This is a genomic window from Parabacteroides sp. AM17-47 (assembly GCF_003434625.1).
GTDB lineage: Bacteria > Bacteroidota > Bacteroidia > Bacteroidales > Tannerellaceae > Parabacteroides > Parabacteroides distasonis.
This window is the reverse complement of record NZ_QTLI01000011.1, coordinates 1-57,671: the sequence shown is the minus strand read 5'-3', so window position 1 is coordinate 57,671 and position 57,671 is coordinate 1. Positions and strand designations below refer to the sequence as shown.

The 57,671-nt window shown below is 44.9% G+C and carries 37 protein-coding genes (1 of these 37 running past the window's edge); 16 read left to right on the top strand and 21 right to left on the bottom strand.

All coding sequences use genetic code 11. The features are described from left to right. Both dnaE and trxA read left to right on the top strand, forming a co-directional pair. A protein-coding gene (gene dnaE / locus DW205_RS10460; RefSeq protein ID WP_008777863.1) for a DNA polymerase III subunit alpha crosses the window boundary here: on the top strand, window positions 1–3,375 show its 3' portion. Its footprint begins 429 nt before the window's first position; the window shows 3,375 of its 3,804 coding nt (coding positions 430–3,804); its start codon lies off the left edge, out of view; the stop codon is at window positions 3,373–3,375. An 87-nt stretch (window positions 3,376–3,462) separates the two neighbouring features. After that, window positions 3,463–3,780 (top strand): thioredoxin, encoded by a 318-nt coding sequence (gene trxA / locus DW205_RS10455; protein ID WP_005867529.1) that lies wholly within the window; start codon window positions 3,463–3,465, stop codon window positions 3,778–3,780. A gap of 60 nt (window positions 3,781–3,840) precedes the next feature. Here trxA and mnmD read toward each other — a convergent pair whose 3' ends face one another. After that, on the bottom strand, window positions 3,841–4,503 hold the full coding sequence (gene mnmD, locus DW205_RS10450) for a tRNA (5-methylaminomethyl-2-thiouridine)(34)-methyltransferase MnmD (RefSeq protein WP_005867528.1): 663 nt from the start codon (window positions 4,501–4,503) through the stop codon (window positions 3,841–3,843). A 70-nt stretch (window positions 4,504–4,573) separates the two neighbouring features. Between mnmD and DW205_RS10445 the strand changes: the two genes are divergently transcribed. After that, the gene (locus DW205_RS10445) at window positions 4,574–6,967 is read left to right on the top strand and encodes a TonB-dependent receptor (protein ID WP_005867527.1); all 2,394 of its coding nucleotides are present in this window, start codon (window positions 4,574–4,576) and stop codon (window positions 6,965–6,967) included. A 132-nt stretch (window positions 6,968–7,099) separates the two neighbouring features. Next, window positions 7,100–9,748, top strand: a complete 2,649-nt coding sequence (locus DW205_RS10440) for an ATP-binding protein (protein WP_005867525.1) — start codon at window positions 7,100–7,102, stop codon at window positions 9,746–9,748. Here DW205_RS10440 and DW205_RS10435 read toward each other — a convergent pair. After that, window positions 9,743–10,750, bottom strand: coding sequence for a PAS domain-containing sensor histidine kinase (locus DW205_RS10435; RefSeq protein ID WP_005867524.1), 1,008 nt, complete (start codon window positions 10,748–10,750; stop codon window positions 9,743–9,745). The two genes, DW205_RS10440 and DW205_RS10435, sit on opposite strands and share 6 nt — an antisense overlap. Further along, window positions 10,747–12,111, bottom strand: a complete 1,365-nt coding sequence (locus tag DW205_RS10430; RefSeq protein ID WP_005867523.1) for a sigma-54 dependent transcriptional regulator — start codon at window positions 12,109–12,111, stop codon at window positions 10,747–10,749. The genes DW205_RS10435 and DW205_RS10430 overlap by 4 nt, the downstream gene beginning before the upstream one ends. Before the next feature lie 216 nt (window positions 12,112–12,327). Between DW205_RS10430 and DW205_RS10425 the strand changes: the two genes are divergently transcribed. Continuing rightward, complete coding sequence (locus tag DW205_RS10425; protein WP_005867522.1) at window positions 12,328–12,933, top strand: DUF4858 domain-containing protein; 606 nt, start codon at window positions 12,328–12,330, stop codon at window positions 12,931–12,933. Here DW205_RS10425 and nudC read toward each other — a convergent pair. After that, complete coding sequence (nudC, locus tag DW205_RS10420; RefSeq protein WP_005867521.1) at window positions 12,904–13,677, bottom strand: NAD(+) diphosphatase; 774 nt, start codon at window positions 13,675–13,677, stop codon at window positions 12,904–12,906. The genes DW205_RS10425 and nudC overlap by 30 nt on opposite strands. A 213-nt stretch (window positions 13,678–13,890) precedes the next feature. Here nudC and DW205_RS10415 point away from each other — a divergent pair, with 213 nt between their 5' ends. Next, the gene (locus DW205_RS10415) at window positions 13,891–16,278 is read left to right on the top strand and encodes an ABC transporter permease (RefSeq protein WP_005867520.1); all 2,388 of its coding nucleotides are present in this window, start codon (window positions 13,891–13,893) and stop codon (window positions 16,276–16,278) included. On the opposite strand, the gene DW205_RS10410 is transcribed toward DW205_RS10415, so the two are convergent. Continuing rightward, window positions 16,217–20,326: a hybrid sensor histidine kinase/response regulator transcription factor gene (locus tag DW205_RS10410; protein ID WP_005867519.1), complete on the bottom strand. Its 4,110-nt coding sequence runs from the start codon at window positions 20,324–20,326 to the stop codon at window positions 16,217–16,219. The two genes, DW205_RS10415 and DW205_RS10410, sit on opposite strands and share 62 nt — an antisense overlap. Before the next feature lie 162 nt (window positions 20,327–20,488). On the opposite strand from DW205_RS10410, the gene DW205_RS10405 reads away from it, so the two are divergent. The 3 genes from DW205_RS10405 (at window position 20,489) to DW205_RS10395 (ending at window position 24,701) form a co-directional block, all read left to right on the top strand. Beyond that, window positions 20,489–22,885, top strand: coding sequence for a TonB-dependent receptor (locus tag DW205_RS10405; protein ID WP_005867517.1), 2,397 nt, complete (start codon window positions 20,489–20,491; stop codon window positions 22,883–22,885). Between the two features lie 234 nt (window positions 22,886–23,119). Beyond that, window positions 23,120–24,157, top strand: a complete 1,038-nt coding sequence (locus tag DW205_RS10400; RefSeq protein WP_005867516.1) for an ATP/GTP-binding protein — start codon at window positions 23,120–23,122, stop codon at window positions 24,155–24,157. Further along, window positions 24,150–24,701 carry a hypothetical protein gene (locus DW205_RS10395; RefSeq protein ID WP_005867515.1) on the top strand — a complete coding sequence of 184 codons (552 nt, stop codon included), beginning with the start codon at window positions 24,150–24,152 and terminating at the stop codon, window positions 24,699–24,701. The genes DW205_RS10400 and DW205_RS10395 overlap by 8 nt, the downstream gene beginning before the upstream one ends. Window positions 24,702–24,963: 262 nt before the next feature. Here DW205_RS10395 and DW205_RS10390 read toward each other — a convergent pair whose 3' ends face one another. After that, window positions 24,964–28,128, bottom strand: coding sequence for a DUF6383 domain-containing protein (locus DW205_RS10390; RefSeq protein ID WP_005867514.1), 3,165 nt, complete (start codon window positions 28,126–28,128; stop codon window positions 24,964–24,966). 808 nt (window positions 28,129–28,936) lie between these two features. On the opposite strand from DW205_RS10390, the gene DW205_RS10385 reads away from it, so the two are divergent. Further along, a complete protein-coding gene (locus tag DW205_RS10385; protein ID WP_008777862.1) occupies window positions 28,937–31,636 on the top strand; it encodes a prolyl oligopeptidase family serine peptidase in 2,700 nt (899 codons plus the stop codon). 315 nt (window positions 31,637–31,951) lie between these two features. Continuing rightward, a complete protein-coding gene (locus DW205_RS10375) occupies window positions 31,952–32,284 on the top strand; it encodes a type II toxin-antitoxin system PemK/MazF family toxin (protein ID WP_008777861.1) in 333 nt (110 codons plus the stop codon). Here DW205_RS10375 and DW205_RS10370 read toward each other — a convergent pair. Continuing rightward, window positions 32,281–33,258 (bottom strand): ATP-binding protein, encoded by a 978-nt coding sequence (locus DW205_RS10370; RefSeq protein WP_005867510.1) that lies wholly within the window; start codon window positions 33,256–33,258, stop codon window positions 32,281–32,283. The two genes, DW205_RS10375 and DW205_RS10370, sit on opposite strands and share 4 nt — an antisense overlap. A gap of 18 nt (window positions 33,259–33,276) precedes the next feature. After that, complete coding sequence (locus DW205_RS10365) at window positions 33,277–33,852, bottom strand: response regulator (protein ID WP_005867508.1); 576 nt, start codon at window positions 33,850–33,852, stop codon at window positions 33,277–33,279. Between the two features lie 158 nt (window positions 33,853–34,010). Here DW205_RS10365 and DW205_RS10360 point away from each other — a divergent pair, with 158 nt between their 5' ends. Beyond that, window positions 34,011–36,374 carry an ABC transporter permease gene (locus DW205_RS10360; protein WP_005867506.1) on the top strand — a complete coding sequence of 788 codons (2,364 nt, stop codon included), beginning with the start codon at window positions 34,011–34,013 and terminating at the stop codon, window positions 36,372–36,374. Between the two features lie 19 nt (window positions 36,375–36,393). On the opposite strand, the gene DW205_RS10355 is transcribed toward DW205_RS10360, so the two are convergent. The 3 genes from DW205_RS10355 to DW205_RS10345 are packed head-to-tail and all read right to left on the bottom strand — an operon-like array spanning window position 36,394 to window position 39,597. Beyond that, window positions 36,394–37,656, bottom strand: coding sequence for an LVIVD repeat-containing protein (locus DW205_RS10355; RefSeq protein ID WP_005867504.1), 1,263 nt, complete (start codon window positions 37,654–37,656; stop codon window positions 36,394–36,396). 20 nt (window positions 37,657–37,676) lie between these two features. Next, complete coding sequence (locus DW205_RS10350; protein WP_005867503.1) at window positions 37,677–39,059, bottom strand: porin family protein; 1,383 nt, start codon at window positions 39,057–39,059, stop codon at window positions 37,677–37,679. Continuing rightward, window positions 39,046–39,597, bottom strand: coding sequence for an RNA polymerase sigma factor (locus DW205_RS10345; protein WP_005867502.1), 552 nt, complete (start codon window positions 39,595–39,597; stop codon window positions 39,046–39,048). Before DW205_RS10345 ends, DW205_RS10350 begins: the two co-directional genes overlap by 14 nt. Before the next feature lie 101 nt (window positions 39,598–39,698). Between DW205_RS10345 and DW205_RS10340 the strand changes: the two genes are divergently transcribed. Next, window positions 39,699–40,517, top strand: a complete 819-nt coding sequence (locus DW205_RS10340) for a hypothetical protein (protein WP_005867501.1) — start codon at window positions 39,699–39,701, stop codon at window positions 40,515–40,517. Here the strand turns inward: DW205_RS10340 and DW205_RS10335 are convergent. From DW205_RS10335 to DW205_RS10295, 9 genes are all read right to left on the bottom strand, one after another. Next, complete coding sequence (locus DW205_RS10335) at window positions 40,470–41,585, bottom strand: DUF4249 domain-containing protein (protein ID WP_005867500.1); 1,116 nt, start codon at window positions 41,583–41,585, stop codon at window positions 40,470–40,472. The two genes, DW205_RS10340 and DW205_RS10335, sit on opposite strands and share 48 nt — an antisense overlap. A gap of 4 nt (window positions 41,586–41,589) precedes the next feature. Next, window positions 41,590–44,346: a TonB-dependent receptor gene (locus DW205_RS10330; protein ID WP_005867499.1), complete on the bottom strand. Its 2,757-nt coding sequence runs from the start codon at window positions 44,344–44,346 to the stop codon at window positions 41,590–41,592. Between the two features lie 140 nt (window positions 44,347–44,486). Then, on the bottom strand, window positions 44,487–45,509 hold the full coding sequence (locus tag DW205_RS10325) for a DUF4249 domain-containing protein (protein WP_005867497.1): 1,023 nt from the start codon (window positions 45,507–45,509) through the stop codon (window positions 44,487–44,489). A 3-nt stretch (window positions 45,510–45,512) separates the two neighbouring features. Then, window positions 45,513–48,176, bottom strand: a complete 2,664-nt coding sequence (locus tag DW205_RS10320) for a TonB-dependent receptor (RefSeq protein WP_005867495.1) — start codon at window positions 48,174–48,176, stop codon at window positions 45,513–45,515. A gap of 13 nt (window positions 48,177–48,189) precedes the next feature. Next, window positions 48,190–49,035, bottom strand: coding sequence for a FecR family protein (locus tag DW205_RS10315; protein WP_005867493.1), 846 nt, complete (start codon window positions 49,033–49,035; stop codon window positions 48,190–48,192). Window positions 49,036–49,236: 201 nt separating this feature from the next. Continuing rightward, complete coding sequence (locus DW205_RS10310; protein WP_005867490.1) at window positions 49,237–50,046, bottom strand: porin family protein; 810 nt, start codon at window positions 50,044–50,046, stop codon at window positions 49,237–49,239. An 88-nt stretch (window positions 50,047–50,134) separates the two neighbouring features. Continuing rightward, window positions 50,135–50,647 carry an RNA polymerase sigma-70 factor gene (locus tag DW205_RS10305; protein ID WP_005859552.1) on the bottom strand — a complete coding sequence of 171 codons (513 nt, stop codon included), beginning with the start codon at window positions 50,645–50,647 and terminating at the stop codon, window positions 50,135–50,137. A gap of 149 nt (window positions 50,648–50,796) precedes the next feature. Next, on the bottom strand, window positions 50,797–51,849 hold the full coding sequence (gene trpS / locus DW205_RS10300) for a tryptophan--tRNA ligase (RefSeq protein WP_005867488.1): 1,053 nt from the start codon (window positions 51,847–51,849) through the stop codon (window positions 50,797–50,799). An 82-nt stretch (window positions 51,850–51,931) separates the two neighbouring features. After that, window positions 51,932–52,234: a PAAR domain-containing protein gene (locus DW205_RS10295; protein ID WP_005859557.1), complete on the bottom strand. Its 303-nt coding sequence runs from the start codon at window positions 52,232–52,234 to the stop codon at window positions 51,932–51,934. Between the two features lie 99 nt (window positions 52,235–52,333). Here DW205_RS10295 and DW205_RS10290 point away from each other — a divergent pair, with 99 nt between their 5' ends. The 3 genes from DW205_RS10290 (at window position 52,334) to DW205_RS10280 (ending at window position 55,860) form a co-directional block, all read left to right on the top strand. Continuing rightward, window positions 52,334–53,275, top strand: a complete 942-nt coding sequence (locus DW205_RS10290; protein WP_005867486.1) for a DMT family transporter — start codon at window positions 52,334–52,336, stop codon at window positions 53,273–53,275. A gap of 131 nt (window positions 53,276–53,406) precedes the next feature. Next, window positions 53,407–54,669, top strand: a complete 1,263-nt coding sequence (locus DW205_RS10285; protein ID WP_005867485.1) for a DUF4933 domain-containing protein — start codon at window positions 53,407–53,409, stop codon at window positions 54,667–54,669. A gap of 30 nt (window positions 54,670–54,699) precedes the next feature. Next, window positions 54,700–55,860 carry a DUF4221 domain-containing protein gene (locus tag DW205_RS10280; RefSeq protein WP_005867484.1) on the top strand — a complete coding sequence of 387 codons (1,161 nt, stop codon included), beginning with the start codon at window positions 54,700–54,702 and terminating at the stop codon, window positions 55,858–55,860. 72 nt (window positions 55,861–55,932) lie between these two features. Here the strand turns inward: DW205_RS10280 and DW205_RS10275 are convergent, their stop codons facing one another. Then, the gene (locus DW205_RS10275) at window positions 55,933–57,105 is read right to left on the bottom strand and encodes an ATP-binding protein (protein WP_005859561.1); all 1,173 of its coding nucleotides are present in this window, start codon (window positions 57,103–57,105) and stop codon (window positions 55,933–55,935) included. Window positions 57,106–57,671: the final 566 nt, after the last annotated feature.

The following is a 57,671-nucleotide window of genomic DNA, read 5'->3' as shown; positions in this document are numbered from 1 at the left end:
GGATACAAGAACCTGATCAAGATGGTATCCCTCTCATGGACGGAAGGATTCTACGGACGTCCGCGTATTGACAAGGAATTGTTGGAGAAATATCATAAGGATCTGATCATCTGCTCCGCCTGTTTAGGTGGAGAGATCCCACAGCATATCATGCACGGACGAATTGATAAGGCCGAGGAGTCTATCAAATGGTTCAAAAACTTATTCGGAGAAGACTATTACCTTGAGATGCAACGGCACGAGACACACGACCCCAACGCCGATTGCACGATTTTCCCGCATCAACAAGAGGTGAACAAGGTACTGATCGAACTTGCTCACAAACATAATATCAAGCTAATCGCCACCAACGACGTCCATTTCGTCAATGCCGACGACGCTGAGGCTCACGACCGCCTGATCTGCCTTAGTACCGGCAAAGACTTGGACGACCCCAAGCGTATGCGCTACTCCAAGCAAGAATGGATGAAGACAACCGCCGAGATGAACACCATCTTCGCCGATATCCCCGAAGCTTTGAGTAATACGCTCGAGATAGCCGACAAAATAGAATTCTACTCCATCGACAGCGGTCCTATCATGCCGACTTTCGCCATTCCCGAGGAGTTCGGTACCGAGGAGTCCTACCGTCAGAAATTAACAGAGCATGATTTATTTGAGGAATTCACCCGAGACGAGAACGGTAATGTCGTATTAAGCGAGGAAGAGGCGCACTCCAAAATCAAGAAATTAGGTGGATACGACAAACTATACCGCATCAAGCTGGAAGCCGACTATTTGGCGAAATTGACATACGATGGAGCCAAGGAGCTTTACGGAGACCCCTTGAACGATGAAGTAAAGGAGCGTCTGAACTTCGAGTTACATATCATGAAGACCATGGGTTTCCCCGGCTACTTCTTGATCGTGCAAGATTTCATCCGTGCCGCTCGTGAGGAACTCGGCGTATCCGTAGGACCGGGACGTGGTTCGGCCGCCGGATCTGCCGTAGCTTATTGCTTAGGGATCACCAAGATCGATCCGATCAAATATGACCTCCTGTTCGAGCGTTTCTTGAATCCGGACCGTATCTCCCTCCCCGATATCGATACCGACTTCGATGATGATGGCCGTGGCGAGGTCTTACGCTGGGTAACGGAGAAATACGGTGCCGAGCGTGTGGCTCATATCATTACTTATGGTACGATGGCTACCAAGTCCGCTATCAAGGATGTCGCCCGGGTACAGAAATTACCGTTATCCGAATCGAACCGGTTAGCCAAATTGGTTCCGGATAAGATCCCTGACATGAAGAAGTTCAAATTGGGCGACGCCATCAAGTATGTGCCGGAACTAAAAGAGGCGGCTAACGGAAATGATCCGCTGGCACGGGATACCTTGAAATACGCCCAGATGCTGGAAGGCAACGTCCGTAACACGGGTGTACACGCCTGCGGTGTCATTATCGGACGTTATGATATATCGGATGTCGTACCTGTCAGTACGGCGAAAGACAAGGATACCGGCGAGGAGATGCTGGTTACCCAATACGAGGGTTCCGTGATCGAGGAAACCGGATTGATCAAGATGGACTTCTTGGGCTTGAAGACCTTGTCCATCATCAAGGAAGCGATCGAGAACGTGAAACTGACTACCGGACATGATCTGGATATCGACCATATCAGTCTGGAGGACCCCAAGACTTATAAATTGTATTGCGACGGAAAGACAACCGGTACATTCCAGTTCGAGTCCGCCGGTATGCAAAAGTATTTGAAGGAGTTGCAACCTTCTAAATTCGAGGACTTGATCGCCATGAACGCCCTGTATCGCCCGGGTCCAATGGATTACATCCCTTCTTTTATCGCCCGTAAACAGGGTAAGGAAGAGATCAAGTACGACATTCCCGTCATGGAACGCTACCTAAAAGATACGTACGGTATTACGGTCTATCAGGAGCAGGTCATGCTTCTATCCCGTTTGCTCGCTAACTTCACGCGTGGTGAGAGTGATGCCTTACGTAAGGCGATGGGTAAGAAGTTGATCGAGAAGATGAACCATTTGAAGTCTAAATTTATGGCTGGTGGTCAAGCCAACGGCTATAAAGAGGAAACTTTAAACAAGATCTGGTCCGACTGGGAGAAGTTCGCCTCATACGCATTCAATAAGAGTCACGCTACTTGTTACTCATGGGTGGCTTATCAGACCGCTTACTTGAAAGCGAACTTCCCGTCCGAGTATATGGCCGCCGTCTTGAGCCGAAGCTTATCCAATATCACGGATATCACGAAGTTCATGGATGAATGTAAAGCGATGGGTATTCAAGTATTGGGACCGGACGTGAACGAGTCTATCTTGAAGTTCAGCGTAGATAAGAACAAGAACATCCGCTTCGGGCTAGGCGCCGTGAAAGGCGTAGGTGAGTCAGCCGTACAAAATATCATAGAGGAACGCAAGAAGAACGGCCCGTACAAGAGTATCTTCGATTTCGTAGAACGGGTGAACTTGACCGCTTGCAATAAGAAAAACATAGAGTCCATGGCTTTGGCCGGAGCGTTCGATAACTTCGGTATCCTGCGTGAGCAGTTCTTCACCGACAGTGGAAAAGGGGAATTGTTCTTGGATACCTTGGTTCGCTATGGTAACAAATACCAGATGGATAAGAGCACGGCAGTCAACTCTTTATTCGGTGGAGACGCCTTGATCGCCATCGCTAAACCGGAGATCCCGCAATGCGAGCGTTGGAGCGATCTCGAACGCCTAAATAAAGAGAAGGAGTTGGTCGGTATTTACCTATCCGCCCACCCGTTGGATGAATACCGTATCATATTAAAGTATGTATGTAATACCGGCATGGTAGAACTTAACGAGCGGGAAACCTTACAAGGCCGGGAGGTTTTATTAGGTGGTATCGTCACCGGTTTCCGGGAAGGAATGACCAAGAACGGAAAGCCTTACGGAATCTTGAAGATCGAGGATTTCACGGGTAGTGGCGAGATCCCTCTTTTCGGACAGGATTATATCGAATACAGCAAGTATGGTAAAATAGGGATGTATCTCTTGATCACAGCCCGTGTAGAGCCTAGCCGCTGGGACCCCAATAAACTGGACTTCAAGATTGGTACCGTCAACCTTTTGCAAGACGAGAAAGACAAGCTGATCGAGAAAATCAGTATCACGGTCCCGATCCATGATTTGGACGAGCCGACTATCAATGAGCTTTCGGTATTGATCAAGAACAATCCGGGCCATAGCCTGTTATATTTTAAGGTTGTCGATGGGGAACATAATATTTCCCTAAATCTCTTCTCCCAAAATATCCGCTTAAACGTGACCCGTGAGCTGGTAGACTTTTTACAGGAGAACGAGAATATCGATTTTAAAATTAATGGTTAAAGTTGTACGACGCTGAAAGAATTTGTACTTTTGGCGTCATAACAATCATTAGATTATAATTCATAATTAAATAATACGTAATTCAAAATGGCACTACAAATTACAGACGCTAATTTCGAGGAGTTGGTTAACTCCGGAAAGCCCATGGTTCTTGACTTTTGGGCAGAATGGTGTGGCCCTTGCCGCATGGTATCTCCTATCATTGATGAGTTGGCAACCGAATACGAAGGTCGTGTGACGATCGGTAAAATGAACGTTGACGAGAATGACGATGTAGTCGGACAATTCGGTATCCGCAACATCCCTACCGTTCTTTTCTTCAAAGACGGTAAGATGGTTGATAAAGTAGTAGGCGCTACGGCTAAGGATAAGTTCGTAGAAAAGATCGAGGCAATGCTTAAATAATTGAAAGTTGAGAATTGAGAATTGAAAATACCGAGGAATACGCTCTGTAACTTTCAATTCTCAATTTTTAATACCCCTAAGTATATGTCGCTTGCCCGGAGGACCGGGAAGACGGCTCATCTCAAAACCAGCCGCTTGCATACCTCTGCGTACCTCTCCTTTTGCGCAATAGGTTACGATCACTCCGCCCGGTGCGGTATGAGCATACAAACGATTATAGATTTCCTGATTCCACATCTCCGGTTGTTTCTCGGGCGCAAATGCGTCGAAATAGATCAAATCGATATCATCCGGTAGTTCACAGGCGTTACTATTTCCTTCTATTTTATGAAGTGTAAAGCGCTCTGAGATTGAAACGGGAGTATTCCACTCCGCCTCATGCAAGGCTAAGAATAACTCTTTTCTCTCCGGCCAGATCAGCTCCCCATAATTCAAGGCACGAATCGTATCTAAAGGAAGCGGGTATAACTCCACGGTATGATAATCAATATGATGTGCTTGAGATAGCTCGACATCCTTCAATGTCAAGAAGGCGTTCAGCCCTGTACCGAAGCCAACTTCCACGATTCGGATAAAGTCTTTCTCCTGCGCATGCAATCCCGCCTCAATAAATATATGTCTCGATTCCTGCAACGCCCCGTTCACGGAATGATAATGTTCATCCATCGCCGGAATATATAGCGTATGGCTTCCATCCGCCGTTATCTGTAATTCTTTCTCCATATGTATGCAAAGATAATACATACGAATCAGAATAATACTTATCTTTACCGCTATAAATATGATATAAGATATGGATAGACGCCATCTTTACTTCTTACTATTCTTATTATGTACCATACAAGCCGCTATCGGTCAACAGCGCTCCTTCTCTATCAAGGGAGTTGTAAAAGACGCATCGAGCGGACAGCCGATACCTTTCGCTAACGTAGTGGTATGGAACACGACGCAAGGGGCGGTCACCGATTCCACCGGATTATTCGAGATATCCGGCATATCACCCGGAAGCTATCGTCTCCAATCCTCCTTTCTGGGATATAAGCCATTCGTTACCGCCGAATTCAGACTAGCGAATAAAGATATATTCTTCCCGATCGAGCTAGAGGAAGCCAGCCAGAATCTGCAAGAGGTTAGCGTAGTAGCCTCTCCGTTCCGTAAAACCGCCGAAAGTCCGCTAGGACTCCGTGTAATCGGTTTCAAGGAGATAGAGAAAAGCGCGGGAGGAAACCGGGATATCTCCCGGGTAGTACAAACCTTTCCCGGAGTAGCGTCCACGGCAGCGTTTCGTAACGACTTGATGGTAAGAGGAGGAGGTCCCTCGGAAAACCGTTTCTTTTTGGATGGCGTAGAGATACCGAATATCAACCATTTCTCTACCCAAGGAGCCTCCGGAGGTCCGGTCGGTATTATCAATCCCGATTTTATCCGGGAGGTCAACTTTTATTCGGCCGCATTCCCCGCATCCAAGGGGAACGCTTTAAGTTCGATATTGGATTTTAAACTACAAGATGGAAATAAGGAAAAATTCTCATTGCGAGGAGTCCTAGGAGCCTCAGATATCGGTGTGTCCGCTAATGGACCGCTAGGAAAAAAGACCACTTACCAAGTGTCTGTTCGTCGTTCTTACCTTCAATTCCTTTTCGATATGATCGGCTTGCCGTTCTTACCTACTTTCACGGATGCCCAATTCAAGATTAAGCACTCCTTCAACCCCAAGAATGAGCTTACAGTTCTCGGATTAGGGGCAATCGATGATATGAAGCTGAATACAGGAATGGAAGACATGAGCGAGAAAAACCAATATATCCTCTCTTACTTGCCGGTCGTAAAACAAAAAACGTATACCCTTGGAGCGGTTTATAAACACTACGCCCGTAAAAATCTCTACTCGGTCATTATCAGCCGTAGCCAGACCAACAATAAGAATATTAAATACAAAGACAATGACGAAAGCAAGGAAGAGAATCTCTCCTTAAATTACCGTTCGGATGAGATCGAGAATAAGTTCCGAACGGAAAACACGTTCCGCTTACCATTCATTCAATTGAATGTCGGAGGAAACATCGAATACGCCCAATACACGAATGACACCTATCAAAAGCAATTTACCTCTATCCCCCGTACCATCGTATATCAAACAGACCTTGGCATATGGAAGTGGGGTATCTATGCCACGGCTATTTATGAGAGTTATAACGAGCGGTTTACCGCCTCTTTAGGTGTTCGTGCGGACGCAAACAATTATTCCTCGGATATGAATAATTTGTTAGATCAGTTATCTCCTCGCCTATCCTTATCCTACCGCTTGTCCGATCCGCTTTATATAAACGCGAATATCGGACGCTACTACGAGCTTCCTCCTTATACGACATTGGGATTCAAGGATAATGAAGGTAATTATGTAAACCGGACAAATCATTTAAGCTATATCCGAAGCGACCAAGCCGGATTAGGCTTGGAATACCGTCCTACCTCATACTTGAAATTCACGGCCGAAGGATTCTATAAACATTATGATCGTTATCCGATGTCCATACTCGACAGTATCCCACTCGCGTCGAAAGGTACGGACTATGGTGTCTTGGGAAATGAGGCCGTATCGTCTACCGCTACAGGGCGAGCTTATGGGCTTGAGATCATGGGACGTTGGTATAATTATAAAGGGCTTACTTTCATCGCGTCCTACACTTTGGTAAGAAGCGAATTCAAGGATGGGAGAAATATGGACACTTATCTTCCCTCGGCTTGGGACAATAAGCATCTGTTCACGTTTAGCGGGACTTATTCTTTACCCAAGAACTGGGACGTAGGCGCCAAGTTCCGGGTAGTAGGAGGCGCTCCCTATACGCCTTACGATGTAGAAAAGAGTAGTTATGTAGAAGCTTGGGACGCTAATAACGGGCTATACTATGATTACAGCCGGTTTAACAGCGAACGGCTCAAGCCATTCACGCAGTTAGATATCCGTATCGATAAAACATTTTACTTCAAAAAGATCATGCTTGGAGCCTATATCGACATCCAAAACATATTGAATTCCAAATACAAAGAGCAAGACGTATATATCAAAACGGGTAAAATTATCAACCCGGAAGCTCCCATATATGAACAACGGTACGAATTAAGACCGATAGAACGTCTTACAGGAACGCTTCTCCCAAGTATCGGAGTGATGATCGAGTTATAGATTTTAGGCGTAATAGATTCTTTTTATTTTGAATTTCAGCAATTAATCATAAATCTTTTCTATTTTTGTGGACTGTATGAACAAAAAATAGTACTTTAATCGCAAATAAGCACATGAATAGGTAGGTAAAGAATGACATTATTAAAATACTACATACGATTCGTACTCTTTATCGTGTTAAGTCTGGTCTTTTCTTTCCACTTATACGCTACAGATAATGCAGGCCCTATTTTAATCATTAGCTCCTACAATCCCGATACACGTAATACGACCGCCAATATTTCCGAGTTTATGGAGGAATATAAGCGGGGAGGTGGTATCTCGCCGGTGGTTATCGAGAACATGAACTGTAAGAGCCTCCCGGAAGCCCCCTTATGGGACGGTAAGATGAGAGGTATATTGGATAAATATAAGGAAAATAACACTCCTCAGCTTATCATAATCTTAGGTCAAGAGGCATGGGCTTCTTATATCTCCCAAGAATACAAGCCTGATATACCGGTTTTATGCGGTATGATCAGTAAGAATGCGATCTTATTACCCGACTCGGATTTAAATGTCGCCGAATGGGAGCCGAAATACATCGATATCCAAGAGTACGTAGATAAAGGTTTACACCTTGGCGGATTCTTGTATTCTTATGATGTAAAAGAAAACATCCGGTTAATACATAACCTATATCCTAAAACTCAAAATATAGCATTAATCACCGATAATACCTACGGTGGTTTAGCTATGCAGACCTTGGTAAAAAAGGAAATGGAAAATATCAAGGATCTGAACTTGATATTACTGGATGGAAGAAAGAATAATATCTACACCATTGTTGAGCAAATCAAGAACCTGCCGGATCAGACCGTGATATTGATTGGTACATGGCGTGTAGACGTGAACGACGGGTATTATGTTGGAAATGCCACGTATACCATGATGACCGCCAATCCCAGAATCCCGACATTCACATTGGCATCCGTCGGCATAGGGCACTGGGCCATCGGAGGTTTCAGTCCCAAATACAGGCCTATAGGTTCCGATTTGGCGAAAGAGGCTTTAAGTATATTGGAGAAGAAAATCGCCCCTAAAGATATCCATCCACAAATCATTCCCAATGGATATATGTTCGACGCTTCAAAGATCAAGGCTTTTGATATCAGCAGATTGTCATTGCCCCACGACGCTACTATTATCAACGAGGACCCGAGCCTATTCTCCAAATACAGGTTCGAGATCTTGCTAAGCGTAATCACCGTATTATTTATTTTCCTGATTATGATATTAATCTTCTTTATCCGGACCAATAAACTGAAAGATAAGTTATTGGATCTACAGAAGGATAATATACTAATCATGAATAATATCCAAGCTTCCATCTATTTCATCAAGCCGGATTATACCGTAAAATGGAGAAATGAGGTAGAGTTCCATGACTGTATCCCTGAATTCGGTCCGGCTAATTGCTTCTTGGTCAAGAACGGAGTAAAGCCTTATTGTACCCGTTGCACGGTCGCAAAGGCCATGGAAACCAAAAAGCAGGTCGATATCACGAATGAGTTCGGCGATGGAAAGTATCTTCATATTTTGGCGAACCCTGTATTAGACGAGCACGACAACCTTATCGGGGTTATTTTCAAGAAAGAAGATGTGACAAAACAAAAACAGGCGGAGAACGAACTGAGGAAAGCGAAAGAGAAAGCGGAAGAGTCCGATCGTTTGAAATCTGCGTTCTTGGCGAATATGAGTCATGAGATTCGAACGCCATTGAATGCGATCGTCGGTTTCTCCGGATTATTGGCCGTAACCGAGAATATGGAGGATAAAGAGGAATATATCAATATCATTAATAGCAACAACGACCTGCTATTGCAATTGATCAATGATATTCTCGATCTAGCCAAGATAGAGGCGGGTACGCTAGAATTCGTGGATTCAGACGTAGATGTCAATCAACTATTCTCCGATATCGAGCAGTCTTCCCGTTTGAAGGCGCAAGATGGTGTGCAGGTATGCTTTGTCGAGAAGATCCCGAATTGTATCTTACGCACCGACCGTAACCGGGTCTCCCAAGTCATTACGAACTTTATCAACAATGCCATCAAGTTCACGACTCAAGGTAGCATCCTGTTTGGCTACCGCCATAGAGATGATGAGTTGTATTTCTATGTAAAAGATACGGGATGCGGTATCGCCAAGGATAAGATCGGTCAAGTTTTCACCCGTTTCGTTAAGTTAAATAGCTTTGTGCAAGGAACGGGGCTGGGATTATCGATTTGCCAGATGATTATCAAGCGTCTGGGTGGAGATATAGGGGTGGAATCAGAGCAAGGGAAAGGTTCTACATTCTGGTTTACGTTGCCCTATTCGATACTAGAAATGCAGGAAGTCCCGCATGAGAAACCAAAAACCGAGAATGTACAGAAGAGCCAGTCATCCAAATCGGCAACCCTATTAATAGCGGAAGATAACGAAAGCAACTATACTTTATTCCAAGCCATGTTGAAAGATTATAACCTTATACACGCATGGAACGGGGAACAAGCGATCGATTTATTCAATAAATATCAACCGGACTTAATCCTAATGGACCTAAAAATGCCGATCGTAGACGGCTATGAGGCTACACGGGTAATTCGGGAAAAGAGCCAGTCCATCCCTATCATCGCCGTAACGGCTTTCGCTTTCGCAGAGGATGAGGAACGGGTAAAACAAAGTGGATTCTCCTCTTACATCGCTAAACCGATCAAGCCGGATAAGCTAATCGCATGTATTAATACTTATTTATAGAATCCGTTTGGTAACAATCGGAAAACGCAAGACGAAAGAGGAACCCTTCTCTACTTGAGAGTCGAGACTAATACTTCCTCCATGACGGTTCATGATCTGCCGGCAAAGACTTAATCCGATGCCGGAACCTTTAGATTTAGTCGTGAAGAAAGGTACGAAGACCTTGTCGATCGCCTCGGGAACAATTCCGCTACCATTATCAATCACCGAAATAATAACCATGCCGGCTTTTTGGACAGCCTCCACGACTATTTGAGGAGATAAGGACTCTTCACAAGCCTCTATCGCATTTTTCAATAGATTAATTAATACTTGTTCCACCATGATCCGATCCGCATATAAATTTAAATCTTCCGGTTTTACACGAAAGAAGAGGATGTCGGACTTCTCCGGAAATAGAAGCCGGATATCGTCAAAGAGAGCCGAAACCGAGAAGTTTCGTAAAGTAGGTAAAGGCAGACGGGTTAATTGCCGATAATTCTCGACAAAATCCAATAGCCCCTTACTTCTCCGGTGGATCGTTTGCATGGCTTGTACCATGATAGCGTAGTCTCTCTCATTCATGCCATTTATCGTCGCACGCTCGGCTACCGTCTCTGATAAAGAGATTACCGGAGCGATCGAGTTCATGATCTCATGCGTCAATACCCGGATAAGTTTCTGCCATGCCTCGGTTTCCGCCTCAGCGACCACCGAATTATACAATCGACTCCGTAAAGCTTCCAAGGCAGCGTTCATAGAAGAGGCCAAAGCCTTTTCGTCTTCCGTCATTGAATCGGAAGGATAAAACAGGCTCAGATCCCCGTAATGAATACTCTCTATCAGGTATTCCATCCGCTTAACAGTCTTTTGCTGATCCTTATATAAGAAAACCGAAAGCGCAAGAATACAAAATCCGAACAGCACGGGAATAAACAAAAACCCTTTCAGTATTAAGAATGAGGCAGTAAAAGACAAGACCACGATCCCCAAAATACGAGCGAACAACAAGTAACGTATCATAAGCCAAATTTCTCCAATTTACGATACAAGGTAAAGCGGGTAATCCCTAGAAGCTCGGCGGCACGAGTGATATTCCCCTCGGCACGACGTAAGGCACGTTCGATCGCTTCTTTCTCCAATACCGTCAAATTTAACTCATCGGATGGTTCCTTATCCCTAAGCGGGACAGAACGCAGAATAAAGTCTTCCGGCCTTAGCCAATTACTTTCAGACAAGATAACCGCCCGTTCAATCGCATGTTGCAGTTCACGTACATTACCGGGCCAAGCATAATTATGTAGCTTATTCTTCCCATCCCTGTTAATGCCCTTCAAGTCTTTCTTATATTTACGGGCATACTTCGACAAGAAATGTTCAGCCAATAAGATCACGTCATTTCCTCGTTCCCTCAAGGGAGGAATATGTAACTCGATCGTATTAATACGATATAAAAGATCTTGCCGGAAAGTACCTTCTGCCACGAGATGATGGATATTCGCGTTCGTTGCGCAGATCAACCGGATATCAATCGGTATGGGTTGCGTTGCTCCCAAGCGGGTTATCTGTCGTTTTTCCAAAGCGGTCAACAGTTTCGCTTGCATGGAAAGGCTTAAGTTCCCGATCTCATCCAAGAACAAGGTACCACCGGAAGCTACCTCCATTCGTCCCGGCTTTTCCTTACGGGCATCCGTAAAAGCCCCTTTCTCATAGCCGAATAATTCACTCTCGAAAAGTTGTTCCGGAATAGAGCCCACATCGATCCCGACGAAAAGATTCCCCGAACGCGGAGATTGATGATATAAGGCGCGGGCAACTAAATCTTTACCGGTTCCATTCTCCCCCAAGATTAATATATTGGCATCCGTATTCTTTAATTTATCGACCGTAGCGAAAATAGCCTGCATCGGTTCGCTTTCACCGATGATCTCGAAGCCAGCATCCTCGGGTGAACTAAGAATCTCAACTTGTTTCTTTAAATTTCGCACTTCCGCCCTACTCTCCCGAAGTTCCAATGCCGAAGAGAGTGTAGCGAGTAATTTCTCCTTTTCCCAAGGTTTCGGGATAAAGTCGGTAGCTCCTGCCTTAATCGCCCGCACGGCCTTATCCGTATCCGAATAGGCAGTCATAAAAAGAACCACCACGTCCGGGTCTATCTTCTTTATCTTCTCCAGCCAATAGAAACCCTCCTGACCACTAATAGCATCCCGTTTGAAGTTCATATCCAACAAGATAATATCCGGGATAAAAGTCCGCATGAAATGATCGATGCGCTCCGGTTGCGTAGCCACTCTTATTTGTTCCATATAGGGCTCCAGTAATAAATTAAGGGCAAAAAGGATGTCCTCATTATCATCTATAATTAATAGTTTTCCCTTTTTCATAAGCGCTGAACTAGTTTGTGATGCCTCAAAGGTAGGTATTAAATCAATGGAAGAAGCGTGCGTAATCGAACGATTATCGTGCACAGATGAACTGTTAAATTAATAGTCCGCAAAGAGGGTTAAGATTAAGTAAACGGTAAGACTATTTAAGCGAAAGAAAAAACGAGGAGAAAGAAGGAAGACTATCTTTGAACACAATTAACAATTCAGGCATTCATGAGACCACTATTGATTGGATTTTTCGTCTGTATAAATATACACTTAGGCTATGCGCAATGGACTGAGCAAGATTCGATCTGGCTAAAGGATGTATTAGCAGGCAAAGATTCCATCAAATTGAACCCTGAATTCCAAAAAGCAATCCAAAGCGGTTCTTTCCTCAACCCGGAACCAAGAAAACCGATGGGGAAACCTCAACTGGCCGCTCCCAGCAATATCCCTATCACCAAAGATTTCTCAGAATATATCCAACAAGACGATACGACACACCGAAAAGTAGCATTGAAGGATTTACCGCCATCGGTATTCTGGCGACATAATCCACCGTATAAAAAGATACTGCCTGTCTATCAATCTATCTTAGATGAATTGAAAAGGACTCCGTCCAGTGGTCGTACCTCACTAGCTACCTTCGATCTAGGAAGGATGACCAGCCGGAAAACATATGTCCATAAACGCAACGCAAAACGCAACGGAACTTGGCAAAACTACGGTAACCTCCCTACCCCAGATGTCATCTCTAAAAGGAAGAAATTCGAAAGACAACAGGCAGAGGCCGCAAAAAAGGACTCCTCATTGATGATCCAACCACCAATCGATTAGCTTACGGGCCAAGCTCAACTTACGGGGGATCTCCGGTAAGTTATCTTTGGTATAGAAGGCACCAGAACTTAGTTCCTCATCCTGCAACTTAATTTCCCCACTTACATAATCCGCTACAAAGCCTACCATCAAGCCACTCGGATAAGGCCAGGGTTGGTTTCCGAAATAAGTGATATTATCGACCTCTAAACCCGTTTCCTCACGGACCTCCCGACGCACACACTCTTCCAAGGTCTCGCCAACTTCTAAGAATCCGGCCACTAATCCATGGAAAGTTCCCCGGAAATTACGGGCATGTACCAAAAGAATCGAATCCTCCTTACGGATCAAGACGATCATCGCTGCTGAGATTGTCGGATAAATCTCATGTTTGCAAGAAGGACATTGCTTCATGATCGACGTAGTCTGTACGGTAGGAGTACCACATACCGGGCAGAAACGGCTATGGCTATCCCAATAAAGCAATTGAAAAGCCTTACCCGCCTTCTCGTAACACGCTCTCGAGATATAATCCCAAGAGGCACGCAACCCCATATGTACGTAACGGTCATTCCCCTCCACCGGAGTATCCAATTCTGCCGTACGTGCGGGAAGTCCATCCCGGTAATCAACCTCTAGCGTATGAGAAACCGGAACTGGGGGATTCTCGCCATAAGGGATGGTATACGTATCATTCTCTTTCTGAAGCAACAGTTGGTCTTTATAAAAAAGGAACCAATAACAGAGTCTATTTGAAGTTTCCATGCTGATATTTCCGAATTATCTTTCTGTATTTAAAACATCCGCGAACTTACGAATTAAAATCAAATAACGTGCGAAAGCGAACGTGCACCGTGCGAAGGCACACACAATCGTTTCTAAGCATTTTTCTATTATCTTATGATTAGCAGAACGTTACATCGATGGCACATTATTTGCATCTTTTCTAAAAAATGAATATATTTAAAACCTGTTACAATGAAACTAATGATTCGAAACTTACTTTATCTATTCAAGCGGTTTAAGACCGCCGTCGTGTTAAACCTCTTCGGCTTGACAATCGCTTTCGCCGCCTTCCTCCTGATAGTAATGCAGGTGGATTACGAGATGAATTACGATGCCATGCACAGTAAATCGGGCCGAACCTTCCGGCTAGAGGCAAATCACGGAGAATTCGAGCATAACGCCATCCATTGCCTAATGTTTAGCGATGCTTTTGTTAACTCATCCGCTCATATCACGGATTACTCCTACCGTTATCCATTCTACGGAGGAGAACGGTATTGCCAAATCGACGAGGTAGACGATCAAGGAGAAGCGAAAGTCTTTAAGGAAAACTTCCAGCTTTGTCTACCCAATATCTCAGATGTCTTTGATTTCCACATGAAAGAAGGTTCCGTCGAATGCCTATCCATTCCCGGCTCCGTACTCATTCCGGAGAGTGTCGCCAAAAGGCTGTTCGACAAACAATCCGCTATCGGTAAACGTATCCGGATGTCCGGCAGTAGTGGCTGGCAACCTGTAAGTACCACGATACTTACTATTGGGGGTGTCTATAAGGATTTCCCGGGAAATACTACAGTACAAAACCGTATTTACGTCCCGATGGACCAACTGGATCTATTAAAAAGTTCTTGGCAAATGTATGCCAACGAAATATACGTCACGCTAGACGATCCCCTAAATAAAGAGGAGGTATTGGATCATTTCAACAAGACTTTCGATTTCGCTAAAAGCCAAATGGGTTCAGCGCAAGAGATCGCATTACGTCTAACCCCCTTAAAGGATGTTTATTACACACATGATACAACTTTCGACTTTAATCCGAAAGGTCACCGGGAGACAAATTATGTGTTACTGGGTATCGCTTTCCTCATCTTATTCATCGCCGGAATCAATTTTACCAATCTCACAACCTCGTTGATTCCCTTACGATTGAAAACGATCAATACGCACCGGGTATTAGGATGCTCCATCTATAAGTTACGAGCCATCTCACTTATCGAATCGATCGTGATCTGCTTGATATCCTACATTCTCGCCTTATTCATCGTAAACGATTTGTCTTACACACCGATCGCTAATTGGGTAGATGCGGATATACGTCTTAGTCAATACAAAGCCCTGATCCTTCTCACAGCACTGATCGCTATCTTGACAGGTTGCTTGGCGGGACTTTATCCAGCTATACGAAGTACCTCCTATGCGCCAGCCTTGGTACTAAAGGGCTCTTTCGGTCTTAGTCCCAAAGGGAAAAAAGTACGTGTCGCCCTGATCGGTTTCCAATACACGGTATCGATCGCCTTGATTATTGTCACCTTATTCATGGGACTTCAGAACCATTTCATGACCTCTAGCGAGCAACTAGGATTCAATAAAGACCAAGTAGCCATCGTGAACCTGACACCGGAGATCTACGCCAAGCATAAGCCCCAATATATCCAGAAACTTAAAGATTATCCGGGAATAGAGGATGTGGCCTTCTCCGTCTACGAATTATCGAAAGAAGATGACATGATCGATCTCGAATATGCCCGTCATGAAGATAAGGATGTATTCTTCAAGGTATTCTATGCCTCCGAGAATTTCCTTTCCGTCATGGATATCCAAGTAGAGGAAGGAAGGGATTTTACACGGGAGGATTTAAACAAGGCACAAAGTGATTATATCATCAATCCGGCGGCAGAGCGGGATTTCCACTTACATCCCGGAGATCGTTTCAATGATCGTACGGTTCTAGGAGTCAGCAAGGATTTTCGGTTTAACTCTTGCCGGATCGCAAGCTCGCCTTTCGTATTCGCATTGAATAACGATATACCCAATCCTAAATTGGTATCCTATATCCGCTTCAATTCGAAAACGAATTTACAGGAAGCTGTCGCCCACGTCCGGGAAACATTGAAAGAGATCGATCCGACTTTCCCTTTCGAGATCTCTTTCTACAACACCATCTTAAACAATTTATATCAGAAAGAACAAACACTGGGTAAACTCATCTCCCTATTCGGAATAATGGCGATCTTGATCTCTATCGTAGGTGTATTCGGACTCGTGCTATTTGAGACGCAATACCGCCGGAAAGAGATCGGCATCCGCAAGATCAACGGAGCGACTACCGGACAGATTCTTTTGATGTTCAACAAGACTTATATCCAGATCGTCTCCGTTTGCTTCATCATCTCGATCCCAATAGCATGGATAGGAACACAACAGTGGCTAGAGAATTTCGCTTATAAAACACCACTCCATCTTTGGGTCTTCATCGTAGCTTTCCTAATCATTCTCTCGGTTACGATCGGTACCGTTACTTTCCGGAACTGGCAAGCGGCGAATGAGAATCCTGTGAACTCGGTGAAGTCTGAATAAACTCACTCGGAGTGATCCCGTAAATTTCTTTAAAGCAACGGGTAAAATAGTTCGGATCGGAGAAGCCGACCTGAGCAGCTACCTCCCCGATCGAATAAGCGTGCTGCCCCAATAACTCGGCGGCACGCTTTATACGTATATTACGGGTGAATGAGGAAGCGGAGCAACCGGTAGTAGACTTTAATTTCCGAAATAAGCTGGCACGGCTCATCGCCATCTCGGAACAGAAAAGCTCTACATCAAACTCCGGGTCCTGCAAATGAGCCAGAACGACCTTTGTCACTTTCGAAAGAAATTCCTTATCCGGATCGGCGATGGTTTGCTCCGGAGTACGCAAGTCGAACCGATCCCTGAAATATAACTTTAGTTGCTCACTACGTTTGAGCAGATTCTTGATCTTCGCTTTTAGGACAGCAAGACTGAACGGTTTAGGCAGATAATCATCCGCTCCGGCTCCATACCCTTCCAATTGTTGACGTTCTTCCGCTAAAGCAGTCAATAGGATAACCGGTATATGGGCCGTCCGTTCATCCATTTTCAAAGCCTCACAACATTCAATCCCATTCATGACCGGCATCATTACATCCGAGACAATCACGTCCGGTAGGATCTCCATGGCTTTCTCCAAGCCGACCTTTCCGTTTTTCGCTATCACGACCCGGTAATCCGTTTGAAAAGCATTCATCAAATAACGACATAGATCCTCATTATCCTCTACAAACAAAAGCGTTTGTCGTAGATTCTCCGGGACCGGGTTTGTTCCTTCCAATGGAACTGATTCCCGCAAAGATGCCTCTTCCATTTTAGGTTCCGAATACTCCAACCACTCCTCAGGATAAGCCTCTTCCGATATAGGCAAGGCAACCGTAAAAACAGAACCTTTCCCCAATTCACTCTCACATTGAATGGTTGCCTTATGTAACTCCAATAGCTCTTTTGTGTACGCAAGGCCGATCCCCGAACTCTCCGAGCGGCGAAACGCTATCGATTCCCCCTTATAATATTGATCAAAAATATACGGTAACGATTCGGGGGGAATGCCGATTCCACTATCCGTAATTCGTAAAGTCATGACCGCATCGGATGAGCTTTGCTCCAATAAAGCGGAAAAGCTTACCGAACCACCATCCGGCGTATACTTAAATGCGTTCGACAGTAAATTATATAGAACCTGCTCTAGGATATTCTTGTCAAAATAAGCGATTGAGATATCCGGGGCAATCGAATACGTAAACGCAATTTTATAGGAATCGGCCAAAGGAATAAAGGTTTCCGAAATCTCCTTTAAGAATCGACTGAGATCCGCACAAACAATATGCGGGGAAGGAACTCCCCGGGTCAATACCGATAAATCCAGTAATTCATTGACATGCCGAATCAAGCGATTGGTATTCCGGGAGATCGTACGCAAAGTTTCTTTATCTCCACAAGATTCTTCTGAACCGGAATGCCGTTCCAGATCCTCCGTCAATCCCTTGATTATCGTCAGAGGGGTACGAAGCTCATGAGAGACATTCATAAAGAAACGAGTTTTCAACGCATCTTTTTCCTCCAGTTCTTGCTTGGCCTGTTTCAACAGCCGTGTACGTTCTTGTATCTTACGCTCCAACTCGGCTTGGCGAAGCTGATACCAGCGCACCCGGCTCTTATAGGCGATATACAACAGTACGCATACAACCACGAATACCAGCAAAATAAACCACCACGTCCGCCACCAAGGAGGAAAGATCCTGACAGGTTCGGTAATGGGAGCGCTCCAATAGGAACCATTGCCGGAAGTTTCCACCCGAAACACATAGTTTCCCGGTGGTAGGCGGTTATATATAGCCGTACGATCGCTGGCGTCCACCTCCCGCCAATCCGTATCATATCCATCCAGACGATACCGGTATCGGATACTACGGGGATGAGAATAATCGAACGCGATAAAACCCACCTGTAAACCTTGCTTCTCACGTGAGTCTCCGATCGTGAGGTTCGTGATTCGCAGAGACTCAGGTATTTTTCTCAAACCGTCCGTTAACTGAACGGGATCAAAAGAAACGATCCCCTCATTACTGCCAAATACAAGTTCACCCGATTTGCGCTTACAGCAAGCGCCACCCATAAACTCATTCGATAATAAACCGTTTGCCGTCGTATAATTAACGATATGCCGGTTTTGTATATCCAAGCGACTCAGCCCTTTATTCGTGCTGACAAACAGGATGCCCGGCTCACCTTCACGGATTCCTCGTACGATATTTCCCGATAAGCCATCCTGTACCGTGAAATGATCAAATCGCCCGGTTCGCTTGTCGTATTGATCCAACCCCGCATTCGTACCGATCCACAAATAACCGGAAGAGTCCACAAACAGACAATGAATATGATTCGACGCAAGGGGATTCATCTCACCCGGTATATATCGATACGTGATAAGTGCTCTCGTCTTCGTATCCCACACCCGAAGCCGCCCCTCATCCGCTCCTCCCCAAAACCAAGATTCTTCGCTCACGCATAAGTTACATAACTCCGACAACGAGTTGATCGGATAATCATAAGAGACTTGGTAATCCGGTATAAAAGGGCGGATTCGGAAATCATCCAGATTCAACCGGTCCGGGTTGGCGTCTTGATAACTGATCCATAGGTTCCGCTCCGAATCCTCACGGATAGAACCTATAATCTTTCCGGATAAAGAGGACGGACTTTTTCGGGGTGAGAAGGTAAAACGCATATCTACCCGGGAAGTCTTATGGTTAATCCGATCTAATCCCCTAGAGGTCGCAACCCAAAGATTCAGGTCCGAATCCTCATAAACGGCTAGGATATGAAGAGAAGACAGATTCTCTTTTTCCGTGTATCCCAAGGTATATCGAAACAAGGAAGGTGTTAAATCCGCATGGCTCACCCCATACGTGGAATGCCCCGCCCACAGATGATCCGAGTCATCCAGAAACAAACAGGTAATCTGGTTACTGCTGATAGAATGTGCGTCTTCCGGCACGTTCCTCAACTGTCCCATTTTCCTCTCCTTCGGAGAATAATAAAAAAGACCTTGATTGAAACGGCTATCATCAAACCAGACCGTTCCGTCCTTACTCTCGAAGATGGATCGCACTTGGCATTCTCCCGTAGGTTCCAGATCCTCCGGCCGGTCAAAGAAATGCTCACATCGCAAGGCAAGCCGGTTCATCCGGCTAATCAAGCTTACCCCCTTATTATGTCCGATCCAGAAATCACCATCACCGGTCTCCAAGAATTGATATACCCGAGTATCCTCACGACCGACAGATTGGAAGATCTCTCGCTCTCCCATATCAAGCGAACGAAAAGCCCCTTCACGTCCCGTACCTAACCACATATAATCAAACCGGTCGATATAGATCGCGTTAACGCCATTCAAATTGCCGGCATTGATATCCTCCCGGTCATTTGTCCGTATCGTATAATCTTGAAAGTGGTTTGTTTCTTTGTCATACAAACTAAAACCAGCTAAAGTCCCTACCCAAAACGAATGATCCGGCGCCGAATACAAACAATTCACAGGAGACGACGAGACTACCGAACCCGCCGGCGAAAGGCGTACCAATTTCTTCTCTTTAGCATCATACTCCAACATCCCGTTCTCCGTACCTATAAAGATATGTCCCGGAACGGAGGCCGAGAAACAAGTAGGACTACCATACACACGTAACTGTTGTCGAAGCCATTCTTTCGTGAAATTCAAAAATGTATCCGAACCTCTGTCATAACGGCTAATCCCACCCGAGGAAAAAAAGATCCAGATACCTCCATCTGAATCCTCGAATAATTTATCGATAGAACTGCTTTGTATACTTTCCGGACAATCCGGTACGGGCAAGAATACTTTAAACGTATATCCATCGTAGCGGTTCAAGCCTTCAGTCGTCCCGACCCAGACATACCCGGTACGATCCTTCAAAATAGAGGTCACCGAAGAAGAAGAAAGCCCGCTATCCATTGTTATCCGGTCAAAAATAACGTTGGTAGCTTGCGCTCTCGTTATCATAAGTACAAACAGCAGTAAAAGGTATATTCTCATCCATTCATCTGATTAATGCCCCAAATATAAAGATTAAGTGGGTGAAAATCACAGAAAACAGAAAGATTGAACGATTTGTACGGTATTATGAAACATATGTCCGGCCCGCTCCCTCCCTATTTCCCTAGCTTTGCGGTATCAATTCTAAAACGAATGTAAAATATGAGAAAACTTTTTCTATCGCTAGTATTCCTTAGCGTGCTACTATCTATCCATGCGAATCCGGGTATTAAAGGAATCGTAATCGATCAAACCACCCGTAAGGCATTAGACTACGCTCACGTTGTATTATATGATGGAAATCATATCGTCGAAGAAGCTATGACTGAAGCGAACGGTTCTTTTCTAATCCAGCCCGTAAAACCGGGAACGTATTCGATCCGTATCCATTTTCTGGGATATGATGTTTATATGGGAGAGGAGTTTATCCTTACAGAGCAGATCAAGGATCTGGGTACTATCCCGATGCGAATGCTTGAGGTAGGCTTACAGGAAGTGGAGGTCGTAGCCAACAAGAAACAAGTCATCTATAAACTGGATAAAAAGATCATCGAGGCTTCTTCCAACCTGCTTTCCTCGGGAGGAACCGCTGTCGATATCCTAGAGAACACGCCTTCCATCCGGGTGAACGCCGAGGGAGAGGTTACCTTCCGGGGGAGTAGCGGATTCACAGTCTACGTAGATGGAAAGCCCAGTATATTTACCGGGACCCAAGCCTTGGAACAGATCCCGTCCGGACAAATCCAGAATATAGAGATCATCACCACCCCGTCCGCCCAACATGATACAGGGGGTGATGTCGGGATCATCAATGTCATTACCAAGAAGAACTTCGGGGAAGGGTTGAGCGGAGTAATCAACCTAAGCGGGAATACGGTATGGAGCCGGACCTTGGATTTCTTGTTGACCGGACAAAACAAGGCGTCTCAATGGCGTATAGGCGGTTATGTGGGAAACCGACTTCGTAAAAGTCATTTTACCCAAGAGAAAACGACGTTGGTAAACGATACGACAACGACTTCTTATTCCAATGGCCCCCGTGAAAGTAACGGCTACGCATATATTCTCAACGGAGGTTGGAGCTATACGCAAAAACAAACGACTTTTTCTATTAACGCGGAAGGCGGATATGCCGGACTCAAGCGAAAAGGGGATCTGGAATATACGGAAGAACGTTCCGCTAATGGCGAGCAATTCGAGAACGGAGAGTTCAAGAGCCTTGACGACTTTGATATCCATGAGACTTTCGGACTAGGGAATCTGGCCGTGGATCATAAGTTCAATGATAAGGGGCATAACCTTAGCGGTAGCTTCTTCTTGAAATATGGAGGCGACGCTCTGGAATATTTCCAAAGCGATCTGTTCGACAAAAACAACGTACGCCAGCAAGGTCATCGTGCGTGGGAGGCCGAACATCGTTGGACCGTCCGTGCGAAAGCCGATTATGTATTTCCATACAGCAAAACCGGGCAAATCAAGGCGGGTTATCAATATTTCTCATACTCGGAAGACGGCGATTATAGTATGCAGTTTTGGAACCCGGATACCAAAGAGTTCTTCTGGCGTGACGATATTTACAACACGTTCTATTTCCAACAAGGGATCAACTCCCTTTATGCGATCGTTGGGGATAGCTACCGGTCTTTTGATTTTCAAGTAGGATTACGGGGAGAACATACGCATCAAGTATTACGTAGCTCCAAAGATTGGGCGAACCGCCTACAAAAGCGTTTTGAGTTGTTCCCATCCGCCCATATCGGTTATAACCTCACACAAAATCAGAAGCTTCTATTCGCTTACAGCCGTCGTACGACCCGACCGGAGCTTTATTTCATGGAGCCATACATCACTTACAAGGATTACTATACAGCCGAGATCGGTAACCCGGATATACGCCCGGAGTACATTCATTCTTTCGAGTTGAATTATTCCTTGACTTCCGGCGACAATGCCTTGTCTGCCTCCCTATTCCACCGAACCCGCAAAGACAAGATCGAACGATTACGGGTTCCTTACCAAGCCGGGGTTACCTTGGATTCCATGGCGAACGTGGGACATGATTATTCCACCGGAATAGAACTATCGGGCAGTTTGCAGGCCACCAGTTGGTGGAATACGCAAATAAACGGTAGCCTTTATCACTACCGGGTAGAGAACGAGTATAAGACGGACGGAAAGAATGAGACCAGTACCAATTACGAGATCGCTTGGAACAACGCTTTCACGGCCGGGAAATACACAAGGATACAGCTTGACGGCAATTTCGTAGGTCCTTCCGTAACCACCCAAGGAAGAACCCAGTCGTTCTGGTTTGTCAACCTAGCGATACGGCAACAATTCTTCAAACGGAAGTTGACGGCCACCCTCTCTTTCCGGGATGTCTTCAATACGGCCCGTTATGTCAATACGATCACTTCCTCGAACTTGATTTCCAAAACACGAATCCGGCCCGATTACCCGTTGATAGGCTTGACCCTTAGCTATACGTTCAACCAGTTCAAGCTAAAGAATGGCTTATCCAACAATTCAAAGGATTTATTCGAGGGGACGAATCATTAATACCGAATTACCCTACTTTCAAAGTAAGCTAGCTTCGTTGGCAAAGTAAGCTAATTAAAATGCCCAAGTAAGTTAACTTACTTTGCCAACGAGATAAACGTAGTGGTCCTTATATCTTGTTTACCGAGGATAGAATACATCATTGGGTAACTGTAACTTTTTTGAATCCAACTTTGTTACTTTCCAATTTTAAGTTACTTTTGTGAACACTTAGTTAAAAATGAGGTATATTCAATGATTAACAGCATATTACTGACTAATTTCACGGGCTTTGCAAACAATCGTTTCGATTTCACCGAAGGAGTAAATGTCCTCATCGGCAAGAATGGTACCGGCAAGACACACGTGCTTAAATGCTTGGCTGCCACCTTGCAGGCACGTCACGACTTCCTCGGCAAGAACTCTGCTTCCAAAGAGCAGTTTGAGTATATCTTGGCGGAAGATATGATCTATTATTTCAAGCCGGACATCATCGGCAATTTGGTCAGCAAAGGACTACCTTCCGGTAGGGCGAACATTGCGGTTACGATAGATAGCAAGGTATTGCAATATAGCTTTTCCTCTGCAGCCAAGACGACTGTGAAATTGGAAACGGACGAGAAGTGGAACGACCGTCATTTCATCTACATCCCTCCTCGTGAAATGTTCTCTTTGTTCGAGGGTTTTATCGGTTTGAGCAGTAAGCGTGAGATTTCATTCGACCAGACCTACATCAATCTAGCACACGCATTGGCTCTCCCCGTATTGCGTGAGTCTGAAGATAATCCGTTGAGACCGGCTGTTGAGTTGTTGGAACGGGAATTGCAGTTCAAGGTGCTGCAGATGAACGGACGTTTCTATATACAGACGGAAAGTGGTAATATGGAAGCGCATTTGGTGGCAGAAGGTCTTCGCAAGTTGGCCTCTATCTTATACCTCATACTGAATGGGGAAATTAATGCGAACACCATTCTGTTCTGGGATGAGCCGGAAGCCAATTTGAACCCGGCTCTTATCAAAGTGGTGTCGAAGTTCATCCTTGTGCTTCAGGAATGTGGTTTGCAGATTTTCATCGCTACACACGATTATTTGCTTACACATACGCTTTCTCTTTATTCCGAGTATAAAGAACACACCGGTGTATCTGTCAAATTCTTTGGGCTGAAAAAAGAAGGCAAGGGAATCATTGTAGAGGAAAGCGAAACCTTGGCAGGCATACAGAGCAATCCGATTCTGGAGGAATATGCAGCCTTTTACGACTTGGAACAACAATTCATCAGCAAATATGAGTAATTTTCAGGAAAGCGGCATAAACTTCAAGTTTCAATCTCCCAAATGGAACGTTGTCAAGTACGACGAACATTTGGCGCACAAAAAAGTAAGCAATGCCTTGCAGCCTACCAAAGCGGTGGACTTTTTAGGTATTCATGACAACAGACAGTTGTTTTTGGTAGAAGTAAAGAATTACAGAGGGCATACACACGATGCAGAGACTCAGGAAGTGCTTCAGGCAAAAGGCGAGGAATTAATGCGCAGGATTGCTGTCAAAGTTAGGGACACAATCGCCACGGTAACTAATTCTGCTCGTTTTTCGACCAATGATGAGGATTTTTTTACCCGGATTAATCAGTTGCTACTTGATAATCAGAAAAAGATAGTCATTATTGCCTGTATAGAACTGGACATTGCTGGTGAAAAAGAACACAAAGCCCGTATGAGTGTCTGGATGCAAAAATTAAAGCAAAAGTTGGCATGGTTACATGCGGCTAAAATTTCCATCAATCCGATTGAAAATATCTCTGCTGTCTTGCCGGATACGGAAATCTTGTTCGTGTAATCTCCCGGCAAACTTTAGTGACCTTTGTTGCCGGTCTTTTATTAGTCCGTCTTTTTCTCTTCTGTGGATTCCCCAAAAGTAAGCCCCGATCGAATAAACGACCGGGGCTAATTCTTTTCCCGCTTTCCTTCCTCACGGAAGTACTAAGGGATGAACTTTAATTTATTACTTTAGTATTAATATTAATCCATTCCCGCTTGTTCGCCCTCACGGGATACTTGGGCCGAGGCCCTCACGGGAACTTAATATCGTCATTATATTTTTATTTAACTATTGTCTTAACAGCGTTCTCGCCTTCTACGGCTACTGCGATGATTCCAGCAGGAACAGCGATCGTAGCGTTGTCGGAAGCAAGAATAGTCTCGGCTACTACCTTACCTAAGATATTAGAGATAACCACCTTCTTACCGGCTGCGCCTTGGATCTCTACGATACCATTGCCACCTATTACCTTAACACCGGCAGCGCCATCAGCTACAGACTCGTTGGAAGTAGGATCACCAGCAGTGATCGTGAACTTCATGGCGCTATTCTTATCAGTACCCCAAGCCAATTTGTCGTTGAGGCCATATAAGTAACGATCTTTCTCCTTAACGGAACGGATCACATACATACCCTCATCGTCAGCGCATTGGATAATCTGAACCTTGAAGTTATCCAAGCCGCCTAATACGCCTTCGTCGTCAGCATTTTTCGCAACTTTCACTTCCTTACCCTTTACTACCGTAGAGATCGTATCGTTGTTTGCCTCGATAGAAGCAGACTTGAAGATAGCCTTAGTAGCTTTTTCAGCCCATTCATATTTCTTGTCGTACATGCCGTCCGCTACATAATAGTCCACAGAATCCTTCGGATTGAACAAGAACAAGCTTCTATTAGGATCTTCCGTACCCTTAGAGATATAGAAAGAAGGAACGATCGCTTTCGTATCGGTTACGCGCAAATAGAATGAGTATTGCTCATTATTCACTACGATACCCTCTTGGTTCTCGTTCAAGGAGATATAGTTGCCTAACTCGCTTACCAATGAGATATGGCCATTCTTAGCGGGATAGCTGATTTCCGGAGCTTCCTCGATCAAGTAAGTCTTTAATGTCATGTCTTGATTATTACCCGGCAATGCATAAACTACGGATGGAGTTGTATACACATACTCGTCATTGTTATACTTAACAGCTACTACTGATTTCGTAGTCTTGCCAAATACAGTTGTAACATTCGCATTCGTACTTGATACAGGAATCAAATAAACAGAGCCATCAGCAGCTTGTTTAATAACGAACTTAGCCGCATCTGCCGTAGCCATAACGTCTGCACCGTTAACATGGGTACTAGTATCTGTACCTTGCGGGAAATAGGCATTAGTCTCTATACCATCATTGATATAGCGCAATTGATAAGCATAAGCATAGCCTTTATCGCCCTTAGCCTGTACGGTCACGTGGTTACCTCTATTGTAAACGAAGCTACTCTCGATGATCGTCTTCGGAGCCTCGTCTTTGATCAATTGCCATTGAGCGGCATCGGATACGCTGTTGGCGAACTTACCATCAGCATTCAATTTGTAGACATTACTATTATTGTCTTTTGTAACAGCGGTATACCATTTATTGGAAGTCACGTTGTTGTCGCGAGCGAAAGCCATTGTTACCAAAGTCTGGTCATCTACGTTCAAGAAACCTGCGTATGGATCAACTTCTTCTACTTTCGTCAACTCCACTAACAGACGCTTAAACTCTACGGTCTGAGTCGAAGCAGTCTCACGGTAGGTATTCTCATCAACATAGATAGGAGTGATATCCCGAGTTGAAGGAACAGCTGTCTCATATACATTCTCACCCAAATCTGTTTTAGGGAACAATGTCGTAAGGAAATGATCACCTGTCTCACGATTCGTGAAAGTGATCTTATAAGTATCATCCACGCTTGTAATCATCCATTGATAAGCCGGAGTCTCTGTCTGTGACAACACCTTCGCTTTTGCGACAAGCTCAAAACTACCATTATCGACCGCAGAAGTCAAATATTTTCCATATACGCTCTTCACATCCCCTTGCTTACCGCTCAATACACGGATCGTATAAACAGCTGCCTTAGCCTCCTTGTTCAACAACTCGATACCTTTCTTCGTACCGGCAACGCCCAACTTAAAGATGAACTTATCCGTCTTGTCTGAAGTGTTAGAGATCGTAGTCAAGTAGAAATTATCATTATGCTGCAAAATCTCCAACTTGATTTGAGCATCCTTATGATCGGCCTTGCTACCTTGTATTCTGAAACGGAAACGATCCAGATTCAACTCATACGGATAAGATTCCACGTAACTCTTTTGAACACGGAAACAAGCGTTATGGATAGAAATCTCGTCACCTTGTGTCTTCCAAGCCGCACCTGTTCCTACATACAGGTTCAAGTCACCAATTTCCTTCTCTACCAAAGAGAAACCATCACCATTCGCACGTCCGGCGTTCGTTCCCTCCATTGTCTCTGTAGAGCTTGCAACCAAAACCGTAGCGTTCAACCACGCATTATAGTCCCTAACCACTTGGTCACTATTATCTAAAGCTGGAGCATTTTTCGTAAAGAAGTACATACCGGCAGGAATCTGCAAGTCTGAAGAAGATCCTGAATACCCCGGGTATTGTGTAGCATCAATCGTAATTGGGCGAGCCAAATAACGAGCTACCACCATTTTGTCGTTAAACAAGTTACCGATAGGTTCTTCACCTTGATCTTTAAGACGTTTAGAAACGAAAGAGAAACCAGATGTATTGTACAATGCGTTCAATTCCTCTGAATTCGTCAACAACTCAGACTTAACCTCGTAAAAGATCGGAGCCGCAATCGTCGTAGATACTGTTGACACATTACTACCCCAATTCAAGCCGTTGAGAGGAGTAGAAGATGAATAAATATACAAATTGTTATTCGTGCCAGAATATGCACCTCCCGTAAGAGCAGAAACAGAAGATCCATCAAATACGAAATCCTTATTCGTATTCTTATCCTCTACTTTCGTGTTTTTCTCTATAGCCGTAAAGCCGACATTAACCCTTAAAAGCTTTCCTGTCTCAACATTCGTAAAATTGTAAGAGAAGAAGCCTTTCGGAGATTCAGTTATGCCAACAGTCCAAACATACTGTTTAACATCATCATTATCAGCAAGAGGCGTAGATAATCCTATCGTAGACTCTGTAATGGTGCTACCCGATAGCTCATGACCATAAGCCTCATTATTCGTCTGATCATTAACAAATACATACTGGTGTCCAGCCTTCAATTCCGTAGCAGGCGTTGCGGTAAACGTCCCCTGTCCATTCACAAAGCCAGCCAATTGCTGAATAGAACTTTGCGCCCAAGCACTACCGCACAACGAACCCGCCATCAGCAGACCCGCCGTAAACAATGTAGAAATCTTTCTGTTCATAAATCGAAAATTTAAATATTAATAATAGTGTTAATTGAATATCTATCAAATCCTTAATCATCCTTCGTCTATACCGAAACGACTAGTTTAAACGATCGTTTAGATCTTGCGTTTTTAAAGGAGGAAAAAGAGAGGTTCGTCTGCCGAATCGGTTGTTTCTATTCTATTGATAAGAAAGCCGATAAGGGGCAAAAAAAATAGCAAGGAAGGGTTGCAAGTGTCAAAGAAACGCGTACCTTTGCAAAAGACTAATCTAAACGATCGTTTTCACCGTTCATTTTCATGTATATAATATAATGTACGTGCGTACATTGAATAAAGGCTTACTAAAAATCTTCCTACAATAAATAACATATTCAATATAAACTGCCCTGTTTTGGGTCTCCCAAGTGAATAACTAACGGCTTGTCGAGTGAATAACTTACGGCTATACCTAGTGAATAACTTACGGCTTGGGAAGTGAATAACTAACCACTTACAAACCTTTTTTCCTACCGTTGACCAAAGGAATTTCCTATCACCACAATGCCCATTATAAGGTCTTTACAATAGGCATTGTAACACCTTTATAATGCCCATTGTAAGCCGCTTATAACTGCGATCATTAGAACGCTCAAAAAGGACACTGATAATCAATACATTAAAAACGCCATTACCTTATCCAGAAAACACGTACGACTTTTACAAAAAACACGTACATGTTTTCTCGGAAACACGTACGTGTTTTTCCAGAAGCAAATTCCGGTCAAAAGCAATAAAGATTCTGATAAAGCCATTATCTTTGCTTCAAAATCAATATACAACCACGATGAGACACTTAAAGTACTTGGCTTTTGTAGCATGTCTGGGAAGTCTTTCCCCGGCCTTCGCACAAAACGCCTCTAAAAGCTTGACAATCGATGACCTAGTCACTTGGCAACGAATCACGGACCGGGAGATCTCGGACAACGGAAAATGGGTAGCTTGCAAGATGGAACCTTGGGAAGGTGACGCTACCGTTTATTTGTATGCGGCCCAAGGGCAAGAGACCGCCACTTTTTCTCCGGCCGATAAGTTCGCGTTCTCCGCTTCCTCGGGTTATCTGGTTGTCACGCAAACACCCGGAAAGTCTACGGTAGATTCCCTGAAAGTATTGAAGACGAAAGAGGACAAGATGCCGATGAACACCTTGGTAATCTATTCCGTCGCCGGTAAAAAGGAGACGATAGACTCCCTCAAAACCTTCAAATTAGCGGACGAGGCAGATTGGATCGCTTATCAAAGGGGCCGGAAGGACTCCACTTTGTACGTCCGTTCGCTGGATGGAAGCAAGACCTTCCAGTTCCCGACCGTAACGGATTTCCAATTCGCCAAGAAAAGCGGTATGCTATATTACACGAGCGCGGCGGAAGGAGAAGCAGGTATATTCACCTTGAATCCGGAGAAAGGAAGTCCGGCGCTCATCAAAGAGGGAAAAGGCGTATTCAAACAAACCACGTTCGACGAGAAAGGAGAACGGCTGGCTTTCTTATATTGCGCCGACAAAGATTCTTCTTACAAAGCGTTAAGCTTATGGCTATCCGAACATAACGCTCCCGCGAAAGAAATCGCCACCCGTGGAAACAGGGCTTTCCCCGCTGAATGGGTAATCAATGAGAACGGGATGCTTCAATTCTCGAAATCCGCTTCCCGTCTGTTCTTCGGTACCTCACCGGAGCCGAGGCAAAAAGACACGACCCAACTAGCCGAGAATCGTCCGAACGTACAGGTTTGGAGTTGGGATGAGCCCGTACAATATACCGTACAGAATTATAACAAGGAAAAAGACTTAAGGAAAAGCTATCAAGCGGTTTATAATCTGGGCAACGGCTCTATCTTCCAATTGGCGAATGAGGAATTACCGAATATCCAATTGGGTAATGAGGGTGACGCACCCTTGGCGCTCCTTTCCACTTCCCGTCCCTATTCTTTGTCTTCCATGTGGGAGGCCCGCACACGCAGCGACTATTATACCGTATCGTTGGATAACGGGGAGCGCAAGCAAATCGCCCAAGCGGATTATGGCCGTTTCCGCCTCTCCCCACAAGGTAAATATGCATATTGGTATGGCGAGACGGATAGCTGCTGGTACACGATCGCCTTGGCGGAAGGTAAGCAATATCGCCTAACCACTCCGGAAAGCTTTCCGGCTTGGGACGAGGAGAACGACGTTCCCGATTATCCTTATGCGCATGGAGCCGCCGGCTGGACCGCGAACGATCAAAATCTCTTGATCTATGATCGTTACGACATCTGGAAATTCGATCCGACCGCAGCCACCCCACCGATCAACCTGACCGTGAACGGAAGGAAGGAGAAACTTTCCTACCGCTTGGAACAACTGGATAAAGAGGCTCGCTTTATCGACCTCGGCAAACCGCAATTATTAAAAGGATTCAACGAGGCCACAAAAGGATACGGATTCTACAACGCACGCCTCTCTGCTCCTGCCGCCCCGAAGACTTTGCTGGCGGGTAATTATATGCTGCGATCTATCAACAAGGCGAAGAATACGGATGACGTGATCTATACGATGGAAACCTTCCAGCAATACCCGGATATCCACTATTCGACCTTGGCGTTCAAGAAATCCGTGCAATTGACGCATGGAGACAAACAGCAGGAAGGTTTTATCTGGGGTACCGCCGAGTTGGTATCATGGATTTCCTTGGACGGCCGTCCACTGGAAGGTGTCGTTTATAAGCCGGCGAATTTTGATCCGAACAAGAAGTACCCGATGATGGTAAACTTCTACGAGCGGAATTCGGAGACTTTATATAATTACCGTATGCCGGAACCGCATCGTTCTACGATCGATTATCACTTATACAATAGCAACGAATATGTCATCTTCAACCCGGACATTCGCTATGTAGATGGTTATCCGGGAGAAAGCTGCTATAACTGCTTGATGCCGGGTATCACCATGATGATCGCCAAAGGATATATCGACGAAAAAGGGATCGGTGCGCAAGGACATAGCTGGGGAGGTTACCAAGTAGCTTATTTAGCGACTCGCACGAATTTATTCTCCGCTATCGAGTCTGGGGCGCCTGTCGTAAATATGTTTAGCGCTTATGGCGGTATCCGTTGGGGTTCCGGCATGGCCCGCTCTTTCCAATACGAGCATACACAAAGCCGTTTAGGAGCTACGCCATGGAGTTCTCCACTTCGTTATCTGGAAAACTCGCCGTTGTTCACGATGGATAAGGTGCAGACCCCAATATTGATCATGCACAACGATGCCGACGGCCATGTGCCTTGGTACCAAGGTATCGAGTATTTCGTTGCCATGAAACGGTTAGGTAAACCTTGCTGGTTACTGAATTATACAGGCGAACCGCATTGGCCGATGCATATGGCAAACCGCATCGATTTCCAACGCCGCATGTTCCAATTCTTCAACCATTACCTAAAGAACGATAAAATGCCTAAATGGATGTCCGAAGGCGTACCTGCCGTAGAGCAACCATTTGAGTTGGGGTATTGATCAGACAATCTTATAAGAGATTATGGCCAAAGCGATAGTTATACCATAAGCTTTAGCCATAATCTCTTTTTCCATTTAAACAGGAGATCTTTTGAAATAAATACGTATATTTGCCAATAACATAAAAACAAAAGATATGAGAACGACAAAAACCAGACCAACTAGAAATGTTTCGTCGCCCAAGATGGCTAAACACAACATTTCCAACCAAAGGAAAAGCGATAGCCAACCTTTCAGTCCTATGAATGAGAAAGATTTATTTCTAGCCCATTCCAGACAATCCATGGCAGCATATATATCCAAATATCTCATCGAATGAAAATACATCAACGAGATGTTGTAGAAGTCAATTATCTATTTCCTAATGGAATAACCAAACCTCACATGGCTATCGTCATCTCAAACGATGATTTGCAAGCAGCTGAAGATTTCTTTTACCTAGCTATGATATCTTCCAAAAACTATAATCCACAATATACATTTCCTTTAGAAGACTCTATGCTAACAAAAAACTTAACAAAGAAAAGCTTCGTTATTTGCCAATTAATAGGAGGTTACACAAAACGAGACGTTGTGAGAATATGCAGCCATGTAAAAGCCGAGCCTTTCAACTTGATTGTTGAAAAAATCAAGAAAGTCATATTCTAGAACGTCATACGAAACTCGGTACGGACACCAGGCAAGGAATCAACGGTTAAATCGCCGCCATGCAATCGCATTATGCGGTGGGAGATACTGAGACCGATGCCGCTACCACCGGACTTCGTAGAGAAAAAAGGCGTAAAAATAGCAGACAATAGTTCCGGAGAAATGCCGGGGCCATTGTCTGTTATAGTTATATATACCCTACCATCAGCCTCCAAGGCTTCTACGGAGACGATGGCATCCGCTTGCCCCTCTATCGCCTGTAATGCGTTACGGATCAAGTTAATCAGAGCCAGCACAATCAAGTTTTGGTCCGCATGTACCGTTAAAGCTTCCGCAGAGGAGAAACGAATACGGTCGCTACCCGCCTCGGCACACAACAACCGTTCCATCTTCCGAAATAAAGAGGTTATAGGCACCTCGGTTCTTTCCGGCTCCGGAAGATGCGTCAGACGATGGTAGGAATCCAAGAAAGCGGATAGATTTTTCGCTTGCCCATGAATAACCTCCAAACCTTCCCGTAATTGCTCCGGAGTATATGTATCGGAATATTTCAACAGATCAGCAGATAAGGAACGGATTGGCGTAATCGAATTACGAATCTCATGCGTCAGTACCCGCAAGATGCTCTCGTAATACAAGCGCTTCTCTTCCATCTCATTCTGGTTTTGACTGAATAGGAGGATAATCCGATTCATTTCCGCATATAAGTCCTTTACAAAGGGATCATTCGTTTTATCCGGGTATCGCAAAGTTGTATTCCCATTACGAACCGACTCGAAGAAAATAGCGATCTTACGATTTGTACCGTTTATCCACTGGATTAGCAACAGAGTTATCAACAGGATAACACACAGACATACAAAGGATAAAAAATAAGAAATACCGGTTATCAACAATACAGATCCAAGTAACGCAAAAAGTACGATTAAGGAAACGCTCCCTATAATCTTCAGGTATAAATTCCGGTTAACCATGGTTACTCTCCTTATAATCTACAACCCGTATTTCCGCATCTTATTATAAAGGGTCTGGCGGCTAATATCCAATTGTTGAGCCACAAGCGTCAGGTTCCCTTTCTTTTCTTTCAATACCTCGGCGATAAACTGCCGCTCCATATCCTCCAACGTACAAGGATGGGAGACTAGAGATTCTGCCACAGAGGAAATCTCTCTCTCATCTGATTCCGCACGACGTTCCAAGACGTGGGTAAGTGCTTGAATCAAATTCTCGTTATCCCAAGGTTTCACGATAAAGTCCGTGGCTCCCTTTTTAAGGGAAGATACAGCCAACTCGATATCCCCAAAAGCGGTTATCAAGATAACGGCCGGAGGATTCTTAAGCTCCAAGATACGATCCAACCAGAAAAGTCCTTCCCCTCCGCCTTGCTTTCCAGTGCCGAAGTTCATATCCAGTAAAACCAAATCCACATCTCCATTCCGCAAAAGGGCAGGCAATAATACGGGAGATGATACGGTAACGATCGTCTTAAACTCATGGGACAAGACCGTCCGCAGACTTCTCAATATCGCCTCATTGTCATCTACGACTATAATCTTCGCGTCACGCATTAAGCCTCCTCTTTTTTTCGTACGCAAAGATACGATCTTTTCCCGGGTCTCAGTGTCCAATATTTAGACAAATCCAGTTCTTTACGATCGTTTCCTCCGATTTTATTTGCCATATTCCACGCAACCGGATAGCTTTGAACCAACAAACAGATAAAACCATGGAATCCATATCTCTAAAACTTATATTCCGTAGCTGGTGGCGAAACAAGACGTTCGCCGTCATTTCCTTATTGAGCCTGGCGGCAGGCATCACTTGTACCAACCTACTGATCTCATACGTCATTTATGAATCTAGGATAGAAGCCCATAATCCCAATAAGTCGCATATCATCTATATGGCACAAGACTCTCCCTTGACCTCCGGAGAGAAAGTATCTTTTATTAAAGGGCCGATCCCTGTGCAGCTAAAAGACCAATACCCGGAAGTTGAGGATTATTTACGACTGAACATAGAGAATGCCGCCTCCATCACGATAGGAGAAAAGCGCTTCGACCCAATCTCGATCGTCAGAGCTGATCCCTCCTTTCCTCGCTTTTTCCCTTACAAGGTAATGGCAGGAGATATAAACAAGGCATTAACCCAACCAAACGCAATTGCGTTGACCGAATACCAAGCGAAGATATTCTTCGGGAACGAGGATCCTATCGGTAAAACCTTCTTGGCAAAGTACGCTTATGAGAACGAGACGATTACCTACGAGGTCGCCGCCGTTATCAAAGAGTACCCTCAATCATTCTTGAAGTTCAACGCATTGGCAGGCACTACCTCCCAATTCAATGGCGGCCCTACCTTATTACTGGTAAACGATCTCTTCAACATCGATACGTTCACTCAAAAACTAAAGGATGATAAGGTACCTACTTTCAACGGAACCGGACAGTATTATTTCTATACCCTCCAAGAGAGTTATTTCCAAGAGCAAACCTATACACAAGAATACATCCCCTATATCCACCGAAACCAGAAAGACTTACTGTACGTTGGTTTGTTCTCGGCCATCCTAATCCTCGTGATCGCCTGTTTCAATTATGCCAACCTAAGTTTCTCCCGCATTTTGCAACAGGTAAAGATGATCTACACCCAGAAAGTGATGGGAGCATCGGCTGGGCAAATCCATCGCCAGCTATTCTTGGATACTTTCCTTACCGTGCTGATCGCTTTCTTTTTATCCTTATTACTTACACTGGATTTCCTGCCGGCTTTCAACCGGATCGTTTCCGGACGTATCTCCTTGGGATTTTTCTTCAGTGGACAGGTCTTACCTGTGATCGTGGCACTCATCCTAGCTCTATCCATTATCCCCTCATTATATATGAGCCATAAGATCAACTCCCTTTCCCATTCCGAGTATAAATCATTCACCACCGGTACCCGGAAGCGGACAATCATAGGCGGGCTCTCCATCTTACAATTCGCCATCTCAATAGCTCTGGTATTCGCCACGCTGATCGTACGGCAGCAACTAACGCTCACTCAGACAAGCGGTGAACGTTACCGGGATCTCATCGAAATAGCCGACTGGAGTGGGAACCATATACAGACCTTCTCTGAAGAGATCCGGCGTTATCCTTCCATAGAAGAGATGTGCCTTTCGAAAAGCGGGATCATACAGTTCAACTTGCGGACAATGGTCTTGAAAGACGAAAACGGAAACGAACTAAATTATACGCTAGGCCAATACGAAGGTGATAGTACTTTCCTAAAGGTTATGAAGATAAACATTCTTCAAGGACTCTCAGAGCGAGAGGCTCTAAAACAATACAGCACACCCGTCTATATTAACGAACAATACGCACGTTTGCTCGTGCCCAAAGGCGAGAATCCCGTGGGTAAGCCTGTCCGCCTTTACGACACTGAATTCGGGAAGATGGAAAAGGAGGGAGAACCGATAGCGATTATAGCAGGGATCGTGGAGAATCTATATACAGGAACCTTACGACAAGAGGTTTACCCTAGCTTGACCTACCTAACGCATACTCCCCCCTATAACCTCGTCCAAGTCCGACTGAAAAAGGAGCACAGAGCCGAGGCTCTAGCTTTACTGCAACAAACATGGGAAAAGATCAACCCCAACGTACCTTTCGAATATCAAGATATATACGAGGAATTTATGTTATCTAACCGAAAAACGATCGAACTGGCACATTTGCTCATCATGTACTCGATCATCAGCCTCCTGCTAACCGCCTTCGGATTATTCGGCATGGCTCTCTATGCCATCCAGCAGCGTACGAAAGAAATCGGTATCCGTAAGGTAAACGGGGCTACGGCCGGGGAGATCTTGTATCTATTAAATCGTCGGTTTATCGGCTGGGTAGGGATCGCTTTCGCAATTGCCGTTCCTATCACGTGGTATTCGCTGAGTTGTTGGCTGGAGAATTTCGTATATCGGGTGGACATATCCATAGGAACATGCCTGCTGTCCGGCGGTATCGTATTGATGGTTACGCTACTGACCGTAAGCAGGCATAGTTATAAGGCGGCATCCCGCAATCCGGTAAACACCTTGCGAAGCGAATAGCGAAGAGGAATATTAAATTCTATTCGCCCATTGGCAATTTACTTAACTGAGATATCGCCTGTAAATTGGAATAATCGTATTGGTAAAGGCCATCATCGGCGATCATCATCAAGGTATTCTTGAAAGGGATTACGTCGTAACCCTCCATTCCGGCATAATGAACAAGCTGATTAGCCATCAAGGTCATAGGATCTTTCGCGTTGAAGACCTTTAACCCTTCGTCACAGAGGAATAAAGTACCGTTATCGATACCTAATCCTTTCGGACATTTCATGCCATAAGTAACCAGCAAGTTCGGTTGGTCTACATCACTCACGTCTATGAGCATCAGTTCATTGGTATTTTGCCCACAAGTATTTCCGGAATGCACGGTCACATACGCTAAGTCATCCTCCACGACAACCGGATCACAACCAAAGACATGACTTACGGAAGAACGATACTTAGGCGCTAGCGGATCTTCCAGCGAATAGATCAACATGCCGGTCGGAGTTCCCATGAACATCTTATCTTTATAGTTGAAAAGAGTCTCGACATCACGTTGCAACCAAATGTCGTTTGTCGTCAAGACAGGCTTGTCCCCAGAAAGGTCGAAAACGCACATGACATTCTGTTCTACCGTATATAAGTACTTACCATAAATAGAAAAACGAGCCATAGATCCGTTCACTCCCTGCGTGGAAGTACCCGGCGCCGCATCGTTCGCCATCAGATCACCGCCATAACTCGGATAATGGTAAATAGTTTCCTCCCGTTCCTTCGGTTCCCAACCGACCACGACACCTTTCGCTCTCGCTTCCTCCGAATAACACATATTATAATCGAACCCATAGCCATTCTCTATGGTCGGAAGCGCATAACGGAAAGCGTTCTCCACACGACCTTCCAATTCAGGTCTCTCCGGATCGGAGATATCGAACCAGACCAGATCCACATACGAATCCGCATACAATTTATCATCCTTGATCGAGAGATCCTCGTTACCGATCAACTCTACAAAGCCCGCTATCCGGGGAGATGCCGGATTCCTGTTATCCACGATATGGATGCCCTTATCCGGGGAAGAAATATACAGGTAATCCTTATAGAAACAGATCTTTCCCCGCTTGGTGATTGGCACCACCTCATCCGTCACCTTCACTGAATTCCGAAACTCGGAGATCGACATGAATACCGGTTCGTTGATAGCATACCGCACGACCTCCACTCTCACTCCATCATCCTTGCATCCCATTAAGACGCAAAGGCTAAAGGCAAACGCCCAATAAAAAAGTTTCCGCATAATTATAATAGATTTAATCATTAAAAAGCATATCGTATACCTGCGCTCAACCCAAATCCCAACGGCTTGTCTGTACGAATACTAGCCGGTTGATCACAGTCGAAATAATGGGAGAAGCGAGGCTCGAAATAGAGACTCCAATCCCCATAGAAACGATAAGCGGCACCGACCGAGGCATTCACGGACCATTGCATACCGTGGATGCCCTCCTTTTTGCTCTTAGAGATAGTCGTTCCGTTTCCGGCGATATAACCGCTATACACGGCCTGCAAACCCTTCTCCATCATAAAGCCTCCGGAGAGATAGACATTCCATCGCTGATTCTTCCATACATAAACCACCAGATTCAAGGGAATACCCAGATAATGCAAAGACGATTTCACCTCTGACGGGCAATCCCCTCCCCTCTTGAATGTAGTGGATAAATACGTATACATCAATCCACTTTCCACGGCTATACGCCGGCTCAAATCCTTCCGTACCGTAAAACCGAATGATATCGGAAGGGAGTAGCTAACGTCCGGATAAGATTCGAACGAACGATTATCCAAGAAGTTCTCATCCACCTTAGAACTCCGTAATACCGGGGCATTACGGAATGAGACCGTTTGAGGAGGCGTATTACCACTCTCCTTTTCATCATCGTCTTTATCCGGCTTATCCGGATCGGGGCTTCCTGCCGAATTATTCATATCTCCCGGAGAAGAAGCATCGCCATAACTCATATCCGTATTTAAAAAGCTATCTACATAACCACTAGAGCCAACGGCGGCGGCCAATAACCACTTGTTCCGTTTACTCTTCTTGGCTTTCTTTTTCAAAGAGGCTTTTCGTCGGGGACTCCGTTCGCCTTCCGGTAGAGGAACCGTAGATTCACCTCGCTTAACGACTATGTCCGTCGAATCCTCGGACGCATCCTCCTTCACAGACGGTTCTTCTACGATAGCCGCAATCGCATCCTTCTCAATAATCTCGATAGTCTCACACTTCTCATCCTCCCGAATCGTTTCCTTTTCCCCGACAATAGCGGAAAGCTTAGCCTTTTTTTCCCATTTCAGCACTTTCGCCATACGTTTCTTTACAGGCTCTACAGGTAAAACGGGATGCTCCGAAAGAATATTCATTTCCTCCGCTTTCTCCGATATCTCTTTCTGAAAGGGGCTCAATTCCTCCAATGGCATCTTCTCCGGGGAAGGTAGCAGCCAAATAACCAAGGCCAGCACTGCGGCGACGACCAAGCCTCCCGTCCACAACCAACCCCGTGGTCTCGCTCTCCGGTTCATCCGGGCCTCCACCTCATCCCAGCAGCCGGTATCTACCGGTAACCGGTGCTCTTCCAAGCGCTGCCGCATATAGCCGCTGAAATCATCCAGCCGTTCGTTATGATCCTTATCGTCCCGCATTTTCATGCCTTATTAAAGATTGTACACTCTTTTGCAAAGCGTTCCTCGCCCGGATAAACTGGGAGCGGGAAGTCGCCTCCTGTACATGCAGCATCTCGGCGATCTCGCTATGCGTATATCCCTCTATCGCATATAAGTTGAAGACCGTACGATATCCCGACGGCAATTGGGCCACGCAAGCCAACAAGTCGTCCGCCGATAAACGGTCCAATACGGAATAGTTGATATCTTCCAAACTGTCGTCATAGCCGTCCAGACCTACACTTAGCCTCGTGTTCTCTGAAGACCGGAGATATTCAAGAGCCGTAGTGACAAAGATCCGCCGTATCCATCCCCCGAAAGCCCCGGAGCCGGAATACGACCGGATCTTCGTAAATATCTTCACGAACCCGTCCTGCAGAAGATCACGGGCCGTCTCCCTGTCACCCACGTAACGCATGCAAACACTCATCATAGCAGGAGCATATTGCTCGTACAATTCCTTACGAGCCCATGATTCGCCTCGCATACATCCATCGATTAACAGTTGTTCATCCATAAGTACTTATGCTCTCTATTATATGGATGAAATAGGTATCCTAAAAGTTGCATCTTATTCAAAAAAAAGTTACCTTCACATCAAAAATAGGAGGAGAGTGTATGAGACGAGGATTATTTATATTCATGGCATGGATATGTGTCGTTGGAATCCAGGCACAGTCTGACTTTTCGTTTATTTTAAATAAAGAAGGTAAAATCATCGTCCTGCCTAAAAACAAGACGTATGAGTTGAACATCCCGAAAGCCTCTTATAAGACATTTACCCCTGCGGGGACACGGGATATCGATATTAAATTGCGGGAGTTCACGCCCGATATTCCCCATACGTCCCTACAAGAGCGTCCGATGGATATGCAGATATCTTCCGCCGCCTATCAGCCGTTCTTTAACGTATATACCCCGATGCTTCGGGAGGTATCGCCAATGGCGTTGGATTTCAATGAGACTTATATGAAACGGCTAAACGAAAGTTTCGATCTTATCGCTAACGGTGTTCAATATACATGGCCGGGAGTCGGAGGCATGACGATCATGAACGGGGGTATTTCTTGGCACAGCGGCAATTGGAGTCTTTATGGCGGAGGATTCGGGGGTCGTTTCTTTAGTCCCTTCAACCCTAGTCCCGGAATAACAGCGGGCGCAAACGTACAAGTGGAATATCAACCTACTGACTGGTTGAAACTGAAAGGCTGGGGACAATACGCTTATTACGCCGACGAGTACAACAACCCCCATATGCTCAGCAACCCTTTTCTCTACCATACCCAAGTGGGCGGCTCAATGGAGTTCAAGATCACTGATAATTTCTGGATGGGAGCCGGTGTTAACTATGAATACAACCCGGTACGACGGAAAATGGAACCACAGTTCCTAGTCTATCCCGTCTTCAAATCGGGCCGCTTCAAGATTGGAATGTGAGGAAGACGCTATTTCCGTCTCAAACATTCCTACATGGCAACTGCCTAGGATACCGACACCACCGTCTATATTGCTAAATACACGGATCGGTTCGGCCAGACCGCCATCGATCAAAAGGTTCGAAACTGAATCCGTGTCTTTATCTTGCAAAACTTTCAGATATCGATAGTATTCCGCTGAGATAGCATATAGGTGTACCCGTAGGTGCTTGGGAGGAATCGGAAGAAAATCTTCCTCATTTAGATCTTCTATCCCTATCGAATCCGGGACTACTTTTAGCGGATATGATCCATAATAAGGTTCATAATAATACTCATCCGTTAAGTGCAAGGTATATTCTTGCCCGTTTATTAACTCATCAGAAAAGACCTTCCCATCATACCCATACATCCAGTCATTGCCAAAGATTTGATCCAAGGCCGTCAACGATTGGCCAAAAACAGGTTCAGTCGCATAGTTTGGACTCACCGAGAACCATTTATATTCTCCTGTATATTCCTTAGCTATTCCATCAAAAACAGGAATGCCCTCTTCCATACGGAGTAAATAATAATTCTCCTCGGCAGGGTTATCTTTGAGCGTTACCTGATAAATCGCATTCTGGCGAGCAGAACCAAAAGAGCCAGCTACCGTAGCATAGGTTACCCCCGCTTTCAAGACCTGAGCAGGCGCTGGCATGACCGTCTCAGCGCTTGCCACCCCATATTCCGGATAAGAAGCTTCCACACGGATACGATCCCCTTTCACCGGTATAAAATCAGACTTGAAATAACCTTTCGTGTTAAATGCCTCATCCCCCTCCTGAAAGCTCATACGCTCTTTAAAAACGCCATTCACGAATAAATTCACCTCGGCTTTATCCAAAGTCACGTTCGGATGATCATCCGTGAAAAACCAAGTACGGGAGACACTTACGGTTAAGGGTTCGCCGGTTATAGCGACACAGTTCACTACCAAGGTAGGATCCGGCCGTAAGGATTCAAGATCGATCTCCTTGATGCAAGACATCAAACCAAACAGGCTTACTATACAAATCGTATTTATTAGGATACTCTTTATCTGTTTCATCTTCCTAGAATTTATAAGTATATGATATGGAAGGTATGATAGGCATAATACCTATCAACTTAAAACAAGGTTTTGTTTTACCGCTATAGGGAGAAGAAGAACCCGGGACTAAGTTATTCGTTCGTTCCCAGTTATCACTTTTATAGACCATAAACGGATTCATCCGGCTATATACATTATAAATACTGATATTCCAGATGCCCATTCGTCCCTTCTTCTTCGGACGGTAAATATTAAGTCCCAAATCCAGACGATGATAAGCCGGCATCTGGTAATTATTACGACGTGTATACAAATCCACCACTTCCCCGGATGGTTCCCACCAGTTATTCATCTTGTATTGGTTGGAAATAGTAAGCGTACCAGCTTGCTCATAACTCTCCAACGACAAGGTCATGCGATTGCCGGAAGTATACGTCCAAGCAGCTGTCAGCTCCACCTTTTCCGATAGTTTATGCGATACCACGATATTCAGCTTATGCCGGTTATCGTAACGTGCCGGAAAGCGTCGCCCGTTATCGATCTCATCGAAACGCCGATCCGACCATGAAAGCGTATATCCTATCCAACCGGTCGTACGTCCGCTTTCCTTGCGAGCCAAGAACTCCACGCCATACGAACGCCCCTTACCGACCGCCATTTTTTCCTCCCAAGCCGCCGTACCGGGCAAGAAGGAATAGCCGTCTTTATAATCCAACAGGTTCTTCATCCATTTATAATACCCCTCTACCGAGAAACTATAAGAACGCATCAGATTATAATAGAAACCAGCGGAGACTTGATCACTGATTAAAGGTTTCAACTTACGGGTAATAGGCATCCACGCATCCGTCGGCAAATTTATATAACTGTTGCCCAATAAATGGATATATTGCCCCATACGGGCGTATGAGGCTTTGAAGCTAAGATCGTCACGTAGCAACCATCTCAAGGAAGCGCGAGGCTCCAATAAGGTATAAGCCTTCCGCTCCACATTGAACAGGCTAAACCGAAGCCCCGCATTCAAACGCAAGCTAGGTAAGACATTCCAATCATCCTCTCCGAAGACAGCCGCCTCACGGGCCCATAGCAGATCATTTGTATATATTTTCCCTATATTCGAAAACTCCAGCATACCGGAACCGGCTGCTTTCACCTCATTATACTCCGGGCGGAAACGGTGCATCAAGAAATCCCCTCCAAAACGAATCACATGCGACGTAGAAGGCGTGTAATCAAAAGAGGAACGGACGCCCATATCCAAGATAGAGGTAGAACTACTCGTTTCCGATGAAGAAGAGAGATAATTATCTTCTCCTTCCACACCATAATTATATTCTTTTGAACTCCGTACATTCGAGCGATACCGTGAAAAGACCCCGGAAACCCGTCCGAACAAACGGTTATTGAAGACATAAGTCCAGCCCAAGGTTCCCATCAAATTACCCCAACGCAGCGATGAATGGGTACCATCCGTATAAGGGACTTGCTCTTCTTCTGTTGAGAAATCCGTTCCCCCTCCTTTTAATACATCATTCCCGTTATATAAGCTGAAAAACATCCGGCTACGATCGCTGAAACGATGATTAAGCTTTAAATTCAAATCGTGAAAAGCGTAACGAAGATTTATTTTATGACCGTCTTTTCGAACCTTATTTGCTATCGCTATCGCTGGGGCAGAGAGTACATCCAGCCACGAGCGTCTAAGCGCTATCTGAAAAGCCGTGCGATCCTTGATGATAGGGCCTTCCAAGCTCAGATTACCGGAGATCAGCCCGATCGTAACGCTACCATGGTACTCTTTCATATTGCCCTCTTTGGTATGGACATCTACCACAGACGAGAGTCGCCCGCCATATCTCGCAGGGAAACCCGCCTTGAAAAAGTCCAGATTACGGATCGCCTCCGGATTGAAAGCGGAGAATAGCCCGCCGACATGATTGATCTGGTAAACCGGATTACCGTCTATCAAAAACAGATTTCCATCTTGGTCGCCGCCACGAACATATAAACCGGCCAGTCCCTCTGTCCCACTGGCTACACCCGGAGTCAGTTGCAAGGTCTTCACAATATCGGACTCACCAAACAGGGTCGGTGTCGCCTTGATCGTCTTCTGGCTAAACCCCATCGTTCCCATCAAGGTGTTATTTACAGACAAACGATCCCGCTCCGAAGCGGTAACTACCACTTCCTCCAGACGAGCGTTCGGACGCAACTCAATATTTAATATGGTATCCCTATCCAATTCCGTGAAATTAAAGGAACAGCTCTCATAGCCAATGTAAGAAGCATGCAAGCGGATATTCCCCGGCGGAAGCGTCAAACTGAAAAAACCATAGCTATTCGTAGCCGAGCCTTTCCGGCTGGCGACCTCATAAACAGAGGCTCCGATCAGAGACTCCGAGGACGCTTGGTCCCTCACGAAGCCGCTGATCGTTACCTGTCTCTGTCTACGCTTCAGAATCACGATCTTTCCACTCACCTTATACACGATCGGATACGACTCGAACAAGCGGGTCAAACAATCCGTCAATGCCTCATCTTTCACTTGGAAACTGATCTTCGGAAGCTCTTTCAACAAAGAAGACTCATACGAGAAGGTCACGCCCGCCTGCCTTTCGATCTCTGACAAGACCTCCGGCAACGAAACCTCCTTCATACGTAACGTAATCCGGGGATCATCCTTCGTCTTGGCTGATTGGGCCAAGAGGTCTGGAACAGGCATAAAAATCATCCAGCAAAAAATGGCTATAAGCCATTTATTCATCCACTCTGTCATCATTCTACTTTATTGAGTTCATTGATAAGACAGGATCTCCCGGAAATACCCCTATCAAGGAAAAGCCTTTTTTTCATACCTCGTGAACTTACCGCTTCATGATGTATGAACCGGCAAGCACAGGTCGTCAACGCGGGATGGGCTTATCCATCCCAAGGATTCCAATAAGGAGGCACCGTGTCTCTCGGCATCGTGATACGCAATTTATCCTCTTGATATCCGGCGACAATCCCAAAGCCGTTCTCCACATTCGAATACGTATCGGCAGGCTCTATCAACGCCCCGAAATTCGCGTCGCCGATCGTGATAGAGTACCCCCTCATAATCTTCATATATCGATAATAATCCTCGGAGATAGACAACAGGCGCACATCGTAATGAACGTCCATAGAAAGGGTATCACTCTCATACGAGTATTCAACAGGAAAAACAGAAACCTTAATAGCATTCGTATTAACCAGATCCTCCCCTCTAAATACACCCATACAGTAACGCCCATCCATCTGGCTCGTGATAGGACTACCTCCAAAAGACTGGAAAACAGGATCCTCATAATCCACGCTAAAACCAGAATAATACCAACTATATCCTCCTAAGCTACGGAAAGAGGTTACGGTACGGGTACTATCCCCCTTCCGGAAGTCCAAGATCTGCTCCACGATTAAACGATAATAGGAATCCGCCTCAACCCCGATTTTAACAGAGAAACGCAGATATTCGGCATAGTAGGCAGAAGATCGATAGGATAAGGTATCCACCTCATAAATCCGTGCCCGACCGGGGATACGAGTTTCCCCGGATACCGGCTCATACCCATCGGCCTCGGCCTCTATACGCAAACAATCCCCCTGTCTCACGAAACAACCGGGCAGAACATATTGCCCCCGTGAATGTATAGAATCTTCCGGCAGGTCATCATTGCGCATAAGACCTTGAAACTCATCATTGACATAGACACGGACTTTCGCGTCGGATAACTCAAAATCGGGAACGCTATCCATGATAAACCATGTTTTCGAGAGATGAGCACACACCTCCTTTCCGGGACATACCGATGCGTTCAGTACAATCCGATCCGGCAGATCCTCCAAATCAATCTCCACATCCCGAACGCAAGAGACCATCAATAATCCTAACACGAACAGGTAAGGTAAATATCTTCTCATAAGCTAGAATTTATAAGTATAAGAAACCGAGGGCATGCAATAGAACAAAATCGTCTCCTGTAGCACTACATGATATCGCTGATTTATATCCTGGTTTACCATAACCTCCGTCATGAAGGGATTCGGTTTCAAATACGTATTGTATATACTTATGTTCCAAATCCCCATCCGACCCTTCTTTTTATATCGATAAAAATTCACGCCCAGATCCAAACGGTGATAAGGAGACAATTGATAATTATTACGAGCGCTCAAACCTGAATTCATCGGTCTGTATGAATCTACTCCGGCATACCCGTTCTCTTTCTGATAAATCGGAGACAGATATTTATACTCCGGCAAGCTAATATGGTTTCCTGAGGCGAACACCCAAGCTCCCGTTAACTCCACCTTCCGGGATAACTTACGAGAAACGACCACATTCACCTTATGCCGGTTGTCGAAGCGAAACGGGAAATGACGCCCCTTATTCACGGAACCATCCGGAAACCACCGATCCGACCAAGAGAGCGTATACCCGATCCATCCGGTTGTCTTCCCATTTGTCTTTTGCGCCATAAACTCCACACCATAGGTCTTACCCTTTCCCAAACCGACCCGGTCTTCCCAACCGGAGAAATGTGTCTCAACCGGCCAATGATCCTTATAATCAATCAAGTTATTCAACCGTTTATAATACCCCTCGATCGAGAAATCATACATCCGTTTCAGATTATAATAAAGCCCGGCGGTAATCTGGTGAGAACTCATCGGAGGGACTTGCTCCGTCACCGGGACCCAAATATCCGTAGGCTGGTTCACATAGGTATTCGATAATAAGTGGACATATTGGTTCATCTTACTGTAGGATATCTTCGCCGATAGATCCGGACGAAGTAAATAACGTGCCGACAAACGAGGCTGAAAAGAATGATAGATCTCATTCTCTACATGAAACAAGGTATACCGCAATCCGGCATTCACCCGCAAGCGATCCGTGACCCGCATCTCATCCTCGGCAAACAAAGAGAACTCATGCCCTTTTATCAAGGAATAATCATACAAAAGCTCATATACGGGATTTACTAACGAATCGTTCACCCAAGACCGTTGCTGGCTATTCTCCGGGCGAAAATTATGATACAGGTAATCCGTGCCCATTCGTATCCGGTGATTCATTGAAGGACTGTAATCCACTGACAGCCGTACGCTCAGATCCTCCATCTCCGATTTATAACGGCTATCCCGCTTAATTGATTGCCGCTCTGCCCTATTTCCTTCGATTTCATACCCCTTCGCCTCTTGCCGGATATGCGAGCGAAAACGGCTGTAGCCCACCATTAGATTACCAAACAGCTTTTGCCCGAACACGTAGTTCCACCCTGCGGAGCCGATCAAGTTTCCCCAACGCCAGAGAAACATATCATCCGAATCCTCATGCTTCTCCTTGCTTCCCTGCCGAAAAGCATCTTGCCCCATATAAAAGCTCAAATAGGCCCGGCTACGTTCCGAGAAAGAATGGTTCACCTTCGCGTTTATATCAAAAAAGTGATAACCGAAACTCTCCTTGGTATCACTGTTCTTATTAATGATCGCCAAAGCCGTCCCTGTTATCAAATCCAACCACGTACGACGTACCGAGACATTAAACGAGGAGCGATCCTTAACAATCGGCCCCTCCAGATTCGCCCGTGCGGAAAGCAAACCCACGGAGATATTCCCGTGATACTCCTGCCGGTTACCGTCATTCATACGGACATCTACAACCGACGAGAGCCTTCCGCCGTATTCCGCCGGAAAGCTCCCTTTATAAAACCGGGTATTCTTTATCGCGTCCGGGTTGAACGCCGAGAAAAACCCCAACAAATGGTTCACATGATAGACCGGATTTCCATCCAGCAGATACAAATTCTCATCGGCCCCGCCCCCACGCACATACAAGCCGGTCATTCCCTCGGTGCCTACCGCCACGCCCGGCAACTGCTGTAAGGTCTTCACCAGATCCGCCTCCCCCAGCAAAGCGGGTATCGACTTCACCCGCTCGGCAGGTACGTCGATCACCCCCGCACGGCTACTCAATATCTCGTAGCGAGGCCGGGTCCCCCGAATAACGACCTCGCCTAACGAGGCCAATGACCTCAACGGGAAGTCGATCATCGTATCCCTTTGCAAATCGATCTCTATCTCCATCGCCTTAAAGCCCACATACGAGGCCCTAAGGCGAACCTTACCGGGTGGAAGTATCAAGCTGTAAAAGCCGTAATTATTAGACATCGTCCCTCCCCTCGAACTTTTCACCAGAACCGAAGCCCCCAACAAACTCTCATACGAGGCTGAATCCCTGACGAATCCACTGATCGTATATTGACGGGGCTTTCGCTTTAAGATGATATATTGCCCCGTAACCCGATAGATAATCGGTAATGGGGAAAATAAGCGCTTCAAGCAGTACGACAAGGATTCATCCCGGACCGACAGGGAAACCTCTGGCAGCTCTTTCAGCAGAGAAGACTCGTACGAGAAGAACAATCCGGTTTGTTTCTCAAGCTCCATCAATATATCCAACAGGGGAACCTGCCGCATATCCAACGTAACCGTCGGCGTAGGTTCGGGCATCTGCGCATATAGATGTCCCATCCAACCGGGAAGCAAAAGAATCCCTATCAGCCATACAACAATAGATCTCATAAATGATCTGATTTTATTTCTTCGAAGTGGAAACCAAACGTGCGTCCAATGTCTGGTTAACAACCTGCAAGACATCCTCCAAAGGCAGATTATTAAAAGTAGCGGTCAATCTCGCTCCCTCATTCTTTGTCTGGTTCGCAATCTTGACTTGATAATAATCACTCAAGTCCTCAATCACCTTATCCAGCGGTGTCTCCATAAAACGAAGTTGCCCTGTCCTCCAAGCTAACTTGTTCACGTCTTCTTCCGTCACTACCGTTATCTCCTTGTTCTCCATAGAATACTGAGCCGACATTCCAGCGGTAAGTATCACATTCTCCTTTTCCTCCCCGGCGGTAAAACATACCTTGCCGGTAACTACATTGACTTCCGTAACGGTAGGCTTCTCATCTATCTGGAAACTTGTTCCCAGCACCGTAACTTCCGTTTGGCTCGTTTTCACTGAGAAAGGGCGTGCCTCGTTCCTCGTCACTTGGAAAAAGGCCTTTCCATTCATCTCCACGGCACGCCTCTCTTTATCATATCTCTTCGCGTCATACCGGATCCATGAATCGCCGGCCAAAGCGACCAAGGTACTATCCGGAAGGTAAACATCTTTCATTTGTCCGGGGGCGGTAGTAATCGCAACCCAATCCGGGGCGTTTCTCTCTACCGTAAACCATGTCCCCAGACCTACGAGCACTAACACGACAGCGGCCGCCCCGATCCAATACCGGCGAAACGAGACCTTCCGGCTAATCACATGCTCAGAAGCGAACTTCTGCCATGCCTTATCCGGGTCAAGGCTTCCTTCCCGATAGCGTTTCGCTACGAAACGGATGCGTTGTTCCAATTTATTGTCATGCTCGTTATTATTCATAACTATTCCTTCTATTTAATAAGTCCTTCCAGTCTCATACCATTGGAATCCGACATTTGGGGCCTGCCCCTTCTTCAATGGAACTCCCACGCTCATACTCGGCGAGATCCTAGACGATACGCAAGATGAGAAAATCATCATCGACACCGCAAATATAAATACCCACTTTATACAAACCATCGCTTTCATCCTATTTTCTCTTTAAAATGTGTATCCCAAGGTAAAACTAGCCGTATGATAGTTCAGACCTATGTTATAAGCATATCCCTTGTATTGCTTATCTATACCCAGATCATAGCCAACCTTAAAAGCGACCCGTTTCACCTCTATACCAGCCTCTATGGTAGCTCCCCAGTCAAAACGAGGCGCTACCGCATATCCTTGGCCGGGATTAAACGGGTTATATGATATTTCCTTATTATAGGGCAGCTTTCCTTTTAAAGAATAATCACTTTCCTCATACGTCACTTTTCCTCCCAAGCCAACCGCCAAATAGGGACCGACCGCCAAATGTAACCGAACATCCTTACTTACCTGCCAATCGAAACGAGCCAAGATCGGTAATTGGATATATTCACGATGCTCCTTCTGACTGCGATGCCTTATACCTTCTACATCAAAATCCTTAATTCCATAGGTATCATAATAGAAGCCCGTAAAGCCGTAACCATTACCATAACCGTATCCCCACAGATTCAAATAATCACTGGAAACGGGATAGAGAAATATACTCGTACCTTCCCGTCCCCCATATGGACTCTCACTAGTTCCATAAATCTCACTATAAGAAGACAGCCCCTTCCCCCGTCGCACATAATACAAACCGGATTGAAGCGAGAACCAGCCCGATCCGAATGTATAAGAGACTGCGGCCCCAGCCTTAAAGCCTACCTTAGCGGCATCTCCCTTATACTTTGTCACGTTCATACCGGCTTCCGGCGTCACTTTCCATTGCGCTTGGGCCGAGATCACGCACGTCATCAACATCACAAATACCACCAACTTCCTCATATACTCTCCATGCTTTAATGAAATAAACAAGTAACCTTTATCTCTAAGACAGAGAAATATGAAAAACCCCCATTCCTTTCTATAAAATTTATCCGAAAAAGAACATATAAACACGGATAGCGGTCTCTCGCAAAGCTTTCAATGCCTTGCTCATCTGGTTCTCAACCGTTTTTACCGATAAATTCAATTCCTCCGCGATCTCTTGGTATTTCAAGCCATCCCGTTTGGATAACAAGAAAATCTTCTTCCGTTCGGGAGGTAACCGATCGATAGCATCCCACAGGCGGGCGTCACGCTCCGATCGCAGGATGTCTTCCTCTTCCGAGGTATCTTCTACGTCGGGTAACTGCTCGGTGGCCTCAGCGTTTACGGGTTGTGAGGTAAATGAAAGAGAACGGTTCCTCACCGCTTGATATAAATAAGCCTTGAGATTCCCGATCACATTACCAGCCCGGTTCTTATCCCATACATCCGCGAAGGCCTGTTGCACGATATCCTCGGCATCGTCTACCTGATCGGTATAACGAAGCGCAAACAAACACAAGGGCTTATATAAACTCTTGAAATGATGTTCAAATTCTTGGGTGGTAATAGCAGCCATACGTTTGTTATCTGTAACTATTCACCGCAAAGTAACAACCTTTTCTTTTTAACAAATCGCTTTTCAGGTTCTTTATAATGGTTTTAATAAAAAGAAAGCGTTTAAGGACTTATCCCTAAACGCTTTTTCTTATTTTTAATTAATAAGCATCAATATGGACGAAAACCGATAATCTGGCGTACCTCATTTAAAGTCTTAGAAGCGCTCTCACGAGCTTTCTCCGCACCCATACGGGCTACCTTATCCAGATATTCCGTATTGGCGGCCATATCCAAGATACGCTCACGGATCGGAGCGCAGAACTTATTGATATCCTCGGCCAACTGCTTTTTCATATCGCCGTAACGGATCTCGCAATTGTTGTATTTCTCATTAAAGAAATCATAGGTCTCTTTCTCGGAGACAATTTCCATCATCGTGAATAAATTGGCGATCGGCTCGGGCTTCACGCTATTCGGCTCGGTTGGTCCCGCATCGGAAACCGCTTTCATAACCTTCTTCTTGATTGTTTTCTCATCATCGATCAAGTAGATCGCGTTACCCTCACTCTTGCCCATCTTACCGGAACCATCCAAGCCCGGTACTTTCACGGACTTATCGCCCAAATGGAACGAAGCTGGTTCCGGGAAGAAATCTACTCCATAGGTAGAATTGAAACGGCGGGCGAAACGACGAGCCATTTCCATATTCTGCTCCTGATCCTTACCTACAGGAACCTTCAACGCCTTATGGATAATAATATCGGCGGCCATCAAGGTCGGGTAAGTCAACAAACCAGCGCTTACGCTATGTTTATTACCTTCATTAAAAATCTCTTTCTCTACATCGCCTTCACATCCTTCCCGGCTGATATGCAACTGCTGACGGGCCTTATCCTTAAAGGAAGCCGTACGCATCAACTCGCCGATACCGGCGTTCATATTCAAATATAGATACAACTCTACCACCTCCGGCACATCGCTCTGAATATAAATGGTAGCTTTTTCCGGATCGATACCACAAGCCAGATATTCCGAGAGGATCGTCTTTACGCTATTTCGTATATTGTCAGGATGCGGGTGAGTAGTCAACGAATGCCAATCAGCGATAAAGAAGAAGCAATTATACTCATCTTGCATCCGCAAGAAACTCTTTACCGCGCCAAAGTAATTGCCTAGATGCAGATTTCCTGTTGGTCTGATTCCACTTACTACTGTTTCCATGTCTTGTTATTTTTAGTTTTCAAGTGGCGGCAAAGATAGTAATATTCTCACAATATACATATATTATATGCCGCAGATCCTCCTAACCACCTATTATAACGGTGGGACATCCCAATACGATTTGCCCTCCGTGAGCTGTCGTATCTCCCATTCTGGCGGCAGGTTTACCGCAGATCATCACGGTGGAAGATCCTTTAATGATCGTATCCGGAGGGCCTACACAAACGCAATTATCTCCCATTACCGCCGCCGGTAGCTTGCCGATTAGAACAGTCGCCGCTCCCGGCCCTACAATAGGACCGCCTACATGGGGTATCGGTGATGGCCAAGCCGGGGTTTGCATAGGACATGTATGCATATCTGTCAATCTTGCTGCTGGAGGCATATTTATTACTTTTTAGTTAACGATTTATTGAAATGATGATCTACAAATATATAATATTTATCATGAATATACTACTTTTGCGCGCTAATATTTTTAATCATGAATGCAAAAGCAAAAGGATATGTTCTAGGGGCTATCGCCGCCGCGACTTATGGAATGAACCCCTTGTTCGCCCTACCCTTGTATAAAGCCGGTATGAATCCGGATTCAGTCCTGTTTTTCAGATATTTATTCGCGATCCCGGTATTAGGTATCATGATCAAAGCGAGAGGGCGGAACTTTAAGTTGAAACCCAACGAGATCGTTCCTTTAATCCTCATGGGGCTGTTGGTTTCCTTCTCTTCCCTAGCGTTATTCCAAAGCTATAATTATATGGAAGCAGGCATCGCCTCGACTTTGCTGTTTGTCTATCCGATCTTAGTGGCGCTGATCATGGCGTTTGTCTTCAAGGAGAAATTAACGTTGCAAACCTTCTTTTGTATCTTGCTGGCATTAGGCGGTATCGGCTTACTTTATAAAAGTGGCGACGGAACGACTCTTAGTTTAACCGGTGTCCTGTTGGTCATGGCTTCCGCTCTTTCCTATGCTATTTATATCGTAGGCGCGAATCGTCCGCTATTAAAGAATATCGCTACGTTGAAACTTACGTTCTATGTCTTGCTTTTCGGAATGACCTTGTTTTTAGTCCGTATAGATTTCGGCAGGAGCCTTCACATTGTCCATGATTGGTATTTATGGGGTAACCTGATCGCTCTAGCCATATTCCCAACCGCTATCTCTTTCCTTTGCACGACACTGGCGGTCCAATATATCGGCTCCACCCCGACGGCGATCCTCGGAGCCTTGGAACCGTTGACCGCCGTATTCTTCGGAGTGACTGTCTTCGGTGAATCATTAACGTTACGATTGTGTTGCGGAATCATCCTGATCATCCTAGCCGTTACCCTCATTATCGCAGGAAGTAACGTAACAAGCCACCTAGTTCGTTTTCGAAAGCTTTTCCCAAGGCTTCCGCTTAAGAAAAAGAACGCTAAATCATAAAATCACAATAGGTATCATTTCTATCCAGATACTATTTACGGGGCCATCGCAAATCTATGATAAATTCGTAAAATCATTTGTTACAATCAATTATTTTACATATGTTTGCGATAAACAATACGTATCCAATCATGATCACCAAGTTCTCAACATGCTTATTGTTCCTTGCCTTGCTCCTAAATAGTTGTCAGCAAAGGAATCAACCCACCTCTCCCCAATATGAAGCGGAGTATAATCGTTCGACGACTCCGGCCCTCATTGATATAGAAAAGGCGCTGGACCATCCGGCGATGTTGAAACTGAGTCAAATAGCCTCTAAGCTGGAATATTATAATGTTGGAGACGCTCGTTACACGGTAACACAAGCGATCGCTATTCCGGATAGCGACGCTTTCATCACATTCAATAACCCACGCATTTATTATCGTAAGCAAGGCATTCCCAGCAAACGATATGGATTTAAGGCCTTGGATTATAAATGGAACCATGGGATGAACAGCCTTAATCTATTTTACGACAAGAAAACAACCCGTATGTACTGCGCCTTGAGCGGCCTCGACCAAGACAATAAAAAAGATTCGACCACATTCAACGATATAAGGCCATGTATCGGGGAATTACCCACATTAGATACGATGCTGACCATTCAGAATTATATATTCCCCGAAAACCTGACTACCAAATATTCGATAAATGCGGATGCCAGTCAAATAGTAGGCTTCTCCTCCTCGGGATATATGCTTTGTGATTATGCGGAAGGCTCTAAAATCCCGAAAGGAATAACGACATTCAACCTTCGAGGAGATACGCTTTGCAAATTCATCCTTGCGGATACCAAGGATATTAACGTCTCTCCGGATACGATCACCCGGTTTCAAACCTTTTATTGGAATACGGATCAAGACCGAATGAATTTCTTGATTCCTTATCGCGATACGGTATACCAGCTTTCAAGTTCTCACTCGATCACCCCTTTATATGCGCTTCATAAAGACAATCAAGATAAACCGACCGGTCTTCGTTCTTTCTTGGAGAATCCGAATGGGCTATTTATGGGAGTCTTTCAAAAAGGTTCTCCCGCCATCTATAATTGGCTGGGATGGCTGGACGATTACAAACCGGTTATCACCCATCGAGTAGTCTATCTCAAGAAAGAGAAGAAAACATACGCCTTACCCAAAAGCTCCGGAGGATTTATCAATGATATAGATGATGGACTTCCGTTCTGGCCAGACGGACAAACCGATGACTGTGTTTATATGATTCGTACCGTCACCGAAATGCGTGAGACCGTTAAACGCACAGGCTCCTCCCGCCAAAAAGACCTAATCAAATTCTTAGACGATCCTAAAGTGTTCGAGAGGGATTATGTAATGATCGTGGCAAGACCTTGATAGATATGTGACAGATAATACAATAAACGAATGAAACTACAACCATTTTTCTTATTCCTATCACTCTTGCTCTTTATCCTCTCTTCTTGTGAGCAAGCAGAGAAAAGTAGGTCTTATCAATTAGTAAGATCCGATCAGACCTTGGCTTTCACCTTGGATGATAAGACAAAAAACGTAACCCCTTTCTTATCGTACTATCGTGACAAAAAGGGAAAGGAATATATTGTGTTACAATCTTACTCCATGCAGTCCCGTAGCAATAAATTCTATTTTTATGATAAGGATAGTCAAGAACTAGCGTTCAAGATAGAACCGGAGATCGAGGGTTCAAATGGAGTAGGCCGTGTATTAGGATGCTATATACAGGATTGGGACAGCCTATATCTCACCAGCTTATTTGAACCAGAGATCATACGCATCAATAAGGATTGCCAAATACTAGAAAAAATAAATTATGAGGAAGCAAATGATGGCACAAGACTTTACAACAGTAGTTTCCTAAGTTTCAGAACCGCCACCCTGATAGGGAGGGATCTATATATCTATTCAGATCCCAACCGTTTGATAGAGAAAGATTATGTCTCCGCTACTATCAATCTCGACACGAAGGAGATCAGAGCATTACCTTTTGTTTATCCGGACTATCCCGGCTCTTCGGTCAAATTGAAACGATACGGGCTAGAGGGTAGCTATAGCCGTTCTTTTGATGGGCAGCGATTTGTATATTCTTTCATTTACGATGAATCTGTCTATGTGGCGAATATCGCACATGACTCCATCCGCAAGGTATCCGTGAAAAGCGAGTATATCGACCAAGTGCAATTGCCAGACGAGCTAACCGCCCAAGCGATCGATTTCTGTCAAAACGCGATGTATGGAGACTTGATATACGATCCTTACCGAGAGGTTTTTTATCGGATCGCTTATCCATCCACTACGATCGAGAAAGGGGTTAAAGCTATGGAACTTATAGAATATGGACGAAAGACCTTTTCAATCATAATCCTTGACAAAGAGTTAAACAAGCTAGGAGAGACTCTTTTCCCTAATTACACGTACAATTCAAGACAATTATTAGTTTTACCCGATGGCCTTTACATATGTAACAGCCATTTCATGAACCCCGATTTCAACGACGATATATTAAGTTTTATTCGTTTCGATCTAGTTTCTCGATACGACCGGAGATAAACAAACACTTTATATCAGCATATTACAGCAAGCACAGACAAGCCTTATTCCAGTGGATTTCCTAATAGATATTCAATAGATAAAGCCAAACATCCATAAAGGAATCATATTGCGGAAAGCATACTCTATGTCATCTTTCACCACATACCCATCCGCCGCTTGCTTGATCTGTTGCCGCGTCTTATTCTTTCCCCCAATCTCAAAGGTTCGGCCATCTATCTCAAAGTCTGAAATCGCAGAAGAAGTAACGAAGCATACGACTCGCATCCAAGATAGAAAAACCGTCTCACGCACGGAACCGATATCCGGTACCTGCTCCGACAACGCATAAGCCAGATTCGTATTATTCAGATAGATCTTCTCTACTTTCTCCAATAATTTCAAGCCCTGCGCTTTTTCTCGCAGTAAATTAACCAGACCTGCCTTCTCCAAATAACTCATGTAGTCGGGCAACACATTCCGGCTGATATCCAAATCTCTCGCCAACTTCGTATAATTTGGTTTGAAAGGGACACTTTGAGCTAATACATATAATAATTTCTTCAACTTTACGGCAGAAGCCACCGTCATATCCGCAAAAATCGGAATATCAGATTCCACCATTTGGTTAATCACGCTACGCAGACGCAAGAGATATTCCGTATCTTGAAAAAATGGATAATAACCTGTCGATAAATAATCATTAAATAATTTGAGTGGACGAGCTTCCTTATAAGGGAACTCAACCTTCCCAGCAAGAATCTCTTCCAACGAATACGATGGAAGCTGCCACCCCTGCGATATATTCAAATATTCCCGAAAAGAAAGTCCGGGTAATCTATACTCTACCTTCCTGCGACTTAAATCCGCACCACCTTTCTCCAGATCAAGAATAGACGAACCTGTATAGATAACTTGAAGACCAGGAATTTGATCGTATATATTCTTCACCTCCCTAGACCAATCCTTGTATTTATGAATCTCGTCAATATAAAGTTTTTTCCCACCCAGATTATAAAATTGATAAGCCATGTCGAATAACCGATACTTGGTAAAATAGAAATCATCTGCCGTAACATACAAAGACTCATCCTCACGATCATACAATTTGATATGCTGCAACAATAGGGTAGTCTTCCCAACACCACGAGCACCTAAAATCGCAACCAATCGGCTATCCCATGCGATCTGATCGTGAAGAAAACGCACGACTTCTGTCGAAGTATGCTCTAATTGAGTTCTAAAGGAACGAAATAAGGTCTCCATATCGATTCATGTTTAAAGGACAAATATACAAAATTGCACGATACGATGTGCAATTTTGTATAAAAATTGCACATCGTATCGTGCAAATACCTTTATATAAATTGCCCTAAGGCTATCTGCTTAAAAACGCTCTCGTCCCACTCACTATTAATTTACCACCCTATCCTTTCCTATAAATAATCAAAAACATCTACAACATCTACAACTTCGCATATAGACATCTGGTTATATGATATTTAACCCATGATTGCAGATAAAAAAACATCTACAATAATCCGGTCCTATCTACAATCACTTACGCTTTTTCACCACAAAACAGAACGATCTTCTTACACTCGCCGTATTTCATCACTTCAGCAGTCTTCTTGATACCTATAAAGCATTAACGTATAATAGTTTACAGTTTTTCTAAGCAAAAACAAAAGTTTTCCGCTTATGAAACTTTTGTTTTATAACTGTAAAACTTTTGTTTCCCTAGGAAGAAACTAAAGTTTCCTACAGGAGAAACCATTGTTTTCCCTACGAGAAACTGTCTTTTCCTGATTTATCTAGACACTTTTTTTGTT

What these genes read in the sequence shown, in the direction of transcription:
- trxA (WP_005867529.1), top strand. Translation starts at nt 3,463, where the DNA reads ATGGCACTACAAATTACAGACGCTAATTTCGAGGAGTTGGTTAACTCC.
- mnmD (WP_005867528.1), bottom strand. Translation starts at nt 4,503, where the DNA reads ATGGAGAAAGAATTACAGATAACGGCGGATGGAAGCCATACGCTATAT.
- DW205_RS10445 (WP_005867527.1), top strand. Translation starts at nt 4,574, where the DNA reads ATGGATAGACGCCATCTTTACTTCTTACTATTCTTATTATGTACCATA.
- DW205_RS10440 (WP_005867525.1), top strand. Translation starts at nt 7,100, where the DNA reads ATGACATTATTAAAATACTACATACGATTCGTACTCTTTATCGTGTTA.
- DW205_RS10435 (WP_005867524.1), bottom strand. Translation starts at nt 10,750, where the DNA reads ATGATACGTTACTTGTTGTTCGCTCGTATTTTGGGGATCGTGGTCTTG.
- DW205_RS10430 (WP_005867523.1), bottom strand. Translation starts at nt 12,111, where the DNA reads ATGAAAAAGGGAAAACTATTAATTATAGATGATAATGAGGACATCCTT.
- DW205_RS10425 (WP_005867522.1), top strand. Translation starts at nt 12,328, where the DNA reads ATGAGACCACTATTGATTGGATTTTTCGTCTGTATAAATATACACTTA.
- nudC (WP_005867521.1), bottom strand. Translation starts at nt 13,677, where the DNA reads ATGGAAACTTCAAATAGACTCTGTTATTGGTTCCTTTTTTATAAAGAC.
- DW205_RS10415 (WP_005867520.1), top strand. Translation starts at nt 13,891, where the DNA reads ATGAAACTAATGATTCGAAACTTACTTTATCTATTCAAGCGGTTTAAG.
- DW205_RS10410 (WP_005867519.1), bottom strand. Translation starts at nt 20,326, where the DNA reads ATGAGAATATACCTTTTACTGCTGTTTGTACTTATGATAACGAGAGCG.
- DW205_RS10405 (WP_005867517.1), top strand. Translation starts at nt 20,489, where the DNA reads ATGAGAAAACTTTTTCTATCGCTAGTATTCCTTAGCGTGCTACTATCT.
- DW205_RS10400 (WP_005867516.1), top strand. Translation starts at nt 23,120, where the DNA reads ATGATTAACAGCATATTACTGACTAATTTCACGGGCTTTGCAAACAAT.
- DW205_RS10395 (WP_005867515.1), top strand. Translation starts at nt 24,150, where the DNA reads ATGAGTAATTTTCAGGAAAGCGGCATAAACTTCAAGTTTCAATCTCCC.
- DW205_RS10390 (WP_005867514.1), bottom strand. Translation starts at nt 28,128, where the DNA reads ATGAACAGAAAGATTTCTACATTGTTTACGGCGGGTCTGCTGATGGCG.
- DW205_RS10385 (WP_008777862.1), top strand. Translation starts at nt 28,937, where the DNA reads ATGAGACACTTAAAGTACTTGGCTTTTGTAGCATGTCTGGGAAGTCTT.
- DW205_RS10375 (WP_008777861.1), top strand. Translation starts at nt 31,952, where the DNA reads ATGAAAATACATCAACGAGATGTTGTAGAAGTCAATTATCTATTTCCT.
- DW205_RS10370 (WP_005867510.1), bottom strand. Translation starts at nt 33,258, where the DNA reads ATGGTTAACCGGAATTTATACCTGAAGATTATAGGGAGCGTTTCCTTA.
- DW205_RS10365 (WP_005867508.1), bottom strand. Translation starts at nt 33,852, where the DNA reads ATGCGTGACGCGAAGATTATAGTCGTAGATGACAATGAGGCGATATTG.
- DW205_RS10360 (WP_005867506.1), top strand. Translation starts at nt 34,011, where the DNA reads ATGGAATCCATATCTCTAAAACTTATATTCCGTAGCTGGTGGCGAAAC.
- DW205_RS10355 (WP_005867504.1), bottom strand. Translation starts at nt 37,656, where the DNA reads ATGCGGAAACTTTTTTATTGGGCGTTTGCCTTTAGCCTTTGCGTCTTA.
- DW205_RS10350 (WP_005867503.1), bottom strand. Translation starts at nt 39,059, where the DNA reads ATGCGGGACGATAAGGATCATAACGAACGGCTGGATGATTTCAGCGGC.
- DW205_RS10345 (WP_005867502.1), bottom strand. Translation starts at nt 39,597, where the DNA reads ATGGATGAACAACTGTTAATCGATGGATGTATGCGAGGCGAATCATGG.
- DW205_RS10340 (WP_005867501.1), top strand. Translation starts at nt 39,699, where the DNA reads ATGAGACGAGGATTATTTATATTCATGGCATGGATATGTGTCGTTGGA.
- DW205_RS10335 (WP_005867500.1), bottom strand. Translation starts at nt 41,585, where the DNA reads ATGAAACAGATAAAGAGTATCCTAATAAATACGATTTGTATAGTAAGC.
- DW205_RS10330 (WP_005867499.1), bottom strand. Translation starts at nt 44,346, where the DNA reads ATGATGACAGAGTGGATGAATAAATGGCTTATAGCCATTTTTTGCTGG.
- DW205_RS10325 (WP_005867497.1), bottom strand. Translation starts at nt 45,509, where the DNA reads ATGAGAAGATATTTACCTTACCTGTTCGTGTTAGGATTATTGATGGTC.
- DW205_RS10320 (WP_005867495.1), bottom strand. Translation starts at nt 48,176, where the DNA reads ATGAGATCTATTGTTGTATGGCTGATAGGGATTCTTTTGCTTCCCGGT.
- DW205_RS10315 (WP_005867493.1), bottom strand. Translation starts at nt 49,035, where the DNA reads ATGAATAATAACGAGCATGACAATAAATTGGAACAACGCATCCGTTTC.
- DW205_RS10310 (WP_005867490.1), bottom strand. Translation starts at nt 50,046, where the DNA reads ATGAGGAAGTTGGTGGTATTTGTGATGTTGATGACGTGCGTGATCTCG.
- DW205_RS10305 (WP_005859552.1), bottom strand. Translation starts at nt 50,647, where the DNA reads ATGGCTGCTATTACCACCCAAGAATTTGAACATCATTTCAAGAGTTTA.
- trpS (WP_005867488.1), bottom strand. Translation starts at nt 51,849, where the DNA reads ATGGAAACAGTAGTAAGTGGAATCAGACCAACAGGAAATCTGCATCTA.
- DW205_RS10295 (WP_005859557.1), bottom strand. Translation starts at nt 52,234, where the DNA reads ATGCCTCCAGCAGCAAGATTGACAGATATGCATACATGTCCTATGCAA.
- DW205_RS10290 (WP_005867486.1), top strand. Translation starts at nt 52,334, where the DNA reads ATGAATGCAAAAGCAAAAGGATATGTTCTAGGGGCTATCGCCGCCGCG.
- DW205_RS10285 (WP_005867485.1), top strand. Translation starts at nt 53,407, where the DNA reads ATGATCACCAAGTTCTCAACATGCTTATTGTTCCTTGCCTTGCTCCTA.
- DW205_RS10280 (WP_005867484.1), top strand. Translation starts at nt 54,700, where the DNA reads ATGAAACTACAACCATTTTTCTTATTCCTATCACTCTTGCTCTTTATC.
- DW205_RS10275 (WP_005859561.1), bottom strand. Translation starts at nt 57,105, where the DNA reads ATGGAGACCTTATTTCGTTCCTTTAGAACTCAATTAGAGCATACTTCG.